Raw genomic sequence first — 55,793 nt, forward strand, 5'->3', positions numbered from 1 at the left:
GTTTACGATTCAGTTCGATGATCGATTAAAAGATCATTTATAAAAAATGGAACTTACACAAAATAATTTACAGGCTCTAAAGATGCAGATATGGAAATGCACACTGCGACCAAAAGCACTTTACTATTCAGTACATGATCCTTCATGGCACACTCCTTGAAATTAAACTTCTTACAATTATTGTAGAACTTAACAATAGACTCGCAAGAAGTTAGTCTTTCAAATATTCTTACTGCGCTGCTGGTGAAGCAGATGAATCCGCAGGAACCTCAGAAGCGGCTCCCCCATCAAACAACTCATCTAGCTCTGCTGCACCTTCATTTTTATCATCCCAGAAATGAGACATACCATCATCTCCGGTACGTACACCAGTATGCTCAGTCCAGTAACGGTCAGAGATACCACTTACAATAAGACCAGCCATACTATCGATTAACTTAAAGTTTGGATTGACAGGTTTGTCATCAGCTTGAGATGCTGCATAGGTTCTTAATGCATCACGGATTTTTGCATCATCACCGCTTGCTTGAGCAGCTACAGCATATAAGGCATGAGATAGGCGAACACCTTTTTTCTCACCAATCTGAATTGACTGTTTTAAAGTTTGGTACGGATCAGGTTTCCCTTCATCAGCACCTGGCAATAAAGTCCAGATAACAGCACGCGTTGCGTTAGGTGCGCCCCAGAATTTTTCATTATCTAGACAAACCATGCCACGCTCTACAATAGCAGCGATATCTTTAGGAACATTGACTGCACCGCCTGAGTTAATATCGTTGGTCACAGCCTGAAGACCACTGATCATGCCAAGTAAATAAACAGTTTGATCAGTATCATTACGCATCGTTGGGCAAGAATCACCTAAGTGATATTTATATTTAGACTCCCAACGATCAGCAAATAACTTATAACCCGTATATTGACGTTCAGCAGCAATTGCTGCCCAACGCTTTTGTGCAATACGTGCATCTTGAGCTTCTGTTACTTGACCAGCTTTTGATGCGCGCAAATAACGTAATTCTGCTTCTAAAGCCTGATTTTCCGCACATACGCCTGATGCTGCATACATTAATACTGCAACACGTGTCGGATCTGCACCCATCCCTTTAGTAGACATGATTGCAGGTGTTAACGCACTACCAGTATTACATACCATTTCAGCATCTTGCATTGCCAAAATTGGTGGAACGACGTGCTTTTCCGTAAAACCTAGAGCAACATTTGCTCCGGTTTTCACGACGTATGAACAACCTGATAAAACTGAAGCTGCAAGAAAACTCACCGCCAAACCTTGGCTTATTTTTTGGACTTTAGACATCTTCCTGTCCTCTATGTAATTTGTTTTTTCCTTTTCAGATGTACATTAGCAGATGCATATCTTGAATAAAAGAGTAATTACTCTAATTGTAGCGCTTATACTTTGACACACTTCACAGCAGATAAAATTGACAGTTTTTCGAGGAAACAGAAATTTTAGGCAAAAAAAAGTAGCATTGCGACGGTTCAGCACATGCTACTTATTAACTGGGATAAGCTTTTAACGGCTTATATTATTTTTGTTCTATATAATCCTTAAGTAAAGTTCCTGCTCTTCCTACTACTACAGCCATAACAACTGTAATTAACAGAAACATCCACATTGAAATCTCCATAAGAGACCTCCTTACTACAATCGCACCCAGTTATAAACTGGACACTTGATGAAATTAATCGATTAACCAATTTTAATAATTGACTGATCGACGACCTTGCATCCTCTGTCTCTTAACCTTGTTAAAATTAACTTTGTTAAGATGTTCCCTGAGTAAAGTTCCTGCTCTTCCGATCACCACTGCCAAAATGATGGCAATGACCAAGAACGACCATGTTGGCATCTCCATTTTGAGACCTCCGACACACTTTACGTTGGTGTTTGTACTTTAACCGATCAAATAGTTACCCATAGGTGAAATTGTCAGACAATTGTCTTTCCTTGGCTTTTTTCTATATTTTAATTAGACAATCCGAAGTTTAATAAAGAAAATAATTATTAAGCTTTTGTTTTTTATAATTTTTAAATAAATATACAATTGTAGAATTGTCTAACAATTAATAGAGTTTTTCTAGAACTTTTAATCTTTTCCACTGCTGAATGGGAAGCTGATCGAACCATACAATAGCTATATTCTTAGGAGTCTCTTCAAGATAAATAACTACAAATAACTGATAATCAATTATTTTAGTAATTTCCGCACGGTAAATTTCTTTTTTTGAGAAATATGCAACCGACCATAATTTTTGATCTAAATATTCAATTTGAGATATTTGTGCTTGCTTTAAAAAGAAAATAAAACCAATAAATAGAAGAATGACAGCACATAGCCACCATATCGGCGTTAATAACTGATAAAGCAAGATTGCTAAACCCAAACCAACAAAAAGCTGAAATATTACCGAGATACGGCTATATTTCAGCTCAAAATTTAATTCTTTTATCAAAACATTTTAGCCATGTACATACTGTTTTAGTTTATAAATAAATTCACGTAACTCAGTACGTGGAGGTTCAGAAACTTCCATGAACCAATCTAATAAATCTGGATCTTCTTGATCGACTAACTCTGCAAATAATGCTTTTTCTGCTGGATCAGCTTTTAAATAATAGTTTTTTACATACGGGTCAAAATAGACGTCAATTTCTTTTAAGCCGCGGCGTGCTCGATAAATTACTTTACGTTCTTCCAAGGTCATTTCGTCAGACATTTACGTCCCCATCTGTGTTGATAGTGCGCCTAGTTTACCTGATCACATCCTAAAGATCGCTAAAAATATCAAATTGACCAAATTTATCATCTTATCCGCATAATTGAGCATTCATCACATTGTTAGGCATAAAATGCTTACGTATGTTTAGGGCATAACATCACACCTGAACCAAGGAAGAAATACAAATGCAATCTGGTGCCATCCGTCCTATTCCAAATATGTTACCAAGACAATTATTCAATGAAGAACACGAAGCCTTCCGTGAGACAGTGCGTAAATTCTATGAAAAGGAAGTCGTTCCCAATATAGAGAAATATGAAAAACAGCAACATGTTGACCGAGATCTTTGGAATAAAGCTGGAGAATTAGGTCTTCTTTGCACCACAATGCCAGAGGAATATGGTGGCTCTGGGGTAGATCGCCTATACAGTATGATTCTTATTGAAGAACAAGCGTATGCGATGGACTCAAGTACTGGTTTTTCTCTACATTCCGATATTGTTGCTAATTACGTTAATAATTTTGGTAATGAAGAGCAAAAACAAAAATGGTTACCCAAAATGGCAACTGGAGAAGTTGTTACTGCTATTGCAATGACGGAACCAGGCACTGGTTCAGATTTACAAGCGGTAAGAACCACTGCCGTACTTGATGGTGATGAATATGTCATTAATGGTTCCAAAATTTTTATTACAAATGGCTACTTATGCGACATGGCCGTAGTCGTTTGTAAGACTGGTAATAGTGAGAAAGGTTCGGCGAACTTATCCCTAATTATTGTAGAAGCAGATCGTGCTGGTTTCAGTAAAGGTAAACCTCTAAACAAAATTGGTATGAAAGGCCAAGATACCTGCGAATTATTCTTTGATAACGTTCGCGTTCCTAAAGAAAACCTTTTAGGCATGGAAGGTATGGGCTTTATCATGCTCATGAAAGAATTAGCATGGGAACGAATGTTAGTTGCTATCATTTGTCAGGCAGGTGCTGAAGCAGCATTTGCACATACCGTTCAATATACAAAAGATCGTAAGGCGTTTGGTAAACCTATTGGTGCATTTCAAAATACGCGCTTTAAACTTGCGGAACTCAGAACAGAAATCGATTTCTGTCGTACTTATTTAGATCGTTGTATGGAATTACAACTTGAAGAAAAATTGAGTGTCGAAGCTGCAGCTGCTGCTAAATATAAAATTTCTGATATGTTCTCAAAGATTGTAGATGAATGTCTTCAGCTACATGGGGGTTATGGCTATATGCTTGAATATCCAATTGCACGTGCATACATTGATCATCGAGCAAATCGAATTTATGCAGGTACAAATGAAATCATGAAAGAATTAATTTCAAGAACACTTTAATACCTTCATAAGAAAAGGGGCATTACGCCCCTTTTCTTATTTCATACAACTTAAGATACTAATTTTGGTTTACGCTCATTCGCATCAGAACGCTTATGAAAATGAAGAATGCCATCTTCAAATTTTGCATTTTTCAGAGACTTTCTATCTTCCAAATAGTTATTAGTCACCTGCCATGGAGCACGCTTACCTTGTTTAGGAAGTTCATGTGCTGCGCGGTTAATATAACCTGAAGATAGTTTACCCATTACAGTATCTTCTTCCATTACAGTCTTATCACCCGATGGAATCACTTCATCATAACTATTTTTGTCCATATAGTTTAATAAGCGACAAATATATTCGGCAGCGATATCTACTTTAAGTGTCCATGAGGCATTCACATAGCCAATAATCATAGCCATATTCGGTACATCACTTAGCATTATGCCGTTATACAGCATATGTTCAGATGAGTTGATTGGTTTCCCATCAAGAGTCGCCTGAACTCCGCCCATAATCTGAACTTGTAGTCCTGTTGCAGAAACAACGATATCAGCATCAAGATGTTTGCCAGATTTAAGTAAAATACCTTTTTCAGTAAATTTCTCGATCTGATCAGTTTCTACGCTCGCTTTGCCTTCACGTAAAATCTTAAACAAGTCACCATCTGGCACTACACATAAACGCTGATCCCAAGGATTGTATGAAGGCGTAAAATGCTTCATATCAACCTTACCTTTAAGCTGCACTTCAATTGCTTTTAAAAGTAAACGACGTACAGTTTTAGGATGTTTCTGAGACAGCGCATAAATAGCGCGCTGCATACCAATGTTGCGAGCTCGAGTAAATTTATAAGCTGCCTCTTCAGACATAAATTTACGCGTTTTTTCATAGATAAAATCGATAGAAGGAACACTAGCAATATAGGTTGGTGAACGCTGCAACATGGTCACATGACCTGCTCCACCTTTAGCCATTGCTGGTACTAAAGTAATCGCTGTTGCACCACTACCAATAATAATCACTTTTTTGCCTGTGTAATCTAAGTTTTCAGGCCAATGCTGTGGGTGAATAAGCTGCCCTTTAAATGCTTCTTGATTTGAGAAAGAAGGCGCATAGCCCTGATCATAATTATAGTAACCTGTACAACCGACCACAAAGTTAGCAATCCAAGTCTGCTGTTTTTTATTGCTATCTTCGACTACAACCTGCCATTTTTTTGAAGCCGAATCATAATTAGCAGAAAGTACGCGATGACCAAAATGAATTTTTTCTTTTAATTTAAATTCATTAATTACTTCACCTAAATATCCTTTAATAGAAGCACCATCAGCTAATACATTCGCTTTGCACCATGGTTTAAAGTTGAAACCAAAAGTAGACATATCTGAATCTGAACGGATACCAGGATAACGGAAAAGATCCCATGTTCCACCAAAAGACTCTCGACGTTCTAAAATCTCGAATTGTCGTTGTGGTGAATTTTTTGATAAATGGGCAGCGACTCCTATTCCTGAAATACCTGCGCCAATGATTAAAATATCAACTTGCTTTTCCATTTTATTTTTATACCCATTGTTGAGAATATAAGTTTATTAAAACACAATTTTGACAATACACAATGTCAAGTTTGACCGTTTATCTGCTTTTTTATGTCACTTGAGGACATTTTTATAATTTATTTCGTGACTAGAAATAAAAAAGACCGGTATAAAACCGGTCTTTTTTGAATAAAATCAATTATTCAGCTGAAGTGTTTACTTCACGATCTACAAGCTCAACGTAAGCCATCGGTGCTGCATCACCAGCACGGAAGCCCGCTTTAAGAACACGTAGATAACCGCCGTTACGTTCTTTGTAACGAGGGCCGAGTACGGTAAATAATTTACCAACAGTTGCAGCATTACGAGTACGAGCAAATGCTAAACGACGATTTGCTACAGTATCGTTTTTTGCTAGAGTGATTAAAGGCTCAGCAACACGACGTAATTCTTTAGCTTTAGGCACAGTTGTTTTGATCAACTCATGTTCAAATAAAGAATTAGCCAAGTTTTGGAACATCGCTTTACGATGGCTGCTTGTACGGCCTAATTTCACACCACTATTACGATGACGCATGGTGATAGTCCTACTTAATTAACGGCTACGATAGGCAAAACGGTCGTCCATACGAAGACTAGCTGGTGGCCAGTTTTCAAGACGCATACCGAGTTGTAAGCCTTTCGATGCCAAAACATCTTTGATCTCTGTTAACGATTTTTTACCAAGGTTAGGAGTTTTTAACAACTCAACTTCAGTACGTTGAACAAGATCACCAATGTAGTAAATATTTTCTGCTTTCAAACAGTTAGCAGAACGAACAGTAAGCTCTAGATCATCTACTGGGCGAAGCAAGATTGGGTCAACTTCTTCACGAGGCTCTTGAGCAACTGGAGTTTGGTCTTTCTGAAGATCAACAAAAATTGCAATTTGTTGTTGCAAGATTGTTGCCGCTTTACGGATTGCTTCTTCAGGATCAACCGTTCCGTTTGTTTCGAGGTCGATTACCAGTTTATCTAAATCGGTACGTTGTTCTACACGCGCATTTTCAACGGTGTAAGAAACACGTTTAATCGGGCTATAAGAAGCATCTAATTGCAAACGACCAACGGGACGTGTTTCGCCTTCAGGGAAACGAGAATCAGATGTTTCATAACCACGACCTTGAGCAACTTTCAAGCGCATTTTTAATGAGCCTGAAGCACTTAAAGTACCGATTAAATGTTCTGGGTTAACCACTTCAACATTATGAGGTAAACGAAGGTCAGCAGCAGTAATATCGCCAGGACCTTGTTTCTCTAATGTTAAATATGCTTCATTTTGATCGAACAGCTTAATAGACAATCCTTTTAGGTTCAGCAAGAGCTCGACGATGTCCTGCTGCAAGCCTTCTAAAGTACTGTACTCGTGCTCGACACCTTCTATCTCAACTTCAACCACAGCAGCGCCAGGTAAAGAAGACAATAGAATGCGACGTAAAGCATTACCTAGAGTGTGGCCAAAACCACGCTCTAAAGGTTCTAGAATCACTTTTGCCGAGGTCCCGCTTACCGCTTCGACCTTGATCGCTTGCGGAGTTAGAAACTCGTTTGCAGTACGCGTCATTATTGCTACCTCAAGGATTATTTAGAATACAATTCTACAATCAAGCTTTCGTTGATTTCAGCAGGTAAATCAGAACGATCTGGTGCAGCTTTAAACGTACCTTCAAGCTTAGAATGATCAACTTCGATCCAAGCTGGAATACCACGTTGTGCAGCTAACTCAATCGCGTTTTTAATACGCAATTGTTGTTTAGCACCTTCGTGAACCGCAATTACATCACCAGCTTTAACTTGAATAGATGCGATGTTTACGCGACGACCATTCAAAGTAATGCTACGGTGACTTACTAACTGACGAGCTTCTGCACGTGTAGAACCAAAACCCATGCGATAAACAACGTTATCAAGACGGCTTTCAAGCAATTTCAACAAGTTCTCACCTGTTGCGCCTTTAACACGAGCTGCTTCTTTATAGTAGTTACTAAATTGACGTTCTAACACACCGTAAATACGACGGACTTTTTGTTTTTCACGTAATTGTAGTGAATACTCAGATTGCTTACCACCGCGTGCCTGACCATGTTGACCAGGTGCTTTGTTAGCTTTTTTAGTTTTGACGTCAAATGGTTTAACGCCAGATTTAAGTTGCAGGTCTGTCCCTTCGCGGCGAGAGAGTTTGCATTTTGGACCAATATAACGAGCCATGAATGTTTCTCCTTACACGCGACGTTTTTTAGGTGGACGGCAACCGTTGTGAGGAATTGGAGTCACATCGGTAATGCTGTTAATCTTATAACCCACTGCGCCTAATGCACGAACCGCAGACTCACGACCTGGACCAGGACCTTTTACAAGGACATCCAGATTTTTCAAACCGTAATCTAAAGCTGCTTTACCAGCAACTTCAGCAGCTACCTGAGCAGCAAACGGAGTTGATTTACGTGAACCACGGAAGCCTTGTCCACCTGAGGTGGCCCAAGCCAATGCATTACCTTGACGATCAGTAATCGTAACAATGGTGTTATTAAAAGACGCGTGAATGTGTGCAACACCTTCAGAGACGGTACGAGTGACCTTCTTGCGTGTGCGAGTATCTTTAGCCATCTTTTAGCTTCCAGAAATCTTACTTTTTAATCGGTTTGCGCGGACCTTTACGGGTACGTGCGTTAGTTTTGGTGCGTTGACCACGGACAGGCAAGCTGCGACGATGGCGAAGGCCGCGGTAGCAACCCAAATCCATTAAACGTTTAATGTTCATGGAAATTTCGCGACGTAAGTCACCTTCGGTAGGAACCTTAGCAACTTCTGCACGAATCGCATCAAGCTGAGCATCGTCCAACTCACGGATCTTAGTAGTTTCAGTAATACCAACTGTAGCTAAGATATTCTTAGCAGTGTGGCGACCGATACCAAAGATGTAAGTGAGGGAGATAACAGCATGCTTGTTATCCGGAATGTTTACACCGGCAATACGAGCCATTCACTTTCTCCAAAAAGGCAGTAGAGATAATCAACCGCCCCACAAAAATCTTGAGGGGCGGATATTAACCCAATTCGCCTACTGAAATCAACAGGTCTTGATTAGATTAACCTTGACGCTGCTTATGACGAGGTTCTGCGCTACAAATTACGCGAATAACCCCATTACGACGGATAACTTTACAGCTACCACAAATTTTCTTTACAGAAGCTTGTACTTTCATGATGAAACCTCTAAGTGCGCTTATCCCTTAGGATGAGCAGTCGTTTTTCTCATTAATGTTTGATTATCATATTGATGAGATGTTAAATGCGCTTGTAGCTGAGCCATAAAGTCCATAACCACGACAACTACGATCAATAATGAGGTACCACCCAAATAGAATGGAATCCCAAAAGAACTTTGTAGAATCATTGGCATTAAACAAATGACCGTAATATAAATCGCACCAATAAACGTCAAACGATTAAGAATATGATCTAAGTAACGAGCAGTTTGCTCACCTGGGCGAATACCAGGCACATAAGCTCCGCTGCGTTTTAGATTTTCTGATACTTCCTTAGGGCTAAATACTAAAGCCGTATAAAAGTAACAGAAAAAGATAATTAACGCACCAAAGAGCACCAAATACAAAGGCTGTCCAGGCGACAATACTAAAGCTAAATCTTGTAAGCTGCTTTTAATAAAACCAGCATTTGGATCTGCACTTCCCACCCATTGACCAAGACTTGCTGGGAACAAGAGTAAAGAACTTGCAAAAATAGCAGGAATAACACCAGCCATATTAATTTTTAATGGCAAATGCGTCTGCTGTGCTGTAAATATACGACGCCCCTGTTGCTTTTGCGCATAGTTTACTGGAATGCGACGTTGTGCTTTTTCAATAAACACAATAGCTGCCAATACACCTAGAGACAAAAGACCAAAGATTACAAGACCAATCAAACTTGTCTGACCATTATCTACAGAAGAGATAGATTGCATAATTAAATTAGGCAAACCAGCAACAATACCTGCAAAAATAATCATTGAGATACCGTTACCAATACCTCTTTCTGTGATCTGTTCACCTAGCCACATTAGGAACATTGTTCCCGCAACCAAAGAAGTAACAGCTGGTACGTAAAATGCGAGGCCATTTGTCAAAGTAATACCTTGACCAATTAAGCCAGCACACATACCAACAGCCTGAACCACAGCAAGTAGTAATGTACCTTGACGCGTATACTGATTAATTTTACGCTTACCTTGCTCACCTTCCTTTTTCAAGGCTTCAAGTGATGGAATTACAGTAGACATTAACTGCACAATAATTGACGCAGAAATGTACGGCATAATCCCTAAAGCAAGAATAGACATTCGCTCTAAAGCACCGCCAGAAAACATATTGAATAGCCCAAGAATAGTTCCTTGGTTCGCATGAAATAAATTTTCTAACGCAGCATTATTAATGCCTGGTACTGGAATATGCGCTCCTAGTCGAAAGACCAGCAATGCACCGATTAGAAAACTCATCCGGCGAATAATTTCACGGTATTTCACATGAAATGGCTGACCTTTCATCATGTTGACATGACCTGAAGAACTAGGAGACATAGACACTCGAGATTACTCCTCGACTTTACCGCCAGCTGCTTCAATCGCAGCTTTAGCGCCTTTAGTCAATGCAACACCTTGAACAGTGAATGCACGAGTGATTTCACCAGAAAGTACGATACGAGCACGAATTTGGTCACGACGAACAACATTCGCAGCTTTCAAAGTTTCTAGGCTAACGATGTCGCCTTCAACTTTGCTTAACTCAGATAAACGTACTTCAGCAGTTTTTAAAGCGATTTGGCTAGTGAAACCGAATTTAGGTAAACGACGATAAATCGCAGTTTGACCGCCTTCAAAGCCTGGACGAACGCCACCACTTTTACGTGATTTTTGACCTTTGACACCACGGCCACCAGTCTTACCAACGCCAGAACCGATACCACGGCCTAAACGACGGTGTTCACGTTTTGCACCTTCTGCAGGCGCAAGTTCATTTAAACGCAGAGTCATGGCTTATTCCTCTACACTAACCATATAGTAGACTTTGTTGATCATACCGCGGTTAGAAGGCGTATCTTGCACTTCTACAGTATGACCAATACGACGCAGACCTAAACCTTGTAAGCAAAGCTTGTGATTTTTCAAGCGATGTGAAGAAGATTTAGTCTGGGTAACTTTAATCGTTTTCATGATTGATTACCCTTGAATTTCTTCTACTGATTTACCACGTTTCGCAGCGACTTTCTCAGGAGAAGTCATATCACGCAAACCTTTGAAAGTTGCGTTTACTACGTTTGCAGCATTAGTAGAACCATAACATTTAGCAAGTACGTTATGTACACCTGCAGCTTCTAGAACGGCACGCATAGCACCACCAGCGATTACGCCAGTACCTTCAGAAGCAGGTTGCATATATACACGGCTTGCACCATGACGAGCATTCACAGGGTGTTGTAAAGTAGTACCTGCAAGGTCTACAGTAATCATGTTGCGACGTGCAGCTTCAAGTGCTTTAGAAATAGCAGCTGGAACTTCACGAGCTTTACCACGACCAAAACCAACACGACCATTACCATCACCCACAACAGTTAATGCTGTGAAAGAGAAGATACGACCACCCTTAACAACTTTGGCTACACGATCAACGGCAACCAGCTTTTCAACAAGACCTTCGTTTTGTTCAACTTTAGCCATGATTAGAACTCCAAGCCGTTTTCACGAGCAGCATCAGCCAAGGCTTTGATACGACCATGATATTTAAAACCAGAACGGTCAAATGCAACTTTAGTTACACCAGCTGCTTTCGCACGCTCTGCGATTAAAGCGCCTACTTTAGTAGCCGCGTCTACATTACCTGTAGTACCGCTACGTAAAGATGCATCCAAAGTTGAAGCTTGTGCTAAAACTTTGCCACCATCTGCTGAAATAACTTGAGCATAGATGTGACGCGGAGTGCGGTTTACACACAAACGAGTCGCACCCAATGCACGAATGTGCAAGCGTGTGCTTTTCGCACGACGCAAACGGGATTGTTTCTTTTCGTTCATAAGAACCTCGCGCCTTATTTCTTCTTAGCTTCTTTACGAAGAATGACTTCATCCGAATAACGAACACCTTTACCTTTATATGGTTCAGGAGAACGATATGCACGGATTTCTGCCGCTACTTGACCTAACAACTGCTTGTTTGCTGATTTCAAAATGATTTCAGTAGCAGTTGGAGTTTCCGCTGTTACACCTTCAGGTAAAGCGTAGTCAATTGGGTGTGAAAAACCAAGGTTAAGGTTTACAACAGTACCTTTAACCGCAGCTTTATAACCAACACCAACTAGCTGCAACTTACGTTCGAAGCCTTCACTAACCCCTTTTACAAGGTTATTCAATACAGCGCGAGCAGTACCAGCTTGCATCCAAGCATCTTTCGATTCTTTAACTGGAGCAAGTTGAAGTTTACCTTCTTCCTGTTTTAGCTCGACCAGCGCATGCAGGTTGAAAGACAATGTACCTTTGCTGCCTTTCACTTCGACCTGCCGGCCGTTCTGAGTAACTGCTACACCATTAGGTACAGTTACTGGGGCTTTAGCCACACGAGACATGAGGAATCACCTATTAAGAAACAAAAGCAATAACTTCACCACCAACGCCCGCAGCACGTGCAGCGCGATCAGTCATGATGCCTTTGCTTGTAGAAACAATTGCAATACCTAAACCTTGCTTAACGCTTGGAAGTTTATCTTTACCACGGTATTGGCGAAGACCTGGACGGCTTACGCGTTTAACCATTTCGATAACTGGTTTGCCTTCGAAATATTTTAAAGTAATTGTCAAAGTAGATTTTGTCTCTTCTTGAGCAACTTCTACATTTGAAATATAACCTTCTTGTTGAAGTACGTTTGCAATTGCAACTTTCAACTTAGAAGAAGGCATAGAAACAGTTTGTTTCTTAGCCATTTGTGCGTTACGAACACGTGTTAGCATGTCGGCAACGGTATCTTGCATACTCATTTAGTCGCTCCTTACCAGCTTGCCTTAACAACGCCTGGTACATCACCCTGCATTACTGTGTCACGTAATTTGTTACGGCTTAAACCGAACTTACGGAAGTAACCATGAGGACGACCAGTTAAACCACAACGGTTACGAAGACGTACCGGAGATGCATTACGTGGCAATGCTTGTAACTTTAACATCGCTTCGAAACGCTCTTCTTCACTTGCATTTACGTTTGCAATCGTAGCTTTTAATTCAGCACGTTTTGCAGCGTATTTAGCAACTGTTTTTTCGCGTTTCAATTCGCGATTAATCATACCTTTCTTAGCCATATCGACCTCTTATTTGAACGGGAAGCCGAATGCACGCATAAGCGCACGGCCTTCGTCATCGGTGCGAGCAGTCGTAGTAATAGTAATATCCATACCACGAATACGATCAATCTTATCGAAATCGATTTCAGGGAAAACGATTTGCTCTTTCAAACCCATTGAGTAGTTACCACGACCATCAAATGATTTCGAAGAGAAACCACGGAAGTCACGGATACGAGGGATTGCGATTGAGATCAAACGGTCCAAGAATTCGTACATTTGGTCGCCACGTAAAGTAACTTTACAACCAATCGGCCAACCATCACGGATTTTGAAACCAGCGATAGATTTACGAGCAAGTGTAATTACTGGTTTTTGACCAGCAATTAATTGCATGTCGACTACAGCACCATCTAATAATTTCTTATCAGTTGCAGCTGCGCCTACACCCATGTTTAGGGTAATTTTTGTGATGCGTGGAATTTCCATCACGTTCTTAATGCTAAGTTCTTCTTGTAACTTTGCTTTAAGTTCTTCGTTGTAACGTGCTTTAAGTCTGGCCATTGCCTTTTCAACCTATTACTTCGCTACCGCCACTGATTCACCATTTGATTTATAAACGCGAGTTTTCACGCCATCAATCACTTGGTAACCAACACGGTCAGCCTTCTGGGTTGTAGCATTTAAAATTGCCACGTTTGAAATATGAAGCGAAGCTTCTTGAGTAACGATACCGCCTTCAGCGCCAGTTACACGATTCGGCTTTTGATGCTTCTTCACTAAGTTAAGGCCTTCAACCTTAACGCGGTCTTCAGAAACAGACAATACAGTACCCTGTTTGCCTTTTTCTTTACCTGCGATCACGATAACTTGATCGCCTTTTTTAATCTTAGCCATGATTGCCTCTTATAGAACTTCAGGAGCCAATGAAATGATTTTCATGAACTGTTCAGTACGAAGTTCACGAGTCACTGGTCCGAAGATACGAGTAGCAATCGGAGCTTTGTTGTTGTTCAGGATAACTGCAGCATTATCATCAAAACGGATCACAGAACCATCTGGACGACGAATGCCGAATTTAGTACGAACTACAACCGCATTCATCACGTCACCTTTTTTAACACGTGCGCGTGGGATTGCTTCTTTTACAGTAACTTTAATAATGTCGCCAACAGAAGCATAACGACGATGTGAACCACCAAGTACTTTAATACATTGTACGCGGCGAGCACCACTGTTGTCTGCTACGTCGAGCATAGTTTCGGTTTGAATCATTGCCCTACTCCAAAACCGAGCATCACCGGTCACAATTTCGAAAGGCTCAAAGAGTACTCGAAATTGACCGATGATGCAACAAGAACGTCGAATTACTCAGCAGCTGCTTCAACTACTTCCACTAAAGTCCAAGCTTTAGTTTTAGAAATTGGGCGGCTTTCTTTAATGGTCACAACATCGCCAAGCTTAGCAACATTGTTTTCATCATGAGCGTGTAACTTAGTTGAACGGCGAATTGACTTGCCATACAACGGGTGTTGAACGCGGCGTTCGATAAGAACAACAATAGACTTGTCCATTTTGTCGCTTACTACTTTGCCGGTTAACGTGCGGACTGTTTTTTCACTCATTGTCCGTTCCCCTGTTTTTCGGTAAGGAGTGTCTTAATACGAGCAATTGTCTTACGAGCAACTTGCACTTCATGCGATTTACCCAACTGACCAGTTGCTTTCGCCATACGAAGACGGAATTGATTAAGCTGTTGCTCATCAAGCAAAGCTTTCAACTCTTCTACCGATTTTTCACGTAGATCTTTAGTTTTCATTACATTACCGTCCGAGTCACGATAGTGGTTTTAAACGGAAGTTTAGCAGCAGCTAAAGCAAATGCTTCACGCGCTAATTCTTCGTTCACACCTTCAATTTCGTACAGGATCTTACCTGGTTGGATCTGGCAAACCCAGTACTCCACGCTACCCTTACCTTTACCCATACGCACTTCAAGAGGCTTTTGAGTAATTGGTTTATCCGGGAATACGCGAATAAAGATTTTACCACCACGCTTAATACGGCGGCTAATAGTACGACGTGCAGCTTCAATCTGACGAGCAGTCATACGACCACGTTCAGTTGCTTTGATTGCAATCGAACCAAATGATACTGTACTACCACGATGCGCTAGACCAGTATTACGGCCTTTGTGCACCTTACGGAATTTGGTACGTTTAGGTTGCAACATGGATTATTCTCCCTTGTCAGCAGCACGGTCACCGCGACGACCACGACGCTCTTGACCTTCACCACGACCACGACCACGTTTAGCTGGACGATCTTCAGCAGGAGCAGGGTTCATGACTTGTTTCATGCCACCTAAAATCTCGCCACGGAAAATCCAAACTTTAACACCAATCGTACCGTAAGTTGTTTCTGCACGCATAGTTGCATAGTCAATGTCTGCACGTAGCGTATGTAAAGGTACACGACCTTCACGATACCATTCTGTACGAGCAATCTCTGCACCACCTAAACGGCCAGACACTTCAACTTTGATACCTTTAGCACCAGCACGCATAGTGTTTTGAACCGCACGCTTCATAGCACGACGGAACATTACACGCTTTTCTAATTGAGAAGCGATTGCTTCAGCAACTAAACGCGCATCTAAGTCTGGGCGATCAATTTCGTTGATACTTACTTGCGCTGGAACACCCATAATGCTGGTAAGTTCGCGCTGTAATTTCTCAATATCTTCGCCTTTTTTACCGATTACGATACCAGGACGAGCTGTGCTAATAGTTACTTTAGCAGCGCCTGATGGACGTTCGATAAGAATGTTGCTTACCATCGCATTCTTAAGTTTTTTAGTTAAAAACTCACGAACTTGAAGATCTTTAAGCAAGTATTCAGCGTATTGTTTCGGATTCGCATACCAGTTAGCGTTATGACGTTTCACAACACCTAGGCGGATACCGATTGGATGAACCTTCTGACCCATATCAAACCCCTACCTTAACGGTGATGTGACAAGTACGCTTAGTAATACGATCTGCACGGCCTTTAGCACGTGGCATAATACGTTTAAGGCTCATGCCTTCGTCAACGTAAATCGTAGATACTTTAAGATCGTCAACATCTAAACTGTTATTGTGTTCAGCGTTTGCAATCGCAGATTCCAATGCTTTTTTTACTAAAACTGCAGCTTTTTTATTGCTGAAGTTTAAGATATTTAAAGCATGCGCAACAGATTTGCCGCGAATTAGATCTGCAACCAAACGTGCTTTCTGTGCCGAGATAGCGGCACCGCGTAATTTAGCAGTTACTTCCATCATGACACCTATTAACGTTTAGATTTCTTGTCAACACCGTGACCACGATAGGTACGAGTTGGCGCGAATTCACCGAGTTTATGACCAACCATATGCTCAGTAACAATTACTGGAACGTGGTTACGACCATTATGAACAGAAATTGTTAAACCAACAAAATCTGGAAGGATCATCGAACGACGAGACCAAGTTTTAATCGGCTTGCGAGAGTTACTAGCAACAGCCGCTTCAACCTTAGCGAACAAGTGCGCATCGACGAATGGGCCTTTTTTCAGAGAACGAGGCATTAGTCAGATTCCTTTACTTGACGCGACGGTCGCGAATAATCATCTTAGTCGTACGCTTATTGGTACGTGTCTTGTACCCTTTAGCTTTTTGACCCCATGGGCTTACAGGTTGAATACCTTTATTACGCCCTTCACCACCACCGTGCGGGTGATCAATCGGGTTCATCGCCATACCACGTACGGTAGGACGAACACCACGCCAGCGCGAAGCACCAGCTTTACCCAATGAACGAAGGTTATTTTCTTGGTTAGAAACTTCACCAATTACAGCGCGGCATTCAACATGTACTTTACGCATTTCGCCTGAACGAAGACGAATAATTGCGTAAGAACCATCACGACCCAACAACTGAACAGAAGCACCAGCAGAACGCGCTAATTGCGCACCCTTACCAATTTTAAGTTCAACGTTATGAAGTGTAGAACCGATCGGCATATTACGAAGTGGCAAGCAGTTACCTGGACGAATTGGAGCATCGTTACCAGATTGTACTTTATCGCCAGCACGTAAGCCTTTAGGTGCGATGATATAACGACGCTCACCATCAGCATATTTCAACAAAGCAATATGTGCTGTACGGTTTGGATCGTATTCAATACGCTCTACAACAGCTGGGATGCTGTCTTTGTTACGTTTGAAGTCAACGATACGGTAGTGTTGTTTATGACCACCACCAACGTGACGAGTAGTAATGTGACCGTTGTTATTACGACCACCAGTACGTTTTTTAGCTTCAACCAACGGTGCGTAAGGAGCGCCTTTGTGAAGATGGTCATGAACCACTTTCTCTACAAAGCGACGTCCTGGAGACGTTGGCTTACATTTTTGAATCGGCATAATTTTCGTCCTTATTCCGCTGCGCTTTCAGCGGTATCGCCCAAGTCAGCCATTTCAACATCTTGGCCAGCTTTCAGGGTGACGTATGCTTTTTTAACATCAGAACGGCGTCCCAATGTACGACCAAAGCGCTTAGTCTTACCTTTAGTAATAGTTGTGTTAACTTTAACAACTTCTACACCAAAAAGTTTTTCAACTGCTTTTTTGATTTCAAGCTTAGTAGCATTGATGTCTACTTTAAATACTTGAACACCAACAGTATCACCTAATACTTGTGCCTTTTCTGAGAAGACTGGTCCTTTTAGGACTTGATAGATACGTTCGTTGTTCATCCGAGTTCTACCTCAATTTTCTTAGCAGCAGCTACAGACATCACAACTTTATCAAACGCGATCAAGCTTACAGGATCGATTGCAGTTGCATCTACCACATCTACATGCGGAAGGTTGCGTGCTGCAAGATATAAGTTCTCATCTACAGCGTCAGTAACGATTAATGCACGAGCAGCATTTAAGTCGTTAAGCTTAGCAAGCAATTCTTTAGTTTTTGGAGCTGCAACTGCAAACTCTTCAACTAATACAAGACGATCTTGGCGAACAAGTTCAGCTAAGATACATTGCATTGCACCGCGGTACATCTTACGGTTTACTTTTTGAGACCAATCTTGTGGACGAGCAGCAAAAGTTTTACCACCGCCAACCCAGATAGGGCTACGAATAGAACCCGCACGAGCACGACCAGTACCTTTTTGACGGAATGGCTTTTTACCACCGCCAGAAACGTCTGCACGTGATTTCTGAGCACGAGTACCTTGACGACCACCTGCTAAGTAAGCAGTAACAACTTGGTGTACAAGAGCTTCGTTAAATTCACGTCCGAAAGCAACTTCAGACAATTCAACAGCAGAGCCGGAAACAGTTTTCAAATTCACGGTATTTCCCCTCAGGCCTTGATGGTAGGACGTACAATCACGTCACCGCCAGTTGCACCAGGAATTGCACCTTTAACAACTAAAACAGAACGTTCAGCGTCAATAGATACGATTTCAAGACCTTGTACTGTTACGCGTTCGTCACCTAAGTGACCAGCCATTTTCTTGCCTTTGAACACGCGTCCAGGAGTCTGGTTTTGACCTGTAGAACCTAATACACGGTGAGAAACTGAGTTACCGTGAGTAGCGTCTTGAGTACGGAAGTTCCAACGTTTAACACCACCTTGGAAACCTTTACCTTTTGATTGACCAGTTACGTCAACAATTTGACCAACTGCGAACAAATCAACGCCAATAGTACCGCCAACTTCACGGCCTTCAAGCTCAGCTTCAGTAACACGGAACTCTTTAACTAAACGACCAGCAGCAACACCAGCTTTCGCGAAGTGACCTTTCTGAGCGCTAGTTACGCGAGATTCGCGACGTTCACCAGTAGTTACTTGAACAGCTTGATAACCATCAGTTTCAAGTGTTTTGATTTGCGTAATGCGGTTTGGATCGACTTCGATGACTGTAACAGGTACAGAAACACCTGCATCTGTAAAGATGCGAGTCATACCACATTTGCGACCGACTAAACCAATAGCCATGTGCATAAACCTCTAAAAAAGCGGCCTAATTAACTTAGAAGTTAATCAACCGAAAGCCTTAACCCAAAGCGATCTGAACATCAACACCAGCCGCAAGATCTAATTTCATCAATGCATCAACAGTTTTATCTGTAGGTTGAACGATGTCGATCAAACGTTTATAGGTGCGGATTTCGTACTGGTCACGCGCATCTTTGTTAACGTGCGGTGAAGTAAGAACGTTGAAGCGTTCGATGCGAGTAGGCATCGGAATTGGACCACAAACTTGTGCGCCAGTACGCTTAGCGGTTTCTACGATCTCTTGAGCAGATTGATCAATCAGACGATGATCAAAAGACTTCAAACGGATACGAATTCTCTGGTTAGACATACCAGTAAACTCCAAGCCAAACATATAAAGAATCACCCTTGACGCATCTCACCCACTGGTAAGTGTCAAAGGCAGTGAAAATCACTAAGGTCATGATCGATGCCACGACTGTAATGCACATTTACTACTTTCTTCGCAGTAAATGCCCCTCCTTTTGAGGGTCGCCCATTATAACGATTGTTTAAGTCTTATGCAATTCTCTTTTTCTATTTTTTGTTCAAAACACACTTTAACCTAGTATTCTCAACTCACTCTAGGCATTTATGACAAATTCAATCGCTTTATTTAAGAGTTGATTACCTTGTTCAAATTTTTGTGCTTCTGAATATTGTAGTTCACTCACAGGCTGCACATATTCTCCATTAAAAATAGATAGCTCTTCTTCATTTTCAAGTAAGAGTTCTAAAGCTGCCGGTGTCATTTCTGGATGAAATTGAAAGCCCAGTACATTTTTTCCAATTTGATACATCTGATTACGACAAGCTATATTCTCGGCTAAGTGTATGGCACCTTTGGGTATTTCAAATGTTTCGCTATGCCACTGCATCACCTTTATCTTTTCAGGCAATGGGAAACTGTCTTGAGGTAAATTTGCCACCCTCTGAACTGTCGACCAGCCAAGTTCCTGATAGCGGTTTCGACTGACTGCGGCGCCTAGTGCATTAGCAATTAGCTGCCCACCCAAACAGAGACCTATAGCAGGCTTTCCTGCTGCTAAATAACGACGCAACCATCTTTTCTCTATCTTAAGCCATGGATAATTCGCTTCATCATTTACACTCATGGTGCCACCCATGACTAATAATAAGTCAACCTCATCAATTTGTGGTAAAGCTTCTATTTCAAGTGACCGATCAACCGGAAGTGCAAAAAACTCCGTAGAACTAATAGTCGCGTGGTGAGCTTTTAAAAATGAATAACAACTCCCAAAACCCTCACCCGCGATATGTTGAAAATAATGAACTCTTAAATGCGACTTCATGCGCTTAAACCTATTGTTGTTAGAATGTTGTAGTGGTCTTTGCAAAAATAAAGCCAAGTTTTTGTTTTATAGGTCTACTGTAACGAAACCTCTTACAAAACTTTATAAATCTAGCGAAGAGGTTAAATTTCTCTTAATCTAACTTTATCATTTAAAACATAACGCACTATGAAAAAGCATAACGATTTCCAGACTCGCCTCATTCATGCCCCAAGAAAGGCTCCGCAATTCATTGAAACAGTGCAACCTCCCTTATTTCGCGCATCAACCATTATTTTCAAATCAACTTCGCACCTTTTTGATCGCCACTGGACTGACGAATATGACTATAGCTATGGAACACATGGCACCCCCACTACCTTCACCCTAGGCGACAATATTGCGCAAATTGAAGGTGGTTTGCATTGTTTGCTTGCACCGAGTGGCCTATCCGCAATTAATATTGTGAATTCAGCATTTTTAAGCACTAATGATGAAGTATGGGTCCCAGACAATATATATGGACCAAATCTAGAACACTTAACCTATCTACAAAGTCAATATGGCATTATTGTTAAAGTATATAACCCCATTGACGCTGCAAGTTTTCAACCCACCGAAAGAAGTAAACTATTATGGTTAGAAGCTGCAGGTTCAGTTACTTTAGAATTCCCTGACCTTAAAAATCTAGTCAAAAAAGCTAAAAAACATGGTGTATTGACTGCTCTAGATAACACTTGGGGAGCTGGGCTTGCGTTTAATGCTTTTAATTTTTCTGATGAACATCTATCTATCGATTTAACCGTTCACGCACTCACCAAATATCCAAGTGGTGGTGGTGATATCTTAATGGGTAGCATTGTAACTCGTGATGAGAAGCTTCATCATCGCCTATTCCGTACCCACGCCATTTTAGGTATTGCAGTTTCAGGAGATGATGCGGCTCAAGTTCAGCGCAGTCTTGCTCATATGTCTTTACGCTATGAACAACAATCAGCCAATGCTCAAACTTTACTTAAGTGGCTAAAGGACCAACGCCAATTTGCACAAGTTCTACACCCAAGTGATAAATCCTCACCAGGCCATCAATATTGGCAAGAAATCTGCATAGACGGTCAAAGTGCTGGCTTAGTGAGTGTTATTTTTAAACATGAATATGACATTACAGCAGTACGTCGTTTCTGCGATGCATTAGAGTTATTTAAACTCGGCTTTAGCTGGGGTGGACCCGTTAGCCTGATTATGCTTTATGATTTAAAAATGATGAGAAAACTTGAGAATACACATTTACAACAAGGTTTATTGGTTCGATTCTGTATAGGACTAGAAGATCCGCAAGATTTGATACAAGATATCGAAAATGCACTGAAACAACTGTAAAACGACAACATCATAGTGACTCAAACCATAGGATAAAAATATATGGGTACACCGATTGTTATTGCTAAAAATATTAATGACACATCAAAAGAAATTGTTTTACTTCCCCAGTTTGCTAACCGTCATGGACTTATTGCAGGCGCCACAGGTACAGGTAAAACAGTTACGTTAAAAGTTCTAGCAGAGAGTTTCTCTCGAATCGGTGTGCCGGTATTTCTTGCCGATGCTAAAGGCGATGTTTCGAGTCTCGCAAAAGCTGGTGAAGCTTCGGATAAATTTAATGAACGCTTAAAACTTTTACAAATTGATAGTGTTCCATTCGCAGCGAACCCAGTTGTTTTTTGGGATTTATTTGGTCAGCAAGGCCATCCTATTCGAACCACTATTTCTGAAATTGGGCCAATTTTATTGGCTCGCATGCTCAATTTAAACGATACCCAAGAAGGTGTTTTATCCGCTGTATTCCGCATTGCAGATGACCAAGGTCTACTATTAGTCGACTTTAAAGACTTAAAAGCCATGATTACGTTTGTTAGCGAACATGCAGCCGAATTTAAAGCTGAATATGGCAATTTATCTCCAGCCAGCCTAGGTGCCATTCAGCGCAACTTACTCGCTCTTGCCGATCAAGGTGGGGAGCAATTTTTTGGGGAACCAGCTTTAAATATTCTGGATTTTATCCAAACCGATGCAAACGAACACGGCTATATCAATATTCTTGCTGCCGACAAGCTCATGAATACGCCTAAGTTATATGCCACTTTCCTCTTATGGATGCTTTCAGAGCTATTTGAACAGCTACCAGAAGTCGGTGATATGGATAAGCCTAAACTCGTGTTTTTCTTTGATGAAGCTCACTTGTTATTTGATAATGCCAGCCAAGCTCTACAAGACAAGATTGAACAAGTGGTACGTTTAATTCGTTCTAAAGGAGTAGGTATCTATTTCATTACCCAAAATCCACTCGACTTACCCGAAAGCGTTCTTGGTCAACTTGGTAATCGCGTTCAACATGCATTACGTGCATTCACCCCTAAAGATCAAAAAGCTGTAAAAACCGCAGCAGACACTTTCCGTGCTAATCCAGAGTTTAAAGTTGATGAAGCTATTACCCAACTTGGTGTTGGTGAGGCATTAATTAGCTGTCTAGATGAACAAGGAACTCCACAGATTGTAGAACGTGGCTGGGTCATGCCGCCCTACTCTTCATTTACACCGATCACTCCAGAAGAGCGTCAGACTTTAAACTCGCAAAGTATTATTGCTGGGGTTTATGAACAAGCTGTAGATCGTGATAGCGCCTATGAAATGCTACAGAATAAAGTTGCTGAACGAGAACAACAGCAGCAAGACGCCGAACTTGCAAAACAACAAGCTAAAGAACAAGAAACTTTAGCAAAACAGCAAGCTAAAGAGCAGGAACGTTTGGCACGTGAACAATTAAAAGAGGAAGAAAGAGCAGCCCGTGAACGAGCTAAACTCACACAAGACATTGTTGGAACTTTTGCTAAAAGTGCTGCACGCAGTTTAGGAGGAAGTACTGGCCAAAAACTCGTAAGAGGCTTACTTGGCTCTTTATTTGGTAAATAAAAATATTAAAAAAATTGCGTTAATTTTAGGGGATTTTATATCCCCTAATTTTTTTATGGTTTTTTATAAAAAAGTTATTGCCATTAATTTTTTAAAGATGTATTTTAAATACATCTTATATAGACAGATAATTAAGGTCTAGTCATGACTCCACAACAAATTGAGCTTGTTAAATCTACTGTACCGGTTTTACGTGAACACGGCGTTACGCTGACCACATACTTTTATAAGCGCATGCTTAATAACAATCCCGAATTAAAAAATGTTTTTAATTTAGATGACCAAACCAGCTTACGTCAGCCACGTGCTCTTGCAGCTGCTGTGCTTGCTTATGCAGAAAATATTGAGAACCCCACTGTTCTAGCTAAAGCTGTTGAACGTATCACCACTAAACACGTGAGCTTAGATATCCAACCAGACCAATATGCAATTGTTGGAGACAACTTGCTTCATTCAATTAGTGAAGTACTCAACGTGCCATTCGAATCAGAGCTTATCGAAGCTTGGAAGCAAGCATACTTACAGTTGGCTGATATCTTGATTGGTGTTGAAAAACAAAAATATGAACAACTTGAAAGCTTAAAAGGTGGATGGGCTGGCTGGCGTTCATTTGAAATTACTCAAATTGATCCTTTGGAATCTGGCAAACGCTTCACTTTAAAAGCAACTGACCATGAAGACGTACTGACTAGCCCAGCAAATGCCTTTATTTCAGTTAAAGTACAAGTTCCCGAACAACAACTTGAACAACCGAAAGCGTTTAAATTTACTGAAGCTCAAGAAGATAACTCATATCATTTTGAAGTGCAGCCTGAAGAAAATCATACTGAGTTTTCGGTTGCTAATATTTTACTTGAGCATTATAGAGTGGGTGATCAAGTACAGGTTTCAGCTCCTTTAACGCTGTAATGTAAAAACCTCTTGCCTGAAAGTTTTCTTATTTAGACTTTCAGGCTAAGATGATCATCCTTTTAATCTCTTCCATTTTTGGTGATCATGCAGCTTAATAAATTTACCGATTATGCATTACGACTCTTAATGTATGTTGCACGCCCAAGTGATGCACCCTACACGATTGCAGAAATCGCGAAAGATTTGCATGTTTCACAAAACCATCTAGTTAAAGTTGTTCACTTCATGGGCAAGCAGGAATGGATTATTACCATTCGTGGAAAAGGCGGAGGAATTCGCTTAAATCCAGATGCACTTAACTCAAATTTAGGTTCAATCGTTCGGATATTACAGGGCGACAATCAAATCGTTGAATGTAATACGCCACCTTGCGTATTACGCAGTCACTGTGGTTTAAAAGGTATTTTAGATCAGGCTTTAGAAAGCTTTTATCAAAGCCTAGATCAATACACACTCGGAGAAGTTTTGCAGCAATCAAAATCCGCTCCTGCCAACTCCCCTATTGCATTTTTACAGATCTAACATCTATTGCTTTTAATAACTAGATTTATTGAAAATTAGCAAGAATACCCAAGCTCCTTTATACTAGGCGCGAGCCCTCTCATTTAAAAAGTTATTTTTTATGCGTCGTAGTGAAAAATCGAAAGACACCAAAGCCAGACTCGCACCCAAGCAAAAGATCAGCTATGAAAAGAAACCAGATCCAGCGATCACAGCATATGCTGTGCAATCACTCAACTGGTTACGCCAAGCTGAGTTTCTAATGAGTGCACCTAAATTGGCACTTTGTGTTGAAGATAGTGGCTACGAGATCGCTTTTGCAGGACGCTCAAATGCCGGCAAGTCTAGTGCTATCAATGCATTAACCAACAAAAAACAGCTAGCACGTGCCTCTAAAAAACCCGGCCGTACTCAAATGATTAACTTCTTTAGTCTAGGCAACCCCGATCAACGTTTAGTCGATCTTCCTGGCTATGGCTATGCAGCCGTACCTGAAGATATGAAACGAGTATGGCAAAAAGAATTAGAAAATTATCTAATCCATCGTAAAAGCTTACAAGGTTTAGTATTACTGATGGATATTCGCCATCCATTACAGCATTTCGACATGATGATGCTAGAGTGGGCTTATTCACGTCATCTATTTGTTCATATCCTTCTAACAAAAGCGGACAAGCTTAATCGTGGTCCTGCAAACAAAGTGCTATTAGAAGTTAAGCAACAACTGAAAAAAATGAAGCTTGATTTCTCGATTCAACTTTTCTCATCACTTAACAAATTAGGTTTAGAAGAGCTAGCAAGTGTTATGGCTGGACGCCTGCATTTTACGCTTGATCAAGAACCAGAATTTGACGTTAACGCGATCCCTGAAGCAAGCGATGAGGATGCTGAAGAGTAAATCGTCAAAACAGATACGATTTCTTTATTAAATTTATTTTCAAATTGGCCCCTATTGCTAAACACAAATGTAGGGGCTTTTTTTATACTCGTTATAACTTCATCGAGTTAAAAATCAGGACTAAATGATGAAATTGTTATCTTTTTTGAAGAACAAAGCTTTAGGTTCTTCTATTGACTATAAAATTCTTCCACGTAAAGTAAAATTTGACTGGAAAGACACCCCTGTTGACTGGATTCCAAATCAGCCTTTCGCAAGTTATTTTATTAATGAAATTAATAATATCTTGCCTGCCGGAGAATTCTGGTTCTGCCGTTTGTACAACAAGGTTTTACCTCAAATTAAAGACGAAAAACTTAAACAGGATGTCCAAGCATTTATCCGTCAGGAAGCTATGCACGCCAACGCCCATACTTCTGCTAATAAAGAATATTTAAGTGCACGTAATATTGATATCCAGCGAAATCTGGACATTATGAATTATCTATTTACTACTGCCTTAGCAGATAAACCTTTCGACAAAGAAGTTCCTCAATTTCTACAAGAGCAATGGGACCTTTTTCGTTTAGGCGTTATTGCAACTGTTGAACATATGACCTGTGTGTTGGGTAAATATGCACTCTATAACAAGCGCTGGGAAGAATTAGGCGCTGACCCTGAAATGGTCGATCTGGTTAAATGGCACGGTTCAGAAGAAATTGAACACCGTACCGTTGCTTTTGATTTATATCGTCATCTTGGTGGTGGTTATATTCCACGCTACTATTTAAGCCTCGCAGTGATTGTACTAGTGCTTGGATTATGGGTAGATGGCGCTGCACATATTATGAAACAAGATCCACGTTTTGCAGATGCGGCTAAATCTAGATTTTTCCCAGTATGGGTTGCAGTAGAATGGTATAAAATTAGCCGAAAAGATAATCAGGTTTTACCAAATCCAATCTGGCTTATTGCCCAACAAATTGATTACCTCATGCCTTGGTATGATCCAGTAAAAGAAGGTAGCACTGAAGATGCAGTAAGTTATTTATCTCAATCTCCAGCAGCCAAAAGAGCTGAATTACAAGCGGCTTAAAAATAAAAAAGCAGGATTTTAAATCCTGCTTTTTTATTTAGGAGATTAGACACTGATATCTTTATCTTTTGTATAACGGTCAACAACCACGCTAATCATCATATCACCCTGCACATTTACCACTGTTCTTACTGTATCTAATAGACGGTCAATCGGAAGTAAAATTGCAATTGCTTCAGCCGGTAAACCTACAGACTGTAAAACCATAATCATGGTAACCATACCAGCACTCGGAATTCCAGGTGCCCCTAGTGATGCAATCATTGCTGTTAAACACACAATAATTTGTTGTGTCAGGTTTAAGTCTAGCCCCACCAAATTTGCGACAAACAATGCAGCTGCTGCTTCATATAGTGCGGTACCATCCATATTAAGCTGCGTACCTAAAGGAATCACAAAACCAGCTGTTTGTGGACGAACACCTAAGTTTTCCTGTGCGCATTTCATACTAAGTGGCATCGTGGCAGAACTAGAGCTGGTTGCAAATGCTGTTATTAGCGCTGTACGGGTTCCTTTCAAAAAAGTCCAAGGACTCATGCGGCCAAAAATCCAAAGTAGTAATGGTAAAACAACAGCACCATGAAAAATGGTAGTTCCCGTTACTACAACAGCAAACTCAGCCAAACGACTAAGTATCGAAATATCTTCCGTTGCCATTAACTTTGCTAATAAAGCAAAAATACCCAAAGGTGCGAGCTTCATTACCCAGCCGACTAGCATCATCATCATTTCAAAAAATTGATGACTCAATACGCGAATACTTTTAAAACGCTCACCGCCATGGACTAAAGCAACACCAACAAATAGTGCAAACACCACAACAGCTAAAACGTTACCATCGCTAAATGCTTTAAATGGATTAATTAATGTATTTTGAATAAAATTAGTGAAAAAACTTGCAGGATTTAAACTATCTGGTGCCTGATAGTTTTGCATAGACGTTTGGAAAATAGAGATATCTATACCACGCCCTACTTCAAATAGATGAGCACAACTTATACCTAAAATTAAAGCCAATGTTGTTGTGGTCAAACAACATAAAAAGGTAATTTTCCAGACTGGACCTAACTGCCCTCCCGCCTGCAAATTAGAGACACCCACAACAATCGAGCTAAAAATCAAAGGCACCAACAACATTTTAAGCAGCCCAATAAAGACACTACTTAATATGCCTAACCCATATAAACTATGTTTTACAAACGCAGTATCGGGATACAACGTTAATATAAAACCAAAGGCTAAGCCTAAAATGGCCGCAATAAGAATTTGTGTGTTTAAGTTCATATCAGCATTATTTTTTTCAGTTGGCAATCCTTTTGCAAATATGACATGAGCTCGCTATTCATACGAGCAATTTTTTGTCACATCGTTTCAATTAAAAATAAAAAAGCCATCTGATGAGATGGCTTTATAAATAAGTTTATTGCGTTTCAATTTCCCGCAAACGAATTAAACCCTCTTGTACGGTACTGCATACCAACTGACCATTTTGCCACATACGTCCAAAGTTTAAACCGCGAGAAGCTGCGCTGACTGTTGCTTCCATATCGTAAAGCATCCATTCGTCAGCACGCAGCGGGCGATGGAAATAAATTGCATGATCAATACTTGCACACTGCAAACTTGGAGAAATATAGCTTAAACCATGCGGTCTTAAAGCGGTTGTCATTAAGGTAAAGTCTGAATAAAACGCAACAATCGCTTGATGTAGAGCAATATCATCTAATTGTTTTGGAATACGGTCATGTGTGCGGATATAGTGCGCATTATACGGCGCTTCAGGTTGAGGCTGAAACGGATTTACTGGATCAATTGGGCGGATTTCTACATGGCGCTCACGCATGAAACTAGCACGAACATTTTCAGGTACGAAGTTTAAAATACCTTCTTTGAGCTCATTTTCAGATTTAAGAGTCTCTGGTGCTGGATATTCTGGTTCTTGATGTTGATAGTTCAAGCCTTCTTCGGGGTTAGCAAAAGAAACCATCGCCGAAAAGATAACTCGTCCATGCTGAATTGCACGAACCTGACGACTTACGAAACTCTTCCCATCACGTAAACGGTCTACTTCATAAATAATTGGGGCATTAATATCGCCGCCATATAAAAAATATGCATGCAAAGAATGCGCTGGACGATCGGTTGTATAAGATGCCGCACGTAAAGCCTGACCCAAAACCTGCCCACCAAAGACACGTTTACCGACAAGATTACGGCTTATGCCACGGTAAATATTTTCTTCCAACTTTTCTAAAGTAAGAAGATCGACTAGTTCTTGGGTTAACGCATTCATGAGAGATACCTTCATATTTCAGGTAAAAAATCGTATTAAAGTACAGATGTGTAGAATCTATTGTGCCATAAAAAACTATTTGAACATGGAACAATCAGTCAACTTCTGATGAAGATTGCTCATATAACAGCTAAAAATACGATTTTTAACGATAAAATATGCCAAAAGCATTATAATTTATAAGAAAGTAGCATATTGTTTTTTTTAATAAATGCCGCAAAATAATTACCCTCTGCATTTGGTGCTGGGATTTGTCTTTAAGAAGTAGGAGTTCTTATGTCCAAGAGTGGGTTTGGTCAAATGTATCGTCGGCTTTCGAGTAAACTACTTGACCTCGTGGTAACACCACATGTTCTTGGGGAAGTTCCTACTGAACCAGTATCAGAAACAACAGAAACAGAAGCAAAAACTGACCGCCAAAAAGTGGTTTGTTACGTCTTACAAAACCACTCTCGAAGCAATGCTCTGGTGGTTGATGGAGAAACGCGTCGTTTAAATTTAAAACCTGCGTTAGACCCACTCATTGTAGGTACTCATCAGGAAAAAGCATCAGTTTTATTTTTACAGCACAATGATGAAAATAATTTACTGAATCCGCCTCCTCATGCTTTTCCACCACGCTTATTAAAACTGATTGAAGTTTTACAAGAAAATCCTGAACTCGATATAGAGCTTGTTCCGGTTACAGTTTTATGGGGCCGTTCGCCAGATAAAGAAGATTCTTGGTTTAAATTATTATTTTCAGATACATGGGCAACACCAAGCACAGTTAAGCAGCTGGTTAATATTGGTTTGCATGGCCGTCAGTCTTATTTAGAGTTTCATGAACCACAATCGCTACGTGAATTGGTTGAATATGCACAGCAGCATTATCCAAATCTTTCACCAGCAACTTATATTGTGAGTACATTAAATGATTATTTAGACCGTCAGCGTGAAGTCGTGTTAGGCCCCGATTTGTCAGATCGCCGCAATGTCATGCAATCGGTTGTTAAATCTCGTGATGTGCAAGAAGCAATCCGCCGTGAAAGTATTCGCGGAAAAGTGAGCATGCTTGAAGCTGAACGCCGTGCGATTGGCTATGTGAATGAAATCGTATCGGATTATTCACACTCAGCAGTGCGCTTTGCCGATCTTGCTTTAACGCGCTTATGGACCCAGCTTTATGACGGTGTAGAAGTGCATAACTTCAGCACTGTTCGTGAACTGGCAAAAGATTATGAAGTGGTTTATACACCTTGCCACCGCAGTCACATTGACTATTTATTATTATCCTATGTGATTTATAAACGTGGCTTAATGGTTCCGTATATTGCTGCGGGTGACAACTTAAATCTACCATTTGTAGGGCAACTTTTACGTGGTGGCGGTGCATTCTTCATTCGCCGCTCTTTCCGTGGAAATGGACTCTACACTACTGTATTTAAAGAATATCTATATAGTATTTTGTCACGCAACACGCCACTTGAATACTTTATTGAAGGTGGACGCTCACGTACTGGACGCTTATTACCACCTAAAACCGGTATGCTTGCCATGACAGTTCACAGCCATTTACGTGGCCGTGCTAAACCGATCGTTTTCTTACCAACTTATATTGGTTATGAACGACTCATGGAAGGTTCAACTTACGTAGGCGAAATGCAAGGTAAGCCAAAAGAAGCCGAATCTATTTTTGGTATTGTGAAAACCTTACGAAAAATTGAACGTATTTTTGGTAAAGTCCACGTGAACTTTGGTGAACCTGTTTTCCTTGATGATCTGCTTAAGCAACATAATGCAGAAAATGTTTACATCGAGAAAAATGACGACCCAATTCCTCAAGCTGTTTCAGATGCAGTAAATAGCTCTGCACATGCAATTTTAGAAAATATTAACCGAGCTGTGGTGATTAACCCCGTCTCTTTACTTTCTATTATTTTGCTTGCAACTCCAAAGCATACGCTTGATGAAGAAATTTGTATTAAGCAACTTGAAGCTTACCGCAACTTGGCATCAAACTTCCCATATGACCAACGTATGGAAGTAACACCACTTTCTGGTAAAGAAATTATTGCGTATGGTTTAAAGCTTAAACTCATTAAACGCGTTCAGCATGCACTGGGCGATATTATTGCGATTGAAGATAACCAAGCTGTTCTTCTGACTTACTTCCGTAATAATATCTTGCACGCCTTTGTTTTACCTTCTCTAGTAGCATCACTTGTTGAACACAATGGGAAAATCAGTCGTTCAGATTTAACTAATGTCATCTATACGCTCTATCCATTCTTGAAAGCTGAGTTATTCCTTAAATGGAAGAGTAGCGAGCTTAAAGCACAAGTTGAGCAATATGCAGATGCTCTAGTTCAATCTAACCTTATTCAACAAGACGATGAGGGTAACTTGATTAGCTCTGCGCCAAATACAGAAGAGCATAATCAACTTGTCGTTTTAGCAACACCAGTTAAGCAAAGTCTTGAGCGTTACTACATGACGCTTGCGCTCATTACCCAACGTGGTTCAGGCAATATTTCTGCTAAACAAGTTGAAGAATTAAGTCATTTACTCGGACAACGTTTATCAGTTCTATATGAATTTAATTCGCCAGAGTTCTTCGATAAAGCTTTATTCCAAAGCTTCTTAAAAGTACTTACACAACAAAATTACATTCGTACCAACGACCAAGGCCAAATTGAGTTTGATGATAATTTCCGTCAAATGGCTGCTGGCGCACAGTTGGTGCTTGATGAAGTAACCTTGCAAATGTTGCAGCACATCACCACCTTTACTGACGAAGAATTGAAAGATGCTCTTGAAGCAATGGCATCTCAACAAGCTAAACGCCGTTTAAAACGTAAAAAAGCTTAAAGTCTTTAGTCAAAATAAAAGGTAACTTCGGTTGCCTTTTATTTTATTAGCGAATTGGACATTCAAAATAACGTGGATCGTCCATACAACGTAAGCGCTTCATAAGCTGAACAAAATAAGCATCGTAGTAGCCTGAAAGAACATACTGATTACGTATTTTGGCAACCATTACATCATAACTTTGCTTTTCATAAAAAGAGACATCCACCCAATAATAAGCAGGTAAATGATTCTCCCATTGTGTCGCACGATTCGTCAGCAATTGGCTATTATGGACAAACCATCCTCGGATTTTTCGGCCAAAATTAGCAGGATAAGCTTGCGGTTTAATAATTAAATTGACACCGAAATATGCCAAAGGAAAATTGATGACTTGAGTATCTGATCCAAATTCTTTTTGTAAGTTATATGGCAACAACCCATACACTGGTGCAGGAACAATATCGATTTTATTTTGCTTAAACTGCGCAATCGCGTTTGATAAATCAACATAAACTGGCTGAGCACCTACACTTCGTACCAATGCTTGTTGTGGTGGATTATTAGGTAGCACCCCAATACGTTGATTTCTTAATTGAGCGACTCTAGAGAGCTTCTTATTTTTTAGAACCATGTAAGCAGTTCCAATTGGAATCATTCCTACAGCTTCATAATTCTTAGAGACCAGCCTTTTCTCAATTGTAGGGTGATTTAAAAGCTGCAAAAAGCTTTTGGCCGTACGATTATTAGGAATAAGCCCTATACCTGCGGTACTTCCCATAAACTGGTTATAACGATAAGTATTGAAATTGGATGCAGCTAAACCTGAACATTTCCCATCATCAAAAGCTTGTATGGCCTGCTGTTCTTTTTGATAGGTAACAACTTTAAATTTGACTTGATATTGCTGGGCATATAGCCGAATGTCATTTAAACGGCGAGTAATATCCCCTTGGGACCCGATAGGATCATAGGCACACCACACCTGATCATCAGCCCAACTCGCAGCAGCTGTTACGCTCAAAATAAGAGCTAAACAAATTTTTTTCACTTTCAACCTTTTTATCTTTATCGGCAATTTGACTGCCTCATCAGGTATTTATGTTCTTATTTAAAGTTTAATCAAAATTTCATTTAGTGCTATGAACATTTAAACATAATAAATAGTCATTAAAGCAAATCGGATGTTCTAACTGAAAACCTGTTGTAGATAAATGTTTTGCATAAATTCTTTTACCTGAAATTTGGTTTGATTCTAAAGTTAATTCTGGCAATCCCAATTGTTTTTGAAACCACACTATAACTTCATGCAAAGGTAATGGCTGATTATTAGTCACAATATAGCTTGCTTGATGACTTTCGTAATCAGCCATAAAAGCCAAAAATCTTGCTAAATCATCAATATGTATTCGATTGCTATAATGTATATTTGGATAACTTTGATGATTTTCAGCCATTTTCTTTAAGCGGGCAATGGAAGTTCCATAAATACCTGTAGGACGAACAATTACAGATTGAGTTGGATAATATTTTTGCCAGAGTAACTCCATATTACGCAATATGTGGCCTTGAGCATCATTTGGATGAATTTCACTAAAATCATCAATGATCTCCCCTGCATTTTCACCATATACCCGCGTAGAAGAGACAACAATTATTTTTTTTACTGGATGTATTTTTAATGCATCTCGAATCGGTTCAATACTATCTACATAAGTATGTTGGTAGCCCTCAACCGTACTCTCATTTGGAGAAAGTAAAATATATACGACATCTACAGGTTCAATTTTACTTAAATCGAGCGAAAAAATATCCTGAACAAGATGTGTTGCGTAACTATCCGTTTTTACACTACGGCTGATTGTGGTAATTTGATGTTCTTTCTCAAATAGTTGTTTAGCAACACGCTGAGATGTTTTACCATAACCGATAAATAATATATGCATAGAAAACTCGTTGAGGGGACATGACTTCAGTCCATCAGTTACAAGGCGTTGGATCGGCTTCAGCAGCCCTGCTAGAAAAACTAAATATTTTTACCACAGATGATTTACTGTTTCATCTGCCACGTGATTATGAAGACCGCAGTACGATTATTCCAATGAATCAACTTGTGGTTGGACGGAGCTATTTACTCGAAGGAGAAGTCAAATCAATTGATTTCCCTCCGGGAAAACGAAAATCTATGGCAGCCTTGGTGCAAGATGAATTCGGTAAAGTCACCTTACGCTTTTATCATATTTATAAAAACCTGACTGATAAAATAAAACCCGGTCTTCGCTTACGTATTTTTGGTGAAGTCCGCGTAGGTGCTCGTGGCCTTGAGATGTATCATCCTGAAATTCAGCTCATTCATGAACATACGCCTCTACCAGAAACTCAGCTTACAGCAATTTACCCAAGTACGGATGGGTTAACTCAACCCAAATTACGCGAATACGTTAAACAAGCTTTACAACATCATAGCGACGCCTTACCAGAACTACTCCCAAAACAATATACCAATGGCTACGCGCTTAAAGAGGCTTTGTATTACATTCATGAGCCTCCCGTGGATGCCAACATGCTGCAATTGGCTCAAGGCTCGCACCCTGCACAGCAAAGGCTTATTTTTGAAGAGCTAGTTGCACACCAAATTAGTTTACTTAATCGACGTGCTTATATTCGTCAAATTGCGTCACCTGCATTTTCAAGCAGTAAAGTATTAGCTAAAAAACTATTAGAAGCTTTACCATTTCAAATGACCAATGCACAAAAACGTGTATCTAAAGAAATTTTAAATGACTTAAAACAACACCAACCTATGCTACGCCTAGTACAAGGCGACGTAGGTGCTGGAAAGACCCTTGTTGCAGCTGTAGCCGCTTGTCATGCTTTAGAAGCAGATTGGCAGGTTGCATTAATGGCTCCGACCGAAATTCTTGCAGAACAGCATTATTTAAACTTTAAACGTTGGTTTGAACCTTTAGGCATTACTGTCGCATGGCTATCTGGCAAACAAAAAGGTAAAGCGCGTGCCCAAGCAGAGCAGCAAATTAAAGAAGGCCATGCGGAACTTATTGTTGGTACACATGCCCTATTTCAAGATAACGTCGGGTTTGCAAAACTAGGACTCGTGATTATTGATGAACAACATCGTTTTGGTGTAGATCAACGTTTAGCTTTACGTAATAAAGGTGCTGAGCAATTCACCCCACATCAACTCGTGATGACAGCTACTCCGATACCGAGAACACTGGCGATGAGTGCTTATGGTGACTTAGACACGTCAATTATTGATGAATTACCTCCAGGCCGTACTCCAATTCAAACCGTTACCATTCCGCTTGATCGTCGCGAGGAAGTACTGCAACGTATTGCTTCGAATTGTAGAGATGGGAAACAGGCCTATTGGGTATGCACACTGGTTGAACAGTCTGAAACTTTAGATGCTCAAGCAGCAGAAGCAACTTACCAAGAGATGAAAGAACGCTTTCCTGAACTCAACATTGGCTTGGTGCATGGCAAAATGAAAGCCGATGAAAAGCAAGCCGTCATGCAAGCATTTAAAAATAATGAATTGCAACTTCTTATCGCAACAACAGTGATTGAAGTTGGAGTAGACGTTCCTAACTCTTCCATTATGGTGATTGAAAATGCCGAGCGTTTAGGTCTTTCTCAGCTACACCAATTACGTGGCCGCGTAGGTCGAGGTGCTCAAGCTAGTTTTTGCGTACTTTTATATAAAACGCCTCTCTCTCAAAATGGACAAGAGAGACTTTCTATTTTAAGAGAAAGTAATGATGGCTTTGTAATTGCAGAAAAAGATCTGGAATTACGTGGGCCGGGTGAATTACTAGGAACTAAACAAACTGGGGATATGGGATTTAGGGTGGCCCGATTAGAGCGAGATGATCACTTACTGAGTCAGGCTCACTATGTAGCACAGCAAGTTTTAAAGGATTATCCAGAACAGGCAGATGCTCTATTAAAACGTTGGCTTCCTGAGGCGCCTCGCTACGCGTATGTTTAATTTTTTAAACTTTCAACCTCTTATTCAGTTATTTTCACCTTGCTCATTGTGTGAGTTAGGCATGCGAGAAAAATCCTCGCTCTGTAAAGACTGTTGGGAACAGCTACCTTGGCTTAAACAAACGATTCAACGTAATAATCAATCTGTTCTTGTGGCCTGTAATTATGCTTATCCGGTTAACCGGATCATTCAGCAGTATAAATATGAACAAAAGTTACATTATCAGATCTTATTAGGTGAAATTTTAAAACAATTAAAATTTCCCAAGGTACAAGCGATCGTACCCATGCCTATTTCCAATCAACGTTTAATTGAACGTGGCTTCAATCAGTCTTTGCTACTTGCCAATATCTTAAGCAAACACTTAAAAATACCTGTTTGGCAACCAATTCAACGCTTAAATGAACACGCTCAAAAAGGACTTTCTCGACTAGAACGCTTTGAAAATATCGAACAACAATTTTTACCCCATCATCAAGAGAAACGACGTTATCGCCGTGTTCTCATTATTGATGACGTGATAACCACGGGAAGCTCTGTAAATGCACTCAGTCAAGCACTTAAACAATTAGGCTGCACATCCATTCATACGGCGTGCCTAGCAGCAACGCCGAAGAGTTAAGCTATTGCAGTGTAGATAAATACTCTTCACACCAAGGAATGACAATTTCTCGGGTCAATGGTGCAAGTTGAGTTTCAGAATCATTTAAATCTATCCACTTCATTTCTGCAATTTCGGCTGCAATTTTAGGGGCCTGATCAAGCTGAACAAGATATAAATGACTCATCAAAATATGATCTGGCTCATTGGCAGCTGCTGTTTCGAAATGACCAATAAATTGCTCAATCACACAAGAGCTACCGACTTCTTCTAAGATTTCTCGCTGCATGGTGATCTCTGGTGCCTCATTAGGTTCAAGCTTGCCACCCACTTGCATAAAAGCATGTGTATTATGTTTTCTTACAAGCAACAACTGATTTTGCTCATTTAAGATCACTGCGGCAGCGACCGTAATTGTTTTCACCTATTTAACCTCGTTTATGGTTGAACATCTGCATTTGTCCATTTTGGAGCAGGAGCCTGATATTGCTCAAACTGTTGAAGAATATCTTCAATTTTGTCTGAGGCGATCAATTTATCAACGAACCGTGCTTGGCTGAATCCATTATCAACCGTGCCTTGAATCATTTTAAGTAAATCTTCATAAAAGCCCGCTACATTTAAGAAAGCACATGGCTTTTGATGAATACCTAATTGTGCCCAGGTCCATTGTTCAAAGATTTCTTCCAATGTACCAGCGCCGCCCGGCAAGGCAATAAAGCCATCTGAAAGATCAGCCATCTTGGTTTTACGCTCATGCATATTTTCAACCACATATAATCTGGTTAAACCCGGATGAGCTAACTCACGATCAACTAAAGCACGAGGGATCACGCCAATGACTTGTCCACCTGCTTGTAAGGCGCTATCGGCAACTACACCCATTAGGCCTGAGCGACCGCCACCATAAACCAAGGTTTTACCTTGTTTTGCAATAGCCTCGCCTGTAGCTTGGGCAATTTTTTGGAAAATTGGGTCTGAACCAAGAGATGAACCACAGAAAATACAAATTGATTTCATAGTGTAAAAAACCGTTTTATTGAACTGTCATGCTGACAAACTAAACTATCGATAGAGTTTTTTTTTGCAAAATAGCGTATTGGCAAGTGTTTTTCGGCAAATCCTTGTCTAAAATACACCCATCCATTTCCATCAGACTGCGTGAGGAAAAAAGACACATGCTTGAAGCCTTTTATGCCACAGAACGCGGAAGTCTGGAAGATGCCACCATCAATGGTGGATTTGATCTACATCCCGAATTAGTCTGGGTTGATCTTATTGCACCCTCGCAAGAAGAGCAACAATGGGTATTAGATGCCTATGACCAAAATTTACCAACACTAAAGTCGCTTGAAGACATTTCATCTTCTGCACGATTTTACCGTGATGATGACGGTATTTTGCACATCAGTACTTATTTTTTAACGAAAAATAAAAATTATCAGGTGGACGGTGACGCAGAAGACTCATCACATATTTTAGCAATGGTGCAAACGGTCGCTTTCATTTTGCATAAAGACCGCCTCTTTACGATGCGCGGAGAAAAATTAGTTGCGTTTCGCGCCTTTCGGGCACGCGCTCGTCGAAATGACTATGACATGGACTATAAAGATCCAACGTGGATTTTATTAGGCCTTCTTGAAGCAAAACTCGATGAGCTTGCGGATATCTTAGAAGATATCCACAAAGATTTAGAAAAATACTCCACAGAGGTTCTTAATAACCACCAACGTGAAAAAATTCTAGATCTCGATGACATGATTACGCGCCTAGCTCAACAAGAAGATATGCTAGGAAAAGCACAGCTCTGTCTGATTGATTTACGACGAGTACTTACTTTTTTATCGCGTCCGCGAGCTTTAGGCAGTCATATCTATGATGCTGACATTCGAGAGCTCAGTGAAGATGTGCGTTCACTGGTAGAACATGATGCATTCTTATTCCAAAAAGTACGATTCTTACTTGATACGACGTCCGGATTCATTAACACCGAACAGAATGACACGATTCGTCGATTCTCGATCTTACCAAGCATGTTAGCTCCTCCGATGCTTATCGCCAGTATTTACGGCATGAACACTGATGTATTACCTTTTGCACATGGTACGACCAGTTTCTTCGTTGTTTTACTCATTATTATGGGTTTCTTTATTGGGCCGATCATTTATTTCCGCTGGAAAAAATGGATCTAAGCTTTGTAATAAAATGCCAATTTCGAGCATAAAAAAGCACCTAAATATAGGTGCTTTTTTACATCAAAAACATCAGATCATTTGCAGGTCTTCCTGCAAATGACAGGCTTGAATGATCTTCAGCATTTTTTCAGGGACATTTTTAAAATGTAAACCAGTATTTTTTGGAGTCTCTCGTAACCATTGAACTAAAACAGCTAATGCCAAAGTACTACCATGCTCAAGCTCAGTTAAATCCACCACAAGTGGGAAGCTTTGCTGCTTCTTTATGATAGCCAAACCTGCTTGATACTGTTGTTCCGCATTTTCAAAATCAATTTTTCCCGAAACAACCAATTGTTGGTTGAGATACTGAACCACACGTCACCTACTTATTTCTTTTTGTTTTGATTAACAGCTGCGTCTGCATCAGGTTGGAACGTAGCAATTGCTTTATTTAAATCACCGCCATTGCGTTTCACTGTTGCAGCAAACTGATTACGGAACTGTAATCCTAGATCAATACCAGAAACATTGATATTACGGATTTTCCATTGAGTGCCTTTGTCAGCTAACTGGAAAGAAACAGGAATTTTTTCACCATTGTGATTAAAGTCCAATGTCACTACAGGATTTTTACCCGCAGTTGCCTTGTAAGGACGCATGGTATAGCTTTGATTTGTATATTTAGCAAATGCGCTACCGTAATTTTCAATTAATGTATTACGGAAATTCGTTTCGAACTGAGCACGCTGTGCAGCTGTACTATACTGATTCGTCGCATAAGTACCCATCACAATACGAGTGAACGCTTGTGAATCAACATACGGGTCTAAGTTCTGACGTACAATTGATTTTACTAAAGCAGGATTGTTCTGCAACTTAGCATGATCTGCTTTTAAACGAGCGATCAAGCCATCAGCAACACGCTTGATAAAATCAGGTGGAGCTTCTGAAGGTGCAGCAAAAGCTGTACCTGCAATCATAGTAGACAAAAGACTTGCTGTCAGGGTTTGTTTAAACAACGTATTCACCTGGAACCACTCCTTCAAATAAACTCTTACTCAACAAATGACGGCTGTGCACTGCTGTTGGTACTTGCAGGAGCTTTCTCTTCTGCTGAGGATGAACCAGCGGCAACTTTACCTGCGCCACCACCAGTAATAAATTTACTAATTAAATCTTCTAAATCCATGGTTCCTTGAGTATTTGAAATTGTATCGCCACGTTTAAGATAGTTTAAACCACCACCTGGAACGACTTTCAAATATTTCTCACCCAATAAACCATTGGTTGCAACCATTATATAAGCATCTTCATCAATACTGGTGATGGAGGACATGTTACTGATCAGTTGCTGTTCCATTGCTTTTTGTTGCTCTGGAGAAGCCTGCGTATAATCAGAACTATAACGTAGTTCATCTAAAGCATTTTTTTGAACTTCTTTTAGCTGCTCAGCATTAAAACTTGTCAATTTTCCATCTAAACCAAAGGTTACCGTAGCCAAACGCGTAACTGGATCAAGGGTAATTGAATCAACACGACCAATTGTGACACCGCTCATCGTTACTTTAGCACGAGGCTTTAAACCATTGACGTTATCAAACTGAGCCTTCATGGTATAACTATCATTTAAGTTAGTACCAACAAGGCCACTAACTTTCATGGCTAAAAAGAACAAGGCAATACCGAAGATAATAACAAAGATACCTACGGCCAGCTCACTACTACGTGATTTCATTAAATCCCTCCGAACATGACCGCAGTCAACACGAAATCAAAACCTAAAACACATAATGAAGAATATACAACTGTTCTTGTCATTGCAGTTGCGATTCCTTCTGGAGTCGGATCACACGCATATCCTTGATATACCGCAATCCATGTACACAACAAAGCAAACACAATACTTTTGATAATGCCATTTACGACATCATGCCCAAATTGCACATTGTTTTGCATTCCGCTCCAGAATGAGCCTTCATCGACGCCAAGAAAATCGACACCTACCATTTTACCGCCCACAATACCAATCGCAGCAAAAATGACAGTTAGCATCGGTAAACTGACCACTCCCGCCCAAAGACGCGGTGATACGATTTGTTTTAATGGGTCAACCCCGATCATTTCCATGCTGGCAAGTTGCTCACTTTGCTTCATTGAACCAATTTCTGCTGTTAATGCAGAACCTGCTCGGCCAGCAAATAATAAAGCAGCAACCACAGGTGCCAATTCACGCAGCAATGTTAAAGACACCATGGTGCCTAGCATTGATTCACTGCCGACGTTCACTAAAATTGAGTATCCTTGTAAACCCAGTACCAAACCAATAAATAGGCCCGACACAGTGATAATTAACAAAGACATCACCCCTACCCGATGCATTTGGTAAATAAATCGTCCAAAACCACCAGATGAAGGAAAAGAAAAAACAATTTGTAAGAGCATTAGTGCCGCAACACCAATCCCTCGAATCCGCTCAATAACGAGTCTACCTAACCAGGCAATCGTATTCATGGACGAACCTCGTTATCTAAATAGGCTTGATGACTAAATTGGTATTCAACTGGTCCTTCTGCCGAACCTGTTAAGAATTGGCGCACAAATGGAGAAGCATATGCCTGTAATTCTTCTGGTGTTCCTTCCCCCTGAATTTTTCCTTCTGCTACAACATAAATGTAGTCAGCAATAGAAAGGGTTTCGGGAACGTCATGCGAAACAATAATTGTGGTTAAATCTAAAGCCTCTCGCAATGAACGGATTAAACGTGTCAAAACACCTTTTACAATAGGGTCTTGCCCTGCAAACGGTTCATCGTACATGATTAAATCGGGGTCAAGCGCGATCGCACGTGCCAAAGCGACACGACGGTTCATACCACCTGAGAGTTCTGTAGGCATTAATTGCTCAGAACCACGTAAGCCTACTGATTCAAGTTTTAATGCAACCAGTTCAGCAATTAGATTTTCAGGAAGTTTGGTATGTGCTCGAATTGGAAATGCTACATTTTCATAGACAGACATATCCGTAAATAAAGCACCGCTCTGAAATAACATTCCCATACGTGCACGGGCTGAAAAAAGTTCCTGACGAGACATTTTTGCAATATCTTTACCGTCGAGCAAAACTTCGCCCTGATCAGGAACTAACTGTCCACCGATCAGACGTAATAATGTTGTTTTACCTGTACCAGAAGGTCCCATAATAGCCGTAATCTGGCCACGACGTATATTTAAACTAATATTGTCATAAATGACGCGTTCCCCTCGATTAAAACTCAAATTTTTCACTTCAATAAGTGGTTGAGTCGAGAGAGGAGTTTTATTATTCATAATGGCAATCGTTCCTGCACTTTTATGCACGCATACTATAACACTGAAAATTGGCAAACTTGTTGTTATTTTGACAAAAGCAAAGCTAACTTAGTTGGTAGAAATAGAAGAGGTATGTTCGTAAAAAGAGGTTAATTCAGAAATTTGAAACTGCTCAATAGAACTTCCAGTTATAAAAGCATAGGCAAAATAAACCCCATTACACAAAACAAGTGCAATAAAAAGATAAGGCAAGCCGTGCTGAACTAATAAGTTCTTCAACTGTGCCATTATTGCTTCTTTTCGTTTACTTCTACTCATTATTTAATAAAAAATTGAACCAATTCACAATTTGTTATTTTATAACAAAACTGAAAAATAAGAAAGGCCAGTATTTCTACTGGCCTTTCTTTAAACAAACTATTGATTAACGGTCGAATTTACGACGCGGTTTGTCATCAAAGCTACGACGCGGACGATCTTCACCACCGAAGCTACGTTTTGGACGATCTTCGCCACCAAACGCTGGACGCTCACCACGTGGTTTATCATCAAAGCTACGACGCGGTTTATCGTTAAAGCCACCTTCGCGGCGTGGACGATCTGAGTTGAACTCACGACGTGGACGATCTTCGCCACCAAATGATGGACGTTCACCACGTGGTTTGTCATCAAAGCTACGACGCGGACGATCTTCACCACCGAAAGTACGTTTTGGACGGTCACCAAAACCATTTTCACGACGTGGTTTGTAATCTACGCGGTTACCACGGTTGTCATCATTTGAGTCAAAACGCGGTTTATCGTTGAAACCACCTTCGCGACGCGGACGATCTGAGTTGAACTCACGACGTGGACGATCTTCAAAACCACCTTCACGGCGTGGGCGATCTGAATTGAACTCGCGACGTGGACGATCTTCACCACCGAATGGACGTTCACCACGTGGTTTGTCATCAAAGCTACGACGTGGACGGTCATCACGACCACCTTCACGGCGTTTGAAGTTGCTTTCGCCTTCAAAACGACGACCACCGCCAAAACCGCCACCACGACGACCATCACGACCACCGTTGCCGCCACGACCACGACCACCGCCATCACGACCTGAACGAGCAGGAGGTGGAGATGGCTCTAAGCCTTCAATTTCAGAAACACTTAAACGTGCATCTAAATAGTCTTCAAGCGCACGGATTTTACCGCGTTCACGATAAGTCGCTAAAGTAATTGCTTGACCTGTACGACCAGCACGACCTGTACGACCAATACGGTGTACATAGTCTTCATGTTTCATTGGTAAACCGAAGTTAATTACGTGAGAAATTGTCGGTACATCAAGACCACGTGCAGCAACATCTGTCGCTACCAAGATTTTTGCACGGCCTTCACGAATACTACGTAAACGACGGTTACGAACTGTTTGTGGCATTGCACCGTGAAGTGCAACTACAGAATGACCTGCTTCTGCAAGTTCTTCAGCCAACATATCTGTATCTTCTTGAGTGCTCGCGAATACAACCGCTTGATCAAGAGTTTCATCAGCCAACCAGTGAGTCAGAAGTTTCTTCTTGTGTTCGAAACCATCTGTCCAGTGTAAAGTTTGGGTGATGTCAGTGTTTGTACTGTGACCTGTTTCAATAGCAATACGCTCAGGTTCATTCATCATGCGCTCAGCAAGACGAATAATACGGTCAGCGAAAGTTGCAGAGAACATTAATGTTTGACGACGGTTACCAGCTAAATCGCTAATCGCTTCTAAATCTTCAGAGAAGCCGAGGTCTAACATACGGTCAGCTTCGTCAACGATTAAAGCTTCAACTTTATCTAACTTTAATTGACGACGGTTTACTAAATCTAATAAACGACCAGGAGTCGCAACAATAACTTGCGCGCCTTTAAGTTGTTGGATTTGCTTACCAAAAGGCATACCACCCATGATTGCAGCAATACGAACACCTTTCATGTGACGTACGAAAGCAATCGCATCTTGGCTAACTTGTTGAGCCAATTCACGTGTTGGGCATAAAACTAAAATGTTAGGTTGGGTCACAGCTTTCATACGTTCTTTGAACGGAACAAAAGTTTCTTGACCAGCTAAATTATGTAATGTCGGTAATAAAAATGCCGCAGTTTTACCAGAACCAGTCTGGCTAGATACTAGAAGGTCTTTTCCTTCTAAAGCTGCAGGAATAGATTGTTCTTGCACAGGAGTCGGGGTAGTAAAACCTAAACCTTCAAGCGCTTGTTGTAAGGTTTCATGCAAAGAAAATTCGGCAAAAGTTTTGCTCATAGAGAGTTTCACCCTAGTGGGTGCTCCATTTTTAATAAATACAAAATAGACATCGGCACAAAGCGGCAAAGCAAAGTTAGCTGAAACGTTTTTTCAGCAGCAATCCGAGTAACGACGATGTGGACTAAACGCACGCTTGATTACGGCCGAACCTGAAGAATCGCTGAGCGATCGGGGCGCAAGAAATGGTCCTCTCTATGGACAGCGTGCGCTTACAATGAATAGAACAGAATGTTCAGGTAATGAACGGAAATTTAAGTGCGTGGGCGGATTATAGCAGAAAGAAATTAAAAGTCATGTGTTTTAATCAACTTTCTTCATATTTATTGAACTCAGTAATATTTACCCATGGCTTAAAAAATAAAACCCTCTGATAATAGAGGGTTTTATTTATAAATAATTAAATTATTTTGCGGCTTGAGCCCAAGCTGGAACTACAGTTTGCATTAAAGGTTTTAGCATTTTGAGTGAACTTGCAAGTACTTGACCATTTTCAAGAGATTCATTACCACCGCGTGCGTCAACCACTACACCGCCTGCTTCTTTAATAATAAGCTCACCAGCAGCGATATCCCATGGTTTTAAACCAAGTTCAAAGAAACCATCAAAACGACCAGCAGCAACATATGCTAAATCAAGGGCAGCTGAACCACCACGACGAATTTGTGCGCCTGCTTGAGTAACCGCTAATAATGAAGCAAAGTGTTGTTCTGCATAAGATACGATCTCACCAGCACGTTTAGCGCGGTAAGGATGGCCTACTGCCAAGAATGTATTTTCTAAAGTATCTTTTACATTTACACGAATACGGCGTTGGTTCATGACAGCACCGCGACCGCGACTTGCAGAGAATAATTCGTCACGTACTGGGTCGTAGATTACGCCGTGTTGAGTGACACCTTTATGCTGAACTGCAATAGAGATACAGAAATGAGGGAAACCATTAATAAAGTTTTGCGTGCCATCAAGTGGGTCAATTACCCAGCACCAGTCTGCATCGTGGCCTTTGCCTTCTTGCAAACCGAACTCTTCACCTAAGAAACTATGGTTTTTATAACTTTTACGTAATGTATCAATCGTCAATTGTTCCAAATAACGATCTACACGTGTTACCGGGCCATCAATGCCTTTCTCTTCAACTTGCAAATCGAGTTTATGACGATTTTGATGCGCTTTTAAAAGCTCTTGACCAACTGTTTGAGCCGCACGCGCAGCCATAACCACCATAGGTTCCATTGAACACCCACTACAATACAAGTTTGAAGATTTTGACAAAGAATAATGCATAAAAGCGCATACATTTTAGCAAATGAATGCGCTTTAGGGGAAAAAATGTTTCAAAAATTTTATTAAAGGCTTAAACCACCTGATTTAGCTTAAGCCAAGCTCGTTCAATTGAGCTAAAAATACCTTTAGCATCTAGCCCACAATCTTGTAGCATTTGGCCATGTGACGCTTGCTGCAAGAACAAATCTGGCAGACCTAAATTAATGATAGGTTTAACAATTTGTTCTTGTGCCATGAACTCATTTACTGCACTGCCTGCACCACCCATAATTGCGTGTTCTTCAACAGTTACAAATAATTGTGTATGTTCAGCCAAATCACGAATAATTTTTTCATCAAGTGGTTTCACAAAACGCATATTTACAACACGCACACCAACATCATGTTTTTGTGAAAATTGCTCAGCAGCTTCTATGGCAACCATAACGCGACTACCAAACGCTAAAATCGTAATCTGCTCATCACAAGCAGGTTTAATTTCAGCAACGACTTCTGCCTTACCTAATTCAATAGCAGTTAGCTCTTGCTGAATTTCAACGCCTACCCCAGCACCACGAGGGTAACGTACTGCTGCTGGCCCATTATAAGCATAGGCAGTATGCAACATCTGGCGGCATTCATTTTCATCTTTTGGTGCCATGATGACCATGTTCGGAACTGTACGCATATATGCATAGTCATATGCACCAGCATGAGTTGGACCATCTTCACCAACCAAACCAGCACGGTCAATGCCGAAAGTTACATCAAGATTTTGTAATGCAACATCATGAATAAGTTGATCGTAACCACGCTGCAAAAATGTTGAATAGATTGCAACAACAGGTTTTAACCCTTCACACGCCATTCCCGCTGCAAGTGTTACTGCATGCTGTTCGGCAATTGCAACATCGAAGAAGCGCTTTGGAAATTCTTTAGCAAACTTAACCATGCCCGAGCCTTCACACATGGCTGGGGTAATCGCTAATAAACGTTCATCTTGTGCAGCTTCGTCACACAACCATTGACCAAATACATCAGAATATTTTGGTGGCGTTTTACCAGAAAAAGCCGCATTAATTTTGCCAATTGCATGGTAGGTAATTGGATCAGCTTCTGCCGGAGTAAAGCCTTTACCTTTTTTAGTATAAACGTGGACTAAGCGTGGACCTTTACGTTTTTTCAAAGCATTAAATACTTGAACGAGTTGATTTACATCATGCCCATCGAAAGGACCGAAGTAATCAAAACCAATCGCTTTAAATAAATTATCGGCCGCATCTGTTGCCGATTGATGTAAACGAGAGTTGTACGTCCATTTCGGATGTGGCTGTACATACGCCTCGCCATGTTCATCGACATTAACTAAATGGCCTTTTTCCCAAATTGCAGCTAAATGCTTAGCAAAACCACCGGTACTGCAAGAAATCGACATGTCATTATCATTAAGTACAACAATTAAATCAGCGTCATGTGCGACAGCATCGTTCATGGCTTCAAATGCCATACCTGCTGTCATTGCGCCATCACCCACAATACAAACCACTTCACATGGGTCATTTTGATAGCGACGTGCTAAAGACATTCCCAAACCTGCCGAAATTGCAGTTGATGAATGCCCTACGCCGAATGTATCAAAAACTGATTCTTCTCTAGCTGGAAATGCTGCTAAACCGTTCTTAGCACGGATTGTTGTCATTTTCTCACGGCGACCAGTCAAGACTTTATGGGGGTACGCCTGATGACCTACATCCCAAACTAATCGGTCATTTGGAGTATTAAAGCAATAATGCAGCGCAACCGTCAGCTCAACCACGCCGAGGTTAGCACCGAAATGGCCACCACTCTGGCCTGCTGCATATAAAATATATTGACGCAACTCATCAGCCACTTGAACCAATTGGCTATGCTCGAGCTGACGTAATTGTTGAGGATGATCAATTGCATCTAACAATGGCGTAACAGGGCGTTGAGTTGGAATTTCGGTATACAACATATGTGGCAAAGCCTTTATAAGCCTGGCAAATCCTAAGCTGGGTCAAAATGGGTCGATCATACAATCGAATGAAGTCACCTTCAATCAGCCACATTTGCGAACGAGGTCATGCAAAGCAGTCTCTCATACAGTATGGGTATGGTTGGCAGATTATCCTGAATAATCTGACTATTTATCAACTATTATCGTCTTCTTTATACAAAAAAGAAAACCTTAGTGTTCAAAATGATTATGACAATTCGACCAATCTCCCAGCATTACGCTATACTTTAAACCGTTTTCGGTTAAAAGATGAGTTAATCTGTGCCTATAGAGTTCATTGCAACATCAAAACTCCCGACTGCTTTTGGTGAATTCAATATTTCTGTGTTTCAAGATCCAGTATCAGGTGAAGAACATGTGGCACTGTCTAAAGGGTTAGAAAATCCACCCACAGGCCCTGTTTTAGTACGTGTTCATTCAGAATGCTTAACAGGTGATGCTTTTGCGTCATTAAAATGTGACTGCGGCCCTCAATTACAGGCAACTCAAAAGCTCATTAACGAAGCAGGTCAAGGCGTTATTTTATATTTACGCCAAGAAGGCCGTGGTATTGGGCTTACGAATAAAATTCGTGCGTATGCCTTACAAGATCAAGGTCATGACACGGTAGATGCAAATTTACTTTTAAATTTGCCAGCTGATGCGCGCCGTTATGACATGTGTAGCATTATGCTCGATCACTTAAAAGTAAAAGAAGTTAAGTTAATTACTAACAATCCTTTGAAAATTCAGGCACTCAAGGATCAAGGTATTAATGTGGTTGGTCGTGTTCCTTTAACGGTTGGACGTAATCCTTTTAATGAACAATATTTAAAAACTAAACGTGAACGCATGGATCACCTTTATCAAAAAGATGATTTCTAAAACAAAATTATAAACTTAAAAATAATTGGAAGGGATTTTTAAGACATTTCTTAAAAATCCCTTACTTTTTTTATGGTTTTGTGTTTTGATGTATCTATCTCCTATCTCAATCATCTTTGAGGGTCACTATGCAACATCCGACTTCAACAGATATTCAACGTGTCCGCGAATTTCTCCTCGATTTACAAGCCCGTATTTGTGCTGGTTTAGAACAACAAGAAAAAGCTGGCGGTGGTACGGGTGAATTCATTATTGATGATTGGGAACGTCCAGAAGGTGGTGGTGGTCGTTCACGAGTTTTACAAAATGGCACCGTGATTGAAAAAGGTGGTGTGATGTTTTCTCACATCAACATTAGTAAACTGCCCGCTTCTGCCACAGAAAGACATCCTCAAATTGCTGGTGCTAAAGCACAAGCGCTTGGTGTGTCATTAGTCATTCACCCTAAAAACCCAAACATTCCAACCTCCCATGCCAATGTACGTTTATTCGTTGCAGAGCCTGAAGGACAAGATCCAATTTGGTGGTTTGGCGGTGGTTTTGACTTAACACCGTTCTATCCAGATGGACAGGATGTTATCGACTGGCATCAAGCCGCATATGACCTATGCCAGCCTTTTGGTGACAATGTCTACGCTGAACATAAAAAATGGTGTGATGACTATTTCTATCTAAAACATCGAGATGAACAGCGTGGTGTCGGTGGTTTATTCTTTGATGATTTAAATTGCTGGGATTTCGAAACCTGCTTTAAATATATCCAAGCTGTAGGCAATGGTTATTTAAATGCCATTCTGCCAATTTTTGAAAAACATCGTGAACAGCCTTATACCGAAGCTCAACGAGAGTTCCAGCTTTACCGTCGTGGTCGTTATGTCGAATATAATTTAGTCTATGACCGCGGAACATTGTTTGGCTTACAAACAGGTGGACGTATCGAGTCTATTTTAGTCAGCCTGCCTAATCTTGCAGCTTGGTCGTATCGTCCAGAATGGGATGAAGACTCACCAGAGAAACGTTTAACCGACTATTACTTAAAACCTCGTGACTGGTTAAACCTAAAAGAAAAAGTCGCTTAATTTTTTGCTTTTCGGAGATTCTTTGGCTTCCACCCTAAAGAATCTCCTTTTTTATTTTCAATTTTCTGAATTTCATTCAAATATTTTTTCTTATTAAAATTTGGCTTATAGTGAGGCCTGCTGAAAATTCAGTACAGACTTTATCTGCCTCATGCCATTTTAAAATTTTGGATATAAGAATGACCAAACAGTTTGCAGTAATTGGCAACCCCATCGAACAATCACGCTCTCCTGAATTGCATCATGCTTTCGCTCAAAAAACAGGTGTTGACCTAGACTACCAAAAACGTCTCGCGCCTCTTGATGGTTTTGAGCCGAGTATGCGTAGTTTCTTTGAAAATGGCGGAAGTGGTATGAATGTTACCGTGCCGTTTAAAGAACAGGCGTTTGCTTTGTGTGATGTGCTGACTGAACGTGCTCAAATTGCCAAAGCTGTAAATACACTTTGGATGAAAGATGGCAAATTACATGGTGACAATACAGATGGCCAAGGCTTAGTTGCCGCAATTCAAGCTTTAGATTGGAACCTAGAAAATACAACTATTTTAATTTTAGGAGCTGGTGGTGCAACTCGTGGCGTTATTTATCCACTAGTACAGGCTGGTGCCAAAAAGATTGTGATTGCAAACCGAACTTTCGCTCGTGCAGAGCAACTTGTAGATGACTTAAAAGCAGCAGTCCCGCAAGCTCAATTACAAGCAATTTCTCTAACTGAGCTAGAAGGGAAATTTGATATTGTAATTAATGCAACTTCTGCAAGCCTGTCTGGTGATGCATTACAACTACCAGAAAATTTAGAGTTCAAATATGCCTATGAGATGGCCTATGGCAAGCCATCTAGCTTTCTTGATCAAGCCAAACAGCGCAATGTACCTTATGCGGAAGGTTTTGGCATGCTCGTTGGTCAGGCCATTGAAGCTTTCTATATTTGGAATGGCGTAAAGCCAGAATTAAAAGATTTTCTATAAGTCAAAAAAGAACCTACTTAAGTAGGTTCTTTTTATCTCAGCTATTATTTTTTTGCTGCAACCATCTGCTTATAAACATCTCGGAAAATCTCATAATCAATAAATTCATTATGTTCAGGTTTTAAATTCTGAATTGTTTTTTCCGTAAGTTGCTGTTTGCGAGCAGCGATATAAACTTTACCTAAAATATCAGCTGTTTCTGACAACAAGTGTTTTTCTTCGTCAGAACTACCATTTTGTTTTTCAAACTCTAATTGATACTGTTTTGAGAAAAGCTCTGCAGGTTGCTTATATTGTTTCTGTAGTTTTTGCCATGCTTCACGCCCAGCTTCACCTTGTATTGTTGTGATCACAATATGGTCCACAGCTCGGCCTAAGTCATTATCAAATTGGTCTTCTTGCTCAAGATGATGCTTTTTCTGCAACGCCTCAATACGTTCTAAAGCTTTACCTTGTGGGTTATAGGTTTCCTCTTCAGAGAACCAGTAAGCATAAACCTCGGCAATTTCTTGCAACTGTTGAACTGAATAATAATGAATATATGACGGTTTTTCGGCAGTCAATTTTGCAATAAACACAGCCTTATACGTCTTGTCATAAGCATGTGTTGCATCATAAGTTTGGTTAGCCAACAGCGCCAGAGTCGAGTCTAAATCTTGTACATCGCTATGAGCGCCAACTGGATGCTCAGAAACATCACTCTGCCCAAGTTTTTCACTAAACCCTTTTATGAAGTTTTCAAATAAAGAACCTTTGCTTGCTTCTGCAACTGATTTAGCTTGTTTAAGTTGCTGCTGATTAATTGGGGTCGCTTTACCATAATTGAGAATTTGCATGTCTGCTTTAATATTAAAGCGATGGTTAAATTCAGCTGGTGTATACGCAATATCATAATCCGCATTGACTAAACGGCCCTTTTCATCCAGTCCGACATCAATCGCAACCGGATTTCTTTGTTTTGGTAAAGCTTGTTCAATTTCTGCCTTATGCTTGATCCATAGAGCTTTGAATGCCTCATCATTAACAAACTGGTTTTGATCATAAGCAGCAAAAGTTTGTTTCAATGCAACTTGACGAGCTTTAATCTGAGTTTTTTCGGTATTTACAGCACTCTGATCAAGCACATCAATACCGTAAATTTGACAGTAATTAATATCACCTAAGGCAACTGGACTTTTTTGAGACTGTAATTCAACACACTGATCTTCTGTAAGTGAAGCCACTTCTTCATCTTGCGTGACTTCTTCAGCATCTGCTACAGCAACATCTTCGGATTGTTCGGCTTGGGCCGTATCAGAAGCTTCCTCTTCAACTGCCCCATCTTGAGCTGCACTTGATTGGTCTTCATCACCATATTCAGAATCTAAGGCATTACCAAAATGAGCATTAATAAGTGAATAAAGTTGCTGGCTAACTGCGGCTGCATCTTCAGAAGAAACTTTTTGCCCATCAGCATTACCCTCTTTACTCTTCGCTTCCGAAGCAGCTAATTCAGTTGCTATAGTTTCGGCAATCTTTTCTTCATCAAAACCAAAAACATTTTTTTGCAGATATTTAGCATTGACCTGACTATAAAGCTCTGATTGTAGCAATAACGCTTCAACCGTATCTTTTAAACGAATTTTTTCTACAATTCCTGCTTTACGCTCAGCGTCACTAACTGATAAACGCTGTAAATTTTGTGGTTCAGCCAAACGATAAGATACAGCGCCAGAAGCTTTCGCATATTCAACGAATTTCTTCATATCGACATTCGTAAACAGATTTTTATACTTTGAAAAATCCACATACGCTAAATTATTTTGATTATCTTTATTGACCAGATAAGGCATTAATCCAAAATAATTAACGTAAAATTTATAATCTTTCAGATCAAGTACCATTGGCAATTTTGCCTGTACCAAAAGTGTCGGTTTTTCATACCTTGCTGTAAGGTTTAAAGACCCCATTTTTTGACGATAATGAACCGAACCATCGTAACTAAATTCAAGATCATTTAATAAATTAATTAATACGGCGTTTACTTTTTCTGAGCGTGATTCACCAGAAATACCCGAATCCGTCTGCTCATTTGCAATTGCGGCATACAGCGCCTGCTTCTGTTTTTTATTCAAATTAATTTTTTGTTCACGTAAATATTGATCTACTTTTTTTTGCACTGCAGCATCTAGCTGCGCTGTTTTTTCTACATTATTTATTTTTTTTGACTGGTTTGGATCAACACTAACTTTAAAATTCCCACGATAGTCATAGCTTGGGTATTCATACATTGCATTCATACCCTGAATGACTTTTTGATCTAACTGAGTAGATGCTACAGATGGACGTAGGTTATGCTGCGCACAAGCGGTCAAACCCAAACTAAACAAACATAAACTGAGATATTTTAAATACATAACCTTTTTTAAAACCTTATCGCTTTATCTTTTTAGCAAAACTTGCTAAAAATAAGAAAATTAGTTGTTTTTTCACATAAAAGTATAAGTCCTGAATGTAGCAGAAATTATAATTTCAGGTGTATTTATTTTCGACAAAATTCGCTTTTCTGACATTTCTTTCGGGTGCGATTAACATTGTATTTTTATCATGCGAGTGAATAATCAAATCATCGATACAGATAATCCCACAATGATTCAAAATTAGGATTAAAGCCATGCCAGCATATAAAGCCCCGCTACACGATATCCGCTTCTTAATGAATGAAGTACTAGATTACCCTGCTCACTATAAAACTTTATCAAATGGTGAAAATGCAGATCCAGATACTGTTGATATGATTCTTGAAGGTGCGGCAGATTATTGTGAAAACGTATTGTCGCCACTTAACCAATCTGGTGATGAAGAAGGTTGCCATTTTGACAACGGTGAAGTAACTACTCCTAAAGGCTTTAAAGAAGCTTATGACCAATTCGTAATGGGCGGTTGGCAAGGTCTTTCTTACCCAGAAGAATTTGGTGGTCAAGGCCTTCCTATGTCTTTAAACCTGATTAAATCAGAGATGATGGGTACTGCAAACTGGTCATTTACCATGTACCCAGGTTTAAGTTCTGGTTGTATGAACACTATTTTGCAATTCGGGACTGATGAGCAAAAACAAACATATATGCCTAAGCTTGTTGAAGGCACTTGGAGCGGCACAATGTGCTTAACCGAACCTCAATGTGGTACAGACTTAGGTCAGGTAAAAACTAAAGCTGAACCTCAAGCAGACGGTAGTTACAAAATCACCGGTACAAAAATCTTCATTTCTGCTGGTGAACATGATTTAACTGAAAACATCATTCACATCGTACTTGCACGCCTTCCGGATGCACCTGCTGGTACTCGCGGTATCTCATTATTCATCGTACCAAAATTCATGCCTACAGCTGATGGCGGTGTTGGTGAACGTAATACAGTCGCTTGTGGTTCAATCGAACATAAAATGGGGATCCGTGCATCTGCAACTGCGGTACTCAACTTTGATAATGCAACAGGCTACTTAATTGGTGAAGTAAACAAAGGCCTACATGCAATGTTTACCTTCATGAATACAGCACGTATTGGTACTGCTGTTCAAGGTATTGCACACGCTGAGTTATCTTTCCAAGGCGCATTACCATATGCCAAAGATCGTATGTCAATGCGTGCGCTTTCTGGTAAAAAAGATCCAGATAAAGTTGCTGATGCAATCATTCACCATGCAGACGTACGCCGTATGCTGTTAACTCAAAAAGCAATCGCTGAAGGTGGTCGCTCTATGATTTACTACGCTGCTCAAATCGCTGACAAAATGACAGATGCTTTAGCACGTGGTGATCAAGCTGCTTTTGAAGACTACGATGATAAACTTGGTTTCTATACACCAATTTTAAAAGGTTTCTTAACTGAACTTGGTTTAGAAGCTGCTAACCACGGTATGCAAGTTTACGGTGGCCATGGCTACATTAAAGAATGGGGTATGGAGCAAATCGCACGTGATGCACGTATTGCGACTTTGTATGAAGGAACAACTGGCGTTCAAGCACTCGACTTGATTGGCCGTAAAGTGTTGTTAAGTTCAAAAGGTAAAGTAGTTCGTGAATACACTGCTGAAATCCTAAAATTCTGTGCTGCCCATGCACGTAATAAATATTTACGTCGTTTTGCTTGGGACTTAACTAAGCTTTGTGCTCAGTGGAACACTTTAACAGTTCGTATCATGCTTGCTGCACGTAAAGACCGTGACATCGTATCTTCTGCTTCTGTAGATTTCTTGATGTTCTCAGGTTACGTGATGATGGCTTATTTCTGGGCTCAACAAGCTGTGGTTGCTTCTGAAAAATTAGAAGCAGGTAACGGCCAAGAAACTGCTGAGTTCTATAAAGCAAAAATCAAAGTTGCTGATTTCTACTTTGATCGTTTATTGCCACGCGCTCAAGGTCATGCAGAATCGATGGTGACTACATCTCGCACATTAACATCATTACCAGTGGAACACTTTAGCTTCGATTACTAATCATTGTTAAATAGTGAAACGAAAAAGAGCGCAATATAAATTGCGCTCTTTTCATATAAAGAGGTATCTATTCTTTAGTTAAAACATAAGCCTGATTTGGAACAAAATAGTTTTGCTCTAAAAATTCACGATTTTTTCCATAGTCGCTATAAAGTAATTTTTCTAAATTTGTGATCAATCTTTGATTTGAATCAAGATTAAAATAAAAATTAACTTTAGATAATGGACATTGAATCGTTAACTCACGCTCTTTTTCATCTACTTTCCAATTTAGAGTAGGACATAACTGATTTACAGCAGCACTTTTAGCACCGTCCTTACTTCCCACACTACCAAAATGGACAACATTCCAATAAGCTGACCCATTTGGTAATAAATTTAAAATATATTCTGCTTCGCCTGATTCACAATCAGCAAAAGCATCCTCGCATGAAATACGAGTGTGATATCGCCCTACATATTGCAATGAGGCTGCGTTTAATTTTTGGGTTTGATCTGAGGTATCTTCAGGTAAAAAAGTTCGTCCAGCGACATAATCCAATGTTTTTATAGACGTACTACTTTTTATTAAGTTTTCTTCATGATTAGAACTTGTAGTTGAGTGATCTTTTGAGTTGGTATGGCTTATATCGCAAGCACTGAGTGTCATGCACATCGCAGCCACTACAACCACATGCTTAACTGAAAAACGAGACCACTTCAAAGACATATACATTATTCACAGATAACAGCAACAGCTCTATTTACACTTCAAATCAAGTATTAGCTGATTGCCGCTTTAAACTCTTAAGCCCTGAAAGGGTGCATTTTAGTAGATGTTAGTTTCGTTCATTTCAATCCTTTACATATTTTAACTATTTTACTTTTTAAAGGACTTTAAACCCGTTATTTC

At 40.3% G+C, this 55,793-nt stretch carries 65 protein-coding genes and 2 pseudogenes; 16 read left to right on the forward strand and 51 right to left on the reverse strand.

What is annotated here, in order from left to right:
- Window positions 1–56: 56 nt before the first annotated feature.
- From HJG58_RS19045 to HJG58_RS12305, 4 genes and pseudogenes are all read right to left on the reverse strand, one after another.
- Window positions 57–146, reverse strand: a pseudogene (locus HJG58_RS19045) (rhombosortase); the annotation flags it as partial.
- An 83-nt stretch (window positions 147–229) separates the two neighbouring features.
- Window positions 230–1,318 carry a hypothetical protein gene (locus tag HJG58_RS12295; RefSeq protein WP_170249093.1) on the reverse strand — a complete coding sequence of 363 codons (1,089 nt, stop codon included), beginning with the start codon at window positions 1,316–1,318 and terminating at the stop codon, window positions 230–232.
- A 770-nt stretch (window positions 1,319–2,088) separates the two neighbouring features.
- Window positions 2,089–2,478, reverse strand: a complete 390-nt coding sequence (locus HJG58_RS12300) for a hypothetical protein (RefSeq protein ID WP_086265777.1) — start codon at window positions 2,476–2,478, stop codon at window positions 2,089–2,091.
- A 6-nt stretch (window positions 2,479–2,484) separates the two neighbouring features.
- Entirely contained in the window at window positions 2,485–2,742 is a 258-nt protein-coding gene (locus HJG58_RS12305) for an FAD assembly factor SdhE (protein WP_002117064.1), read from the reverse strand.
- A gap of 188 nt (window positions 2,743–2,930) precedes the next feature.
- Here HJG58_RS12305 and HJG58_RS12310 point away from each other — a divergent pair, with 188 nt between their 5' ends.
- Complete coding sequence (locus tag HJG58_RS12310; protein WP_170249094.1) at window positions 2,931–4,103, forward strand: acyl-CoA dehydrogenase family protein; 1,173 nt, start codon at window positions 2,931–2,933, stop codon at window positions 4,101–4,103.
- Between the two features lie 50 nt (window positions 4,104–4,153).
- Here the strand turns inward: HJG58_RS12310 and HJG58_RS12315 are convergent, their stop codons facing one another.
- The 30 genes and pseudogenes from HJG58_RS12315 to HJG58_RS12460 all read right to left on the reverse strand — a co-directional run bounded on the left by HJG58_RS12315 (window position 4,154) and on the right by HJG58_RS12460 (window position 20,367).
- Window positions 4,154–5,644 carry a flavin-containing monooxygenase gene (locus HJG58_RS12315; RefSeq protein WP_170249095.1) on the reverse strand — a complete coding sequence of 497 codons (1,491 nt, stop codon included), beginning with the start codon at window positions 5,642–5,644 and terminating at the stop codon, window positions 4,154–4,156.
- Between the two features lie 181 nt (window positions 5,645–5,825).
- A complete protein-coding gene (gene rplQ / locus HJG58_RS12320) occupies window positions 5,826–6,203 on the reverse strand; it encodes a 50S ribosomal protein L17 (protein ID WP_002049717.1) in 378 nt (125 codons plus the stop codon).
- A gap of 18 nt (window positions 6,204–6,221) precedes the next feature.
- A complete protein-coding gene (locus tag HJG58_RS12325) occupies window positions 6,222–7,229 on the reverse strand; it encodes a DNA-directed RNA polymerase subunit alpha (RefSeq protein WP_002116730.1) in 1,008 nt (335 codons plus the stop codon).
- Window positions 7,230–7,246: 17 nt separating this feature from the next.
- Window positions 7,247–7,873: a 30S ribosomal protein S4 gene (rpsD, locus tag HJG58_RS12330; RefSeq protein WP_000135204.1), complete on the reverse strand. Its 627-nt coding sequence runs from the start codon at window positions 7,871–7,873 to the stop codon at window positions 7,247–7,249.
- A gap of 12 nt (window positions 7,874–7,885) precedes the next feature.
- Window positions 7,886–8,272, reverse strand: coding sequence for a 30S ribosomal protein S11 (gene rpsK, locus HJG58_RS12335; RefSeq protein ID WP_001040166.1), 387 nt, complete (start codon window positions 8,270–8,272; stop codon window positions 7,886–7,888).
- Between the two features lie 19 nt (window positions 8,273–8,291).
- Window positions 8,292–8,648, reverse strand: coding sequence for a 30S ribosomal protein S13 (gene rpsM, locus HJG58_RS12340; protein WP_000090816.1), 357 nt, complete (start codon window positions 8,646–8,648; stop codon window positions 8,292–8,294).
- Between the two features lie 106 nt (window positions 8,649–8,754).
- A complete protein-coding gene (gene rpmJ, locus HJG58_RS12345) occupies window positions 8,755–8,871 on the reverse strand; it encodes a 50S ribosomal protein L36 (RefSeq protein ID WP_000867907.1) in 117 nt (38 codons plus the stop codon).
- A gap of 20 nt (window positions 8,872–8,891) precedes the next feature.
- Window positions 8,892–10,211, reverse strand: coding sequence for a preprotein translocase subunit SecY (gene secY, locus HJG58_RS12350; RefSeq protein ID WP_170249219.1), 1,320 nt, complete (start codon window positions 10,209–10,211; stop codon window positions 8,892–8,894).
- 45 nt (window positions 10,212–10,256) lie between these two features.
- Window positions 10,257–10,697, reverse strand: a complete 441-nt coding sequence (gene rplO / locus HJG58_RS12355) for a 50S ribosomal protein L15 (protein WP_002116985.1) — start codon at window positions 10,695–10,697, stop codon at window positions 10,257–10,259.
- A gap of 3 nt (window positions 10,698–10,700) precedes the next feature.
- Complete coding sequence (rpmD, locus tag HJG58_RS12360) at window positions 10,701–10,877, reverse strand: 50S ribosomal protein L30 (RefSeq protein ID WP_000849088.1); 177 nt, start codon at window positions 10,875–10,877, stop codon at window positions 10,701–10,703.
- A gap of 6 nt (window positions 10,878–10,883) precedes the next feature.
- Window positions 10,884–11,381, reverse strand: coding sequence for a 30S ribosomal protein S5 (gene rpsE / locus HJG58_RS12365; RefSeq protein ID WP_001141025.1), 498 nt, complete (start codon window positions 11,379–11,381; stop codon window positions 10,884–10,886).
- Between the two features lie 2 nt (window positions 11,382–11,383).
- On the reverse strand, window positions 11,384–11,734 hold the full coding sequence (gene rplR, locus HJG58_RS12370) for a 50S ribosomal protein L18 (RefSeq protein WP_002049741.1): 351 nt from the start codon (window positions 11,732–11,734) through the stop codon (window positions 11,384–11,386).
- Window positions 11,735–11,748: 14 nt separating this feature from the next.
- On the reverse strand, window positions 11,749–12,282 hold the full coding sequence (gene rplF / locus HJG58_RS12375) for a 50S ribosomal protein L6 (protein WP_002116801.1): 534 nt from the start codon (window positions 12,280–12,282) through the stop codon (window positions 11,749–11,751).
- A gap of 13 nt (window positions 12,283–12,295) precedes the next feature.
- Window positions 12,296–12,691, reverse strand: coding sequence for a 30S ribosomal protein S8 (gene rpsH, locus HJG58_RS12380; protein ID WP_002049732.1), 396 nt, complete (start codon window positions 12,689–12,691; stop codon window positions 12,296–12,298).
- Window positions 12,692–12,702: 11 nt separating this feature from the next.
- On the reverse strand, window positions 12,703–13,008 hold the full coding sequence (rpsN, locus tag HJG58_RS12385; protein ID WP_002049689.1) for a 30S ribosomal protein S14: 306 nt from the start codon (window positions 13,006–13,008) through the stop codon (window positions 12,703–12,705).
- Between the two features lie 9 nt (window positions 13,009–13,017).
- Window positions 13,018–13,554, reverse strand: coding sequence for a 50S ribosomal protein L5 (gene rplE, locus HJG58_RS12390; RefSeq protein WP_002116961.1), 537 nt, complete (start codon window positions 13,552–13,554; stop codon window positions 13,018–13,020).
- 15 nt (window positions 13,555–13,569) lie between these two features.
- Window positions 13,570–13,887: a 50S ribosomal protein L24 gene (rplX, locus tag HJG58_RS12395; protein WP_002116820.1), complete on the reverse strand. Its 318-nt coding sequence runs from the start codon at window positions 13,885–13,887 to the stop codon at window positions 13,570–13,572.
- A 9-nt stretch (window positions 13,888–13,896) separates the two neighbouring features.
- The gene (gene rplN, locus HJG58_RS12400; RefSeq protein ID WP_001982634.1) at window positions 13,897–14,265 is read right to left on the reverse strand and encodes a 50S ribosomal protein L14; all 369 of its coding nucleotides are present in this window, start codon (window positions 14,263–14,265) and stop codon (window positions 13,897–13,899) included.
- Window positions 14,266–14,357: 92 nt separating this feature from the next.
- A complete protein-coding gene (gene rpsQ, locus HJG58_RS12405; protein ID WP_002116661.1) occupies window positions 14,358–14,615 on the reverse strand; it encodes a 30S ribosomal protein S17 in 258 nt (85 codons plus the stop codon).
- Window positions 14,612–14,809, reverse strand: coding sequence for a 50S ribosomal protein L29 (gene rpmC / locus HJG58_RS12410; protein WP_000849928.1), 198 nt, complete (start codon window positions 14,807–14,809; stop codon window positions 14,612–14,614). Before rpmC ends, rpsQ begins: the two co-directional genes overlap by 4 nt.
- Complete coding sequence (gene rplP, locus HJG58_RS12415) at window positions 14,809–15,222, reverse strand: 50S ribosomal protein L16 (protein ID WP_002049688.1); 414 nt, start codon at window positions 15,220–15,222, stop codon at window positions 14,809–14,811. The genes rpmC and rplP overlap by 1 nt, the downstream gene beginning before the upstream one ends.
- Window positions 15,162–15,978: pseudogene (rpsC, locus tag HJG58_RS12420) on the reverse strand (30S ribosomal protein S3). The gene rplP and the pseudogene rpsC overlap by 61 nt, the downstream one beginning before the upstream one ends.
- 1 nt (window position 15,979) lies before the next feature.
- Window positions 15,980–16,309, reverse strand: coding sequence for a 50S ribosomal protein L22 (rplV, locus tag HJG58_RS12425; RefSeq protein ID WP_001982638.1), 330 nt, complete (start codon window positions 16,307–16,309; stop codon window positions 15,980–15,982).
- Between the two features lie 11 nt (window positions 16,310–16,320).
- Window positions 16,321–16,596 (reverse strand): 30S ribosomal protein S19, encoded by a 276-nt coding sequence (gene rpsS, locus HJG58_RS12430; RefSeq protein ID WP_001138119.1) that lies wholly within the window; start codon window positions 16,594–16,596, stop codon window positions 16,321–16,323.
- 13 nt (window positions 16,597–16,609) lie between these two features.
- Window positions 16,610–17,434 (reverse strand): 50S ribosomal protein L2, encoded by an 825-nt coding sequence (rplB, locus tag HJG58_RS12435; protein WP_002049686.1) that lies wholly within the window; start codon window positions 17,432–17,434, stop codon window positions 16,610–16,612.
- A gap of 11 nt (window positions 17,435–17,445) precedes the next feature.
- Window positions 17,446–17,766, reverse strand: coding sequence for a 50S ribosomal protein L23 (rplW, locus tag HJG58_RS12440; protein WP_002049693.1), 321 nt, complete (start codon window positions 17,764–17,766; stop codon window positions 17,446–17,448).
- Window positions 17,763–18,365 (reverse strand): 50S ribosomal protein L4, encoded by a 603-nt coding sequence (gene rplD / locus HJG58_RS12445; protein ID WP_002049755.1) that lies wholly within the window; start codon window positions 18,363–18,365, stop codon window positions 17,763–17,765. Before rplD ends, rplW begins: the two co-directional genes overlap by 4 nt.
- 11 nt (window positions 18,366–18,376) lie before the next feature.
- Window positions 18,377–19,015: a 50S ribosomal protein L3 gene (gene rplC, locus HJG58_RS12450; protein ID WP_170249096.1), complete on the reverse strand. Its 639-nt coding sequence runs from the start codon at window positions 19,013–19,015 to the stop codon at window positions 18,377–18,379.
- A gap of 58 nt (window positions 19,016–19,073) precedes the next feature.
- Window positions 19,074–19,385: a 30S ribosomal protein S10 gene (gene rpsJ / locus HJG58_RS12455; RefSeq protein ID WP_000070912.1), complete on the reverse strand. Its 312-nt coding sequence runs from the start codon at window positions 19,383–19,385 to the stop codon at window positions 19,074–19,076.
- Between the two features lie 253 nt (window positions 19,386–19,638).
- A complete protein-coding gene (locus HJG58_RS12460; protein WP_044099980.1) occupies window positions 19,639–20,367 on the reverse strand; it encodes a type 1 glutamine amidotransferase in 729 nt (242 codons plus the stop codon).
- Window positions 20,368–20,535: 168 nt separating this feature from the next.
- Between HJG58_RS12460 and HJG58_RS12465 the strand changes: the two genes are divergently transcribed.
- From HJG58_RS12465 to HJG58_RS12495, 7 genes are all read left to right on the forward strand, one after another.
- On the forward strand, window positions 20,536–21,726 hold the full coding sequence (locus HJG58_RS12465; RefSeq protein ID WP_170249097.1) for a PLP-dependent transferase: 1,191 nt from the start codon (window positions 20,536–20,538) through the stop codon (window positions 21,724–21,726).
- 42 nt (window positions 21,727–21,768) lie between these two features.
- Window positions 21,769–23,316, forward strand: a complete 1,548-nt coding sequence (locus HJG58_RS12470; RefSeq protein WP_170249098.1) for a helicase HerA-like domain-containing protein — start codon at window positions 21,769–21,771, stop codon at window positions 23,314–23,316.
- The gene (locus HJG58_RS12475) at window positions 23,306–23,458 is read left to right on the forward strand and encodes a hypothetical protein (protein WP_170249221.1); all 153 of its coding nucleotides are present in this window, start codon (window positions 23,306–23,308) and stop codon (window positions 23,456–23,458) included. Before HJG58_RS12470 ends, HJG58_RS12475 begins: the two co-directional genes overlap by 11 nt.
- A 2-nt stretch (window positions 23,459–23,460) precedes the next feature.
- Window positions 23,461–24,225 (forward strand): globin domain-containing protein, encoded by a 765-nt coding sequence (locus tag HJG58_RS12480; protein WP_014207751.1) that lies wholly within the window; start codon window positions 23,461–23,463, stop codon window positions 24,223–24,225.
- An 87-nt stretch (window positions 24,226–24,312) separates the two neighbouring features.
- Window positions 24,313–24,750 carry an RrF2 family transcriptional regulator gene (locus tag HJG58_RS12485; protein WP_002116968.1) on the forward strand — a complete coding sequence of 146 codons (438 nt, stop codon included), beginning with the start codon at window positions 24,313–24,315 and terminating at the stop codon, window positions 24,748–24,750.
- A gap of 100 nt (window positions 24,751–24,850) precedes the next feature.
- Complete coding sequence (gene yihA, locus HJG58_RS12490; protein ID WP_170249099.1) at window positions 24,851–25,627, forward strand: ribosome biogenesis GTP-binding protein YihA/YsxC; 777 nt, start codon at window positions 24,851–24,853, stop codon at window positions 25,625–25,627.
- A 124-nt stretch (window positions 25,628–25,751) separates the two neighbouring features.
- A complete protein-coding gene (locus tag HJG58_RS12495; protein WP_079284283.1) occupies window positions 25,752–26,702 on the forward strand; it encodes a metal-dependent hydrolase in 951 nt (316 codons plus the stop codon).
- 45 nt (window positions 26,703–26,747) lie between these two features.
- Here HJG58_RS12495 and HJG58_RS12500 read toward each other — a convergent pair whose 3' ends face one another.
- Window positions 26,748–28,013 (reverse strand): dicarboxylate/amino acid:cation symporter, encoded by a 1,266-nt coding sequence (locus tag HJG58_RS12500; protein ID WP_170249101.1) that lies wholly within the window; start codon window positions 28,011–28,013, stop codon window positions 26,748–26,750.
- Between the two features lie 109 nt (window positions 28,014–28,122).
- Window positions 28,123–28,995 (reverse strand): acyl-CoA thioesterase, encoded by an 873-nt coding sequence (locus HJG58_RS12505; RefSeq protein ID WP_002116924.1) that lies wholly within the window; start codon window positions 28,993–28,995, stop codon window positions 28,123–28,125.
- Window positions 28,996–29,271: 276 nt separating this feature from the next.
- On the opposite strand from HJG58_RS12505, the gene plsB reads away from it, so the two are divergent.
- Window positions 29,272–31,845, forward strand: a complete 2,574-nt coding sequence (gene plsB / locus HJG58_RS12510) for a glycerol-3-phosphate 1-O-acyltransferase PlsB (RefSeq protein ID WP_064786478.1) — start codon at window positions 29,272–29,274, stop codon at window positions 31,843–31,845.
- 46 nt (window positions 31,846–31,891) lie between these two features.
- Here plsB and HJG58_RS12515 read toward each other — a convergent pair whose 3' ends face one another.
- Window positions 31,892–32,875, reverse strand: coding sequence for a putative solute-binding protein (locus HJG58_RS12515; RefSeq protein WP_170249103.1), 984 nt, complete (start codon window positions 32,873–32,875; stop codon window positions 31,892–31,894).
- A 79-nt stretch (window positions 32,876–32,954) separates the two neighbouring features.
- A complete protein-coding gene (locus HJG58_RS12520) occupies window positions 32,955–33,770 on the reverse strand; it encodes an NAD-dependent epimerase/dehydratase family protein (RefSeq protein WP_170249104.1) in 816 nt (271 codons plus the stop codon).
- A 20-nt stretch (window positions 33,771–33,790) separates the two neighbouring features.
- On the opposite strand from HJG58_RS12520, the gene recG reads away from it, so the two are divergent.
- Both recG and HJG58_RS12530 read left to right on the forward strand, forming a co-directional pair.
- Complete coding sequence (gene recG, locus HJG58_RS12525) at window positions 33,791–35,836, forward strand: ATP-dependent DNA helicase RecG (protein WP_170249106.1); 2,046 nt, start codon at window positions 33,791–33,793, stop codon at window positions 35,834–35,836.
- A complete protein-coding gene (locus HJG58_RS12530) occupies window positions 35,829–36,458 on the forward strand; it encodes a ComF family protein (protein ID WP_170249108.1) in 630 nt (209 codons plus the stop codon). Before recG ends, HJG58_RS12530 begins: the two co-directional genes overlap by 8 nt.
- Window position 36,459: 1 nt before the next feature.
- Here HJG58_RS12530 and HJG58_RS12535 read toward each other — a convergent pair whose 3' ends face one another.
- Entirely contained in the window at window positions 36,460–36,861 is a 402-nt protein-coding gene (locus HJG58_RS12535; RefSeq protein WP_068563866.1) for an NUDIX hydrolase, read from the reverse strand.
- A 14-nt stretch (window positions 36,862–36,875) separates the two neighbouring features.
- Window positions 36,876–37,457: an LOG family protein gene (locus HJG58_RS12540; protein ID WP_068563868.1), complete on the reverse strand. Its 582-nt coding sequence runs from the start codon at window positions 37,455–37,457 to the stop codon at window positions 36,876–36,878.
- 158 nt (window positions 37,458–37,615) lie between these two features.
- Here HJG58_RS12540 and HJG58_RS12545 point away from each other — a divergent pair, with 158 nt between their 5' ends.
- On the forward strand, window positions 37,616–38,629 hold the full coding sequence (locus HJG58_RS12545) for a magnesium and cobalt transport protein CorA (RefSeq protein WP_068563869.1): 1,014 nt from the start codon (window positions 37,616–37,618) through the stop codon (window positions 38,627–38,629).
- Between the two features lie 72 nt (window positions 38,630–38,701).
- On the opposite strand, the gene HJG58_RS12550 is transcribed toward HJG58_RS12545, so the two are convergent.
- From HJG58_RS12550 to dxs, 9 genes are all read right to left on the reverse strand, one after another.
- A complete protein-coding gene (locus HJG58_RS12550) occupies window positions 38,702–38,989 on the reverse strand; it encodes an STAS domain-containing protein (protein ID WP_005067244.1) in 288 nt (95 codons plus the stop codon).
- An 11-nt stretch (window positions 38,990–39,000) separates the two neighbouring features.
- On the reverse strand, window positions 39,001–39,642 hold the full coding sequence (locus tag HJG58_RS12555; protein ID WP_002116826.1) for an MlaC/ttg2D family ABC transporter substrate-binding protein: 642 nt from the start codon (window positions 39,640–39,642) through the stop codon (window positions 39,001–39,003).
- Between the two features lie 26 nt (window positions 39,643–39,668).
- Complete coding sequence (gene mlaD, locus HJG58_RS12560) at window positions 39,669–40,349, reverse strand: outer membrane lipid asymmetry maintenance protein MlaD (protein ID WP_170249110.1); 681 nt, start codon at window positions 40,347–40,349, stop codon at window positions 39,669–39,671.
- Window positions 40,349–41,125, reverse strand: coding sequence for a lipid asymmetry maintenance ABC transporter permease subunit MlaE (gene mlaE / locus HJG58_RS12565; RefSeq protein WP_002117010.1), 777 nt, complete (start codon window positions 41,123–41,125; stop codon window positions 40,349–40,351). The genes mlaD and mlaE overlap by 1 nt, the downstream gene beginning before the upstream one ends.
- Window positions 41,122–41,940 (reverse strand): ABC transporter ATP-binding protein, encoded by an 819-nt coding sequence (locus HJG58_RS12570; RefSeq protein WP_002116999.1) that lies wholly within the window; start codon window positions 41,938–41,940, stop codon window positions 41,122–41,124. The genes mlaE and HJG58_RS12570 overlap by 4 nt, the downstream gene beginning before the upstream one ends.
- Before the next feature lie 90 nt (window positions 41,941–42,030).
- Entirely contained in the window at window positions 42,031–42,240 is a 210-nt protein-coding gene (locus tag HJG58_RS12575) for a hypothetical protein (protein ID WP_170249112.1), read from the reverse strand.
- A 106-nt stretch (window positions 42,241–42,346) separates the two neighbouring features.
- Window positions 42,347–44,209 (reverse strand): DEAD/DEAH box helicase, encoded by a 1,863-nt coding sequence (locus HJG58_RS12580; RefSeq protein WP_002116866.1) that lies wholly within the window; start codon window positions 44,207–44,209, stop codon window positions 42,347–42,349.
- A 405-nt stretch (window positions 44,210–44,614) separates the two neighbouring features.
- Window positions 44,615–45,445, reverse strand: a complete 831-nt coding sequence (locus HJG58_RS12585) for an inositol monophosphatase family protein (protein WP_005078362.1) — start codon at window positions 45,443–45,445, stop codon at window positions 44,615–44,617.
- A 121-nt stretch (window positions 45,446–45,566) separates the two neighbouring features.
- On the reverse strand, window positions 45,567–47,471 hold the full coding sequence (gene dxs, locus HJG58_RS12590) for a 1-deoxy-D-xylulose-5-phosphate synthase (RefSeq protein WP_170249114.1): 1,905 nt from the start codon (window positions 47,469–47,471) through the stop codon (window positions 45,567–45,569).
- A gap of 303 nt (window positions 47,472–47,774) precedes the next feature.
- On the opposite strand from dxs, the gene ribA reads away from it, so the two are divergent.
- The 3 genes from ribA to aroE all read left to right on the forward strand — a co-directional run bounded on the left by ribA (window position 47,775) and on the right by aroE (window position 50,424).
- Window positions 47,775–48,377: a GTP cyclohydrolase II gene (gene ribA, locus HJG58_RS12595; protein WP_002116908.1), complete on the forward strand. Its 603-nt coding sequence runs from the start codon at window positions 47,775–47,777 to the stop codon at window positions 48,375–48,377.
- A 128-nt stretch (window positions 48,378–48,505) separates the two neighbouring features.
- Window positions 48,506–49,456 carry an oxygen-dependent coproporphyrinogen oxidase gene (hemF, locus tag HJG58_RS12600; RefSeq protein ID WP_170249116.1) on the forward strand — a complete coding sequence of 317 codons (951 nt, stop codon included), beginning with the start codon at window positions 48,506–48,508 and terminating at the stop codon, window positions 49,454–49,456.
- A 179-nt stretch (window positions 49,457–49,635) separates the two neighbouring features.
- On the forward strand, window positions 49,636–50,424 hold the full coding sequence (aroE, locus tag HJG58_RS12605) for a shikimate dehydrogenase (protein WP_130121715.1): 789 nt from the start codon (window positions 49,636–49,638) through the stop codon (window positions 50,422–50,424).
- 44 nt (window positions 50,425–50,468) lie between these two features.
- On the opposite strand, the gene HJG58_RS12610 is transcribed toward aroE, so the two are convergent.
- Window positions 50,469–52,820 (reverse strand): hypothetical protein, encoded by a 2,352-nt coding sequence (locus HJG58_RS12610; RefSeq protein WP_170249117.1) that lies wholly within the window; start codon window positions 52,818–52,820, stop codon window positions 50,469–50,471.
- Between the two features lie 257 nt (window positions 52,821–53,077).
- Here HJG58_RS12610 and HJG58_RS12615 point away from each other — a divergent pair, with 257 nt between their 5' ends.
- The gene (locus tag HJG58_RS12615) at window positions 53,078–54,901 is read left to right on the forward strand and encodes an acyl-CoA dehydrogenase C-terminal domain-containing protein (RefSeq protein ID WP_002116803.1); all 1,824 of its coding nucleotides are present in this window, start codon (window positions 53,078–53,080) and stop codon (window positions 54,899–54,901) included.
- Window positions 54,902–54,968: 67 nt separating this feature from the next.
- Here HJG58_RS12615 and HJG58_RS12620 read toward each other — a convergent pair whose 3' ends face one another.
- Window positions 54,969–55,610, reverse strand: a complete 642-nt coding sequence (locus HJG58_RS12620) for a hypothetical protein (protein ID WP_170249119.1) — start codon at window positions 55,608–55,610, stop codon at window positions 54,969–54,971.
- Window positions 55,611–55,793 lie beyond the last annotated feature (183 nt).

It is taken from the genome of Acinetobacter geminorum (genome assembly GCF_013009345.1).
Classification (GTDB): Bacteria; Pseudomonadota; Gammaproteobacteria; order Pseudomonadales; family Moraxellaceae; genus Acinetobacter; species Acinetobacter geminorum.

What these genes read in the sequence shown, in the direction of transcription:
- rplN (WP_001982634.1), bottom strand. Translation starts at nt 14,265, where the DNA reads ATGATTCAAACCGAAACTATGCTCGACGTAGCAGACAACAGTGGTGCT.
- HJG58_RS12570 (WP_002116999.1), bottom strand. Translation starts at nt 41,940, where the DNA reads ATGAATAATAAAACTCCTCTCTCGACTCAACCACTTATTGAAGTGAAA.
- HJG58_RS12295 (WP_170249093.1), bottom strand. Translation starts at nt 1,318, where the DNA reads ATGTCTAAAGTCCAAAAAATAAGCCAAGGTTTGGCGGTGAGTTTTCTT.
- HJG58_RS12575 (WP_170249112.1), bottom strand. Translation starts at nt 42,240, where the DNA reads ATGAGTAGAAGTAAACGAAAAGAAGCAATAATGGCACAGTTGAAGAAC.
- rpsM (WP_000090816.1), bottom strand. Translation starts at nt 8,648, where the DNA reads ATGGCTCGTATTGCCGGTGTAAACATTCCGGATAACAAGCATGCTGTT.
- HJG58_RS12520 (WP_170249104.1), bottom strand. Translation starts at nt 33,770, where the DNA reads ATGCATATATTATTTATCGGTTATGGTAAAACATCTCAGCGTGTTGCT.
- HJG58_RS12585 (WP_005078362.1), bottom strand. Translation starts at nt 45,445, where the DNA reads ATGGAACCTATGGTGGTTATGGCTGCGCGTGCGGCTCAAACAGTTGGT.
- HJG58_RS12315 (WP_170249095.1), bottom strand. Translation starts at nt 5,644, where the DNA reads ATGGAAAAGCAAGTTGATATTTTAATCATTGGCGCAGGTATTTCAGGA.
- HJG58_RS12460 (WP_044099980.1), bottom strand. Translation starts at nt 20,367, where the DNA reads ATGAAGTCGCATTTAAGAGTTCATTATTTTCAACATATCGCGGGTGAG.
- rplX (WP_002116820.1), bottom strand. Translation starts at nt 13,887, where the DNA reads ATGGCTAAGATTAAAAAAGGCGATCAAGTTATCGTGATCGCAGGTAAA.
- rpsH (WP_002049732.1), bottom strand. Translation starts at nt 12,691, where the DNA reads ATGAGTATGCAAGATACCGTTGCCGACATGCTAACACGTGTTCGTAAC.
- plsB (WP_064786478.1), top strand. Translation starts at nt 29,272, where the DNA reads ATGTCCAAGAGTGGGTTTGGTCAAATGTATCGTCGGCTTTCGAGTAAA.
- rplV (WP_001982638.1), bottom strand. Translation starts at nt 16,309, where the DNA reads ATGGAAGTAACTGCTAAATTACGCGGTGCCGCTATCTCGGCACAGAAA.
- rplW (WP_002049693.1), bottom strand. Translation starts at nt 17,766, where the DNA reads ATGAACAACGAACGTATCTATCAAGTCCTAAAAGGACCAGTCTTCTCA.
- aroE (WP_130121715.1), top strand. Translation starts at nt 49,636, where the DNA reads ATGACCAAACAGTTTGCAGTAATTGGCAACCCCATCGAACAATCACGC.
- HJG58_RS12485 (WP_002116968.1), top strand. Translation starts at nt 24,313, where the DNA reads ATGCAGCTTAATAAATTTACCGATTATGCATTACGACTCTTAATGTAT.
- HJG58_RS12310 (WP_170249094.1), top strand. Translation starts at nt 2,931, where the DNA reads ATGCAATCTGGTGCCATCCGTCCTATTCCAAATATGTTACCAAGACAA.
- HJG58_RS12545 (WP_068563869.1), top strand. Translation starts at nt 37,616, where the DNA reads ATGCTTGAAGCCTTTTATGCCACAGAACGCGGAAGTCTGGAAGATGCC.
- rplE (WP_002116961.1), bottom strand. Translation starts at nt 13,554, where the DNA reads ATGGCCAGACTTAAAGCACGTTACAACGAAGAACTTAAAGCAAAGTTA.
- rplF (WP_002116801.1), bottom strand. Translation starts at nt 12,282, where the DNA reads ATGTCTCGTGTGGCTAAAGCCCCAGTAACTGTACCTAATGGTGTAGCA.
- rplR (WP_002049741.1), bottom strand. Translation starts at nt 11,734, where the DNA reads ATGAACGAAAAGAAACAATCCCGTTTGCGTCGTGCGAAAAGCACACGC.
- rplO (WP_002116985.1), bottom strand. Translation starts at nt 10,697, where the DNA reads ATGACTCTGCGTTTAAATGAACTTGCGCCTGCAGAAGGTGCAAAACGT.
- rpsN (WP_002049689.1), bottom strand. Translation starts at nt 13,008, where the DNA reads ATGGCTAAGAAAGGTATGATTAATCGCGAATTGAAACGCGAAAAAACA.
- HJG58_RS12480 (WP_014207751.1), top strand. Translation starts at nt 23,461, where the DNA reads ATGACTCCACAACAAATTGAGCTTGTTAAATCTACTGTACCGGTTTTA.
- mlaE (WP_002117010.1), bottom strand. Translation starts at nt 41,125, where the DNA reads ATGAATACGATTGCCTGGTTAGGTAGACTCGTTATTGAGCGGATTCGA.
- dxs (WP_170249114.1), bottom strand. Translation starts at nt 47,471, where the DNA reads ATGTTGTATACCGAAATTCCAACTCAACGCCCTGTTACGCCATTGTTA.
- HJG58_RS12580 (WP_002116866.1), bottom strand. Translation starts at nt 44,209, where the DNA reads ATGAGCAAAACTTTTGCCGAATTTTCTTTGCATGAAACCTTACAACAA.
- rpsS (WP_001138119.1), bottom strand. Translation starts at nt 16,596, where the DNA reads ATGCCTCGTTCTCTGAAAAAAGGCCCATTCGTCGATGCGCACTTGTTC.
- HJG58_RS12540 (WP_068563868.1), bottom strand. Translation starts at nt 37,457, where the DNA reads ATGAAATCAATTTGTATTTTCTGTGGTTCATCTCTTGGTTCAGACCCA.
- rplP (WP_002049688.1), bottom strand. Translation starts at nt 15,222, where the DNA reads ATGTTGCAACCTAAACGTACCAAATTCCGTAAGGTGCACAAAGGCCGT.
- rpmJ (WP_000867907.1), bottom strand. Translation starts at nt 8,871, where the DNA reads ATGAAAGTACAAGCTTCTGTAAAGAAAATTTGTGGTAGCTGTAAAGTT.
- rpmD (WP_000849088.1), bottom strand. Translation starts at nt 10,877, where the DNA reads ATGAAAACGATTAAAGTTACCCAGACTAAATCTTCTTCACATCGCTTG.
- rplB (WP_002049686.1), bottom strand. Translation starts at nt 17,434, where the DNA reads ATGCCGATTCAAAAATGTAAGCCAACGTCTCCAGGACGTCGCTTTGTA.
- HJG58_RS12610 (WP_170249117.1), bottom strand. Translation starts at nt 52,820, where the DNA reads ATGTATTTAAAATATCTCAGTTTATGTTTGTTTAGTTTGGGTTTGACC.
- HJG58_RS12470 (WP_170249098.1), top strand. Translation starts at nt 21,769, where the DNA reads ATGGGTACACCGATTGTTATTGCTAAAAATATTAATGACACATCAAAA.
- rpsJ (WP_000070912.1), bottom strand. Translation starts at nt 19,385, where the DNA reads ATGTCTAACCAGAGAATTCGTATCCGTTTGAAGTCTTTTGATCATCGT.
- HJG58_RS12505 (WP_002116924.1), bottom strand. Translation starts at nt 28,995, where the DNA reads ATGAATGCGTTAACCCAAGAACTAGTCGATCTTCTTACTTTAGAAAAG.
- HJG58_RS12325 (WP_002116730.1), bottom strand. Translation starts at nt 7,229, where the DNA reads ATGACGCGTACTGCAAACGAGTTTCTAACTCCGCAAGCGATCAAGGTC.
- rpsQ (WP_002116661.1), bottom strand. Translation starts at nt 14,615, where the DNA reads ATGAGTGAAAAAACAGTCCGCACGTTAACCGGCAAAGTAGTAAGCGAC.
- rpmC (WP_000849928.1), bottom strand. Translation starts at nt 14,809, where the DNA reads ATGAAAACTAAAGATCTACGTGAAAAATCGGTAGAAGAGTTGAAAGCT.
- hemF (WP_170249116.1), top strand. Translation starts at nt 48,506, where the DNA reads ATGCAACATCCGACTTCAACAGATATTCAACGTGTCCGCGAATTTCTC.
- recG (WP_170249106.1), top strand. Translation starts at nt 33,791, where the DNA reads ATGACTTCAGTCCATCAGTTACAAGGCGTTGGATCGGCTTCAGCAGCC.
- HJG58_RS12620 (WP_170249119.1), bottom strand. Translation starts at nt 55,610, where the DNA reads ATGTCTTTGAAGTGGTCTCGTTTTTCAGTTAAGCATGTGGTTGTAGTG.
- secY (WP_170249219.1), bottom strand. Translation starts at nt 10,211, where the DNA reads ATGAAAGGTCAGCCATTTCATGTGAAATACCGTGAAATTATTCGCCGG.
- mlaD (WP_170249110.1), bottom strand. Translation starts at nt 40,349, where the DNA reads ATGAAATCACGTAGTAGTGAGCTGGCCGTAGGTATCTTTGTTATTATC.
- rpsK (WP_001040166.1), bottom strand. Translation starts at nt 8,272, where the DNA reads ATGGCTAAAGATACTCGCACACGCAAGAAGGTCACTCGTACCGTCTCT.
- rplQ (WP_002049717.1), bottom strand. Translation starts at nt 6,203, where the DNA reads ATGCGTCATCGTAATAGTGGTGTGAAATTAGGCCGTACAAGCAGCCAT.
- HJG58_RS12495 (WP_079284283.1), top strand. Translation starts at nt 25,752, where the DNA reads ATGATGAAATTGTTATCTTTTTTGAAGAACAAAGCTTTAGGTTCTTCT.
- rpsD (WP_000135204.1), bottom strand. Translation starts at nt 7,873, where the DNA reads ATGGCTCGTTATATTGGTCCAAAATGCAAACTCTCTCGCCGCGAAGGG.
- HJG58_RS12305 (WP_002117064.1), bottom strand. Translation starts at nt 2,742, where the DNA reads ATGTCTGACGAAATGACCTTGGAAGAACGTAAAGTAATTTATCGAGCA.
- HJG58_RS12615 (WP_002116803.1), top strand. Translation starts at nt 53,078, where the DNA reads ATGCCAGCATATAAAGCCCCGCTACACGATATCCGCTTCTTAATGAAT.
- HJG58_RS12530 (WP_170249108.1), top strand. Translation starts at nt 35,829, where the DNA reads ATGTTTAATTTTTTAAACTTTCAACCTCTTATTCAGTTATTTTCACCT.
- yihA (WP_170249099.1), top strand. Translation starts at nt 24,851, where the DNA reads ATGCGTCGTAGTGAAAAATCGAAAGACACCAAAGCCAGACTCGCACCC.
- rplC (WP_170249096.1), bottom strand. Translation starts at nt 19,015, where the DNA reads ATGGCTATTGGTTTAGTCGGTCGCAAATGTGGTATGACTCGCATCTTT.
- rpsE (WP_001141025.1), bottom strand. Translation starts at nt 11,381, where the DNA reads ATGGCTAAAGTTGAACAAAACGAAGGTCTTGTTGAAAAGCTGGTTGCC.
- HJG58_RS12465 (WP_170249097.1), top strand. Translation starts at nt 20,536, where the DNA reads ATGAAAAAGCATAACGATTTCCAGACTCGCCTCATTCATGCCCCAAGA.